The organism is Pedobacter terrae, assembly GCF_036946585.1.
In the GTDB taxonomy this organism is placed as follows: domain Bacteria; phylum Bacteroidota; class Bacteroidia; order Sphingobacteriales; family Sphingobacteriaceae; genus Pedobacter; species Pedobacter terrae_C.
Genome location: NZ_JAQIIV010000003.1, coordinates 57,672 through 115,342, shown reverse-complemented (window position 1 = coordinate 115,342; position 57,671 = coordinate 57,672). Strand labels below are relative to the sequence as shown.

Here is a 57,671-nt window from a genome sequence, read left to right as displayed (position 1 = left end):
ATTTCTCTAAACCATTTCGTACGTCTTCATTTCCCATAAATAACTGCCAGAGTAAGCCTGAGCGGTAATTTTCGATCATAACAACCATTGGCCCCTGGTCAATGCCCAGATACCTTTTAGGGTACCAGTTATCAGTTTCGGAAAAAGCGTCGTAAAAACCATACTTTCCCCAAACTTTGTCGCCCAGATCTTCATAAAGATGCCTGATTACTTTCATCGATTCTTTTGGCGTGTAAGGGATAGAGGATATGGCTGCGGTAGGGGAGATTACGCCAAAATCTTCCTGAAGACTATGGGCAGCATAACCTTTTACTGAATAACTGGCCGTTAAACCCCAGCTATTTTCTCCGTAACCTTTAAATTTTTTTGGATTGGCTACGCAATAATCGTGTATCGCCAAAGTTTGATTAACATTGTTTTGCCAATAATCGGCATACCGGTCCTTTAATCCTTTTGGATTTAAACCTAAATATGAGTAGTGTGCCCAGAATAAAGGACCAACAGAATTTTTTGCGCCTTGATAATCTAACGGGATATGATGCCCGTAAAGATCGAAATTAGCCTTGATTGCCCCATTTCTCGCCCAGCCTTCATGATAAACTTCGGCAGGCACACCATGGGTAGGAGATGAGGCTGCCATGATGTACATGATTAAACATTCGTTGTAACCTTTGACAGGAAAATTCATTTCCCACTCGTATTCCGGCGACCAATGCCAGTATAACACGTTCTGATCACCATTTCGGTACCAGTTAAAATCAATGCCTCTCCAAAGTTCATCGGCTTTTTTGGCTAAGGCCTTTTCGGCATCTGTACCATTTTTATAATATTCTTTAATGCAGATCAATGCCTGTGCAACAAATGATGTTTCTACCAGATCGCCGCCGTTATCTTTGCGCCCGAATGGACGTACTTTACCAGTTTCACCATAAATCCAGTGTGGCCATGCTCCATGAAAGCGATCGGCCCTGGATAGAAAATCCAATATTTTATTTAAACGTTCTAAACCTTCTTTTTTATTTACATAATTTCTGTCAATCCCGCTTAAAATAGCCATTAAGCCAAAACCCGTGGCACCGGTTGCAACGGTGCTTTTATCATTTTCCGGATACACATTATCTACGTGATAACGTTCGCGGCCGGCACCAGATGTAGGTTCTGCACCATCCCAAAAATACTGAAAAGTCTGTTTTTGAACGAGATCAAGCAATTGCTCATCGCTTAGGTTTTTTTTAATGCTGAGATCTGCATGGTAGGTCTGGGTTTTAGCTTTAGAACAAGCACCCAAAATCAACAACGAAACCAGGATTAGGGATAATGAAATTTTTGTAGTACGGGTTTTTAGCATCGCGTAAGTGTGAAAAAAGGGCTGCCAGTTTATCTGGCAACCCTTTGAATTATATTTTTAGTAACCAGGATTTTGCTTAAGCAAACCTCCACTCAAATCAATTTCAGTTTGTGGAATTGGCCAAACTTCATTTTTATTGGCTTTCCATCCTTTAGGACCAAATACAGTCAATCCTCTTCCTTGTCTAATCACATCAAAATAACGATCGTTTTCCATTGCAAGTTCAACCTGTCTTTCTTTCCAGATAGCTGTTCTTAATGCCGTCTGGTCTGTCGTAGTCACATCAGGTAAAATTGCCGGATTTGAGCCTCTGGCACGTCTACGTACTTTGTTTAATGAGGTAAGTGCTTGAGCTGGATTTCCTAATTCGTTCGCAGCTTCCGCATTCATGAGCAAAATATCTGCAAATCTTAGTACCCTGATGTTTTGCTGAGCACCTTCATTGAAACCTGATACTCTTGTGTTAAATGGAACATAAGATTTTTGATTATAACGGGGATTAGGTACAGAAGTAGGAACAAGGTCGCCCTGTGGGGTAGTTTCTCCTCTGAAAAGAATAGTAGCATCTTTTCTTGGGTCTCCTGTTTCATAAGCTGCCTCTAGTTCGGCTGATGGCGTATTAAAACCCCATCCCATAACGCCTGCTACTCCTTGAACCTGACTGTATTGAGAATTAGATGCGGCGGCGTTGCCTTGAATTAACGAAGCTTGTACCTCAAACAACGATTCAACGCTGTTTTCATTTGCTTCTCTAAATCCTTTTTCATAATCAGGAAACAGATCGTATCCCAACGTCATTACCTGATTAGTTAGCGAAAGTACATCCGCCCATTTTTTCTGATACATGGCAACTTTTGCTTTCATGCCTAAGGCAGCGCCTTTTGTTGCCCTACCTAAATCAGTTGCAGGATAAGATTGTGGTAATACAGCCGCAGCCTCTGTAAGGTCTTTCTCGATCTGTGAGTATACCGCAGTTTTATCAGATTGAGGAAGGTTATATTCTGAATTATCTTTAGGGACGTTCAATCTTAATGGAACATTTCCATAGGCCCTTACCAATCTGAAGTAAGAGTATGCGCGTACAAATTTTGCTTCAGCAAGATATCTGGCCTTTAGTGTCGCGTCCATATCAATGTTGGGTACATTATCCAACACCTGATTACAAAGATTTATATTTTGATATTGACCGGTCCAGAAGCCCAACAAAGAGCCCTGGGTAGAAGTTACCGTAAATTGATCAAAAAGGTTAAAGAATGTTGCATCGGTAGGCGTACTGCCTTTATCTGCTTCATCTGAACCAGTACTTTCAATGGCAATTGCATTAAATGCCACGTTATCCCAGCTGCGTAAATTGGCATAAATGGCATTTACACCCTTTGAAGCATCATCACCTGTTTTCCAAAAGGTAACTGATGGTTGCTGTCCTTGTGGCGGAACATTAAGGAAGTCTTTTTTACATGATGCGGTGAAAAGCATTGTACCTAAGGCTGTAGCCACAAGGCAAGACTGTAAATTTATATTTTTTTTCATTTTGATGTCGATTAGAAAGTTACGTTAACTCCGAAATTATAAGTTGCGAACAAAGGATAAACGTTTGTATCTATACCTGCATTGGTTGGCGTTCCACCCACCTCAGGACTGAAGCCTTTATAGCCAAAAATGTTAACAGCATTCTGAGCATTTAAGAATACCCTTAAGCGTTGCATTTTCCATTTATTAACAATTGCAGTTGGCAAGCTATAACCCAGTTGGATGTTTCTCAATCTGATATAATCGCCTTTTTCTACGTAAAAGGAGTTAGGCGCATTGTTAAGGCCACCTGCTAAATTTGCCGAAGCATAGGTATTAGATGTTCCAGGACCATTCCAACGGTTATTGAAGAAATCTTTCGTGTAGTTTTCATTACCAAAACGGTTGCTGAGATTGGCGTTAAATACATCTACATCTGCAACACCCTGGATATCTAAAGTTAAATCGAAATTTTTGTAGGCGAAATTTGTATTTAAACCATAAGTAAATTTAGGATTTGGATTTCCTAAAACAACTCTATCTTTTAAATCAATTACCCCATCGTTATTAACATCCGCATATTTAAAATCGCCTTTTTTAAAGCCCGGCCACGCTGCGGCCTCAGCATCTGTTTGGAAAACGCCTATAACCTGATAGCCGAAAAACTCTCCGATAGGGCGATTATTAACCGTTCTTGTAGATAAATATCCACTGGTTAACCCTGCACCACCTTTGTAAATTGGGTTGGCTCCAGATGTTACATTCATTACCTTATTATTGTTGATGCCAACATTTCCACTAATCGAGTAAGTAAAACCTCCAGCTGTTTTATCTGCCCATGTGGCCAAAAACTCAAAACCACGGTTACGGATATCTGCCTGGTTAGCAATTAATGAACTATTTACAGTACCTAAACTTCCTAATACAGGAATATCGAAAATAGCCTGTTCAGTTTTTCTGTTATAATAATCAGCTTCAATGGTTAACCTGTTATTTAAAAAGCCCATTTCCAAACCGATGTCGGTACCAGCACTTCTTTCCCATAATAGCGTAGGGGGTACCAGGGTTCTGATGCTTGCACCAGTATACGGTATACCACCAAAAATGGCAACCAAGCCTGCGCCTTGATCTACGGTTTGAGTAGAAGGGTTAAAAGGCACACCAGCATTACCAACTTTACCCCAGCTTCCTCTTAATTTTAAATTGCTGAAGATTTTTTGATCTTTCATAAAATCTTCATTGCTGATTACCCATCCTGCACCAACTGAAGGGAAGTTACCCCAAACATTATTAGAACCAAAAAACTGTGAAGCACCGTCTCTTCTAATAGATGCATTGATTAGATATCTGTTTTTGTAGCCATAATTTACCCTGGCGAAATAAGATGCAAAGGTTGATAATTCGCCCCTATCTACTATACTTCTGCTAGCTGCATTACCTAGTGCCAGATACAAGTCTCCTTCTGAAGTATAGGGTACGTTTAATGCGTCGGCATTAATGGCATAAAGCTTATTTCGCTGAGCAGTTTGTCCCAATAAAACCGTTAAGCTATGATCAGCCCATTTTTTGTCATACGTTAACGTATTTTCAATAATCCAGTTTCTGTTTTCAATGCGATCTATGTCCAGTTTACTGTTTGTATTTTGCTGGGTATTACTTGCTTTGTAAACCGGTACGTATCCCCGAACTTCTTCCTGGCCGAAATCACCACCAAAGCTTGTTTTGAAGGTAAAGTTCTTCAGAAATTTTAATTCAGCATAAATATTACCGGTAACTTTATACTTTGTTGTGTTTTGATTAAAGAAATCAAGCGTAGCCTGAGGGTTCATATTACTTCCATTACCCAGGTTAAATGCATTAGGATCACCGTAGCTCCCATCAGCGTTAAACACTGGTACAACTGGTGATGCTGCATATAATGCCCTAAAAATACCGGATGGGGCATCCTTAGATTTACTAGAAGAAGCGGTTACGTTATAACCTACTTTTAGGGGCTCAAAAATTTGAAAATCGTTTGATAACCTTGCTGTGTATCTTTTATAATTATTATTTTTTACGATACCATCCTGATCTAAATAGCCCAGGGATAGGTTATAAGTAGATTTTTCCGTTCCACCGCTTACTGAGAGCTGGTGGTTGGTTACTAAAGCATCCCTTAATATAACATCGTACCAGTTTGTGCCTTCGCCTAAATTGGTATTTGCAAATAACGGAGCTGCTGGTGGATTTAATAGGCTATACGCCTCATTTACGGCAGTTGCATATTCCGATGCATTTGCCATTTCAACCTGATTGGTTACTTTTTGAAACCCTACAGTTCCGTTGTAATTAATAACAGCATCACCTCTTTTTCCCTTATTGGTCGTAACCAAAACTACACCATTTGCAGCCCTGATCCCGTAAATAGATTGAGAAGATGCATCTTTTAAGATACTGATACTGGCGATATCTGCAGGGTTTAAGAAGTTAATATCATCATACCAAACACCATCGACAACATATAAAGGGCCAGTTTTACCGTAAATTGTTCCCGTTCCTCTAATGGTGATGGTAGGTGATGCACCTGGAGTTCCTACATTCGTGATAGAAACACCGGCAACTTTTCCTTGTAATGCACTCACCGGATTTACAGAAGGTTGTTTAGATATATCTTCACCTTTAACATTTGCTACCGATCCGGTTACATCAATTTTTCTTTGTGTACCATAACCCACCACTACAACCTGCTCTAATTGTTGTGTTGATGAAGCTAATGATACGTTAATAGTAGTTTGGTTGTTTACAGCTTGTTCAAATGCTGTGTAGCCTACAAAGTTGAATACTAATGTGGCATTCGCCGGAACACTTAAGGAGTAGTTGCCGTTTACATCTGTTTGGGTGCCACCTTGTGTGCCCTTAATTAAAATAGATACGCCGGGTAATGGGGTTTTATCACCACCATCAACTACCTTACCTTTTACAGTAATGTTTTGCGCTAATGCTACGTTAATTGTTAGCAAACAAATTGCAGCGAGAACAGAAATTCTTGTAAAGATTCTTTTCATGCTTTATTATAAATTTAGTTTAATTGTTAGGTTAAATGTGGGGTTGTTTTTGTAGATGTGCAAGTGTTTTTACCTCTACATTAATACATCATCAAAAAGGATAAAGTTCGGTGCATGAATAAACCGAATGGGATTTTAGGCTAAAAACACAGTTTTTTGAGATTTGAGCAGAATGTTAATACCTATCTAGGTGTAAAAAGTACACCAACTGTTTTGTAGGGTTTAAAAAAAGGTTATGAGAGGTAATGATGTAGTGCCTGTTGGGTACAAAAAATTCAAAAAGTAATAAAACTCTCTTTACATCAATGTTTCTATGATGACGATGTGTGTTATTTCTATGATAAAAAACCTGGCTAAAAATTAATCCAAAGACTATAGTTCCATTAAAAATTCGGTTAAATTTTTATCATGTGGCACTTCGAGTTTTTTGCGTAAACGGTATCTGCGGATTTCAACTCCCCTCAAACTGATATTTAATAGCGATGACATTTCCTTGCTGCTCATATTCATCCGCAGGTAAGCACAAAGTTTTAAATCATTCGGAACCAGATCGGGATGTTGCGCTTTTAACTTTTTGAAGAAACTTTCATGCGCTTCGTTAAAGCTGTTTTCAAACAGGTGCCAGTCACGTTCATCATTCATCCCGTCGTTTATTACTTTCTGTATTTTGCGGGTTTGCTCATCAGAAAGTTTCTTACCATTTTCATCCTTTAACTTGGTGATATCGTCAGCCAATTTTTGGAGTAATTCGTTTTTATAGACCAACGTCATTGCCGAATTGGCCAACTCCCTGTTTTTAGAAGCCAGTTCGGCCTGCAGTTTCTCTGTTTGTAATTTAATAATCTGCTTTTCGCTGATTTCAGCTTCCTGCCTTAATTTTTCCTGCTGCTCGGCTTTTAAGCGATCAGTAATTTTTTGACTGTCGAGTTGTAGTTTCCTTTCGTATATTTTTTTACCCAAGATTAAAACCACTACAAATAGTACAGTATATAATAAAATGGCCCAATTGTTCAGGTACCATGGGCGTAGGATGGTAAACTTATAAATCGTTTCTGCACTAACCGTATTGTCGTCAATTTTTGCCCTCACTTTAAACGTATAGGTACCTGCACTTAAATTGGTGAAATCTTTTTGAGTAGCTAAGGTCCAGTCAGACCAACCGTGGGAGTAACCTTCCAGGTAGAACTGATATTTCACTTTAGCTTGTCTGTAATAAGGTAGGGCATAAGAAATGCGGATATTATTTCTGCTATTCCGGATTTCTGTTTCTTCACCACTATTTCCGCCTTCACTAATTAGGGAGAATTTATCAGTAATATCTTCTACGCGTCTGATTAAAACGGAAGGTAATTTTTTCTTTTCCTGATTAAGCTGTTCGGTGGGATTATAGATTACAAAACCATCATCAACACTGATTAGATAAATCGACTTGCTAATGCGGCTGATATTTTCATAATATTGCACCATCCGGCCATCCAGGATGCTAAATTGATTCGAATCGATTTCTACCTTGCCTGGCTCGCTAAAGTTAACCAGTGCAGTTTTGCCATGATTAATAAACCAGTATTTTTGACTGCCTGCGGGAATGATTTTATTTGACGATTGAAATGAACCTAGCTCTTTATTCAGCGTCACATACTTAGTGAATTTATCACTTAACTCGTCATAAGTGTAAAAGCCCTCGTCAGAAGAAAAAACAATTTTATTTTCTAAGTTGAAAATATTGATGTTATAATTGCCAGGAAGACCATTCTTTTCGTCGAAATATTTAACACTAGTTGCATTGCGGTAATTTTCGCTTAAACTCAATTTGTATAAACCCTTATAGGCATGTGCTACCCATATATCACCTTTAATATCCTGCTCTACATATTTTGATGGCTCATTAAATCCTGCAATCTTTGTCAAAAATTTTAGTCCTGAACCAGAAGATTTCGCAAAAAGTGAAAGGCCGGTATAGGTGCCTTGAATTAGGTAATTTGGATTGGAGTTTAATTTTTTGATGGTCCAGCCGCCTGCCAACCTCGATATCCATTCTATTTTGTCGCCCAAAACTTTGAAGGTACCGCTGTTATGGCCGCAAATTAGTTCATTATCGATAATAGCCAACTCCCAAACCTGACCCTGTGAATTTGGAATTAAGCGGAAATTGAAAGGCAAAAGATTATCTGGCGACCACTCGCTGTAAAATAACCCCTGATTGGTACCGAGGTAAATTTTATTGTTGAAAATAATACTGGAATAAACCGTTCCAAACTGTCCTGTTTTATCAAAATAAAAGTACAAAGGCGAATTGAGTTCTATTCGGTCGATGCCATTATCCAGCCCGGTCCAAAGATTTTGCTCATCATCCGCATATAGGCTTAAAACCGTATTATTCTGTAAACCGCTTGACTTATTGATCCGCTGCACAATTTTTCCATTTTCATCTATAATGATCAAACCGTTAAGGATGGTACCATAAGCGAAATACCTGCCCAGCAAACTTACGCCGTTGTTGAGTTGGTAGGTTTTTAGGTAGTTATTAGCGGGCGTATTTAAAGGTGTAAAATCTTTACCGTCATAAGTAAATAATCCTTGTTTACTGGTTCCAATGATCAGGCCAGTTCCTTTATAAGGAAGAATAGATAATATACCTTCTTTGCCCAGTTTTTCGCTGTTTGGGATATAGACTAATTTGTTGCCCGCCAATTCAAATAAGCCCTTCTCTAATACTTCGACAAAATACCTGTTGTTTACCTTATGCAGAAACAGAAATGAAGCCGGTGATTTTATCACCTCCATTTTGTTGTTTTTATAGATGAAAATTTTGGAGAAGGACTGGAAGATCACCCTGTCCTGATCTACATAAATTTTCCATACCTCATCATCTATCTTTATCCCTTTCGGCAACAGATTGGTAAGTGAATGGTAGCTTAATTTATTGTTTTTAATTGTCCAATAGCCAAATTCACCAAAGCTACCAGTGTAAATTTTTCCATCTTTGTCGGTAGCTACGGCTCTAACAATCTGCCTGTTAGGCATTTGATATTTCTGCCAATAACGTCCATCGAAAGTTAGTAGTCCTTTCGCATTGCCAAAGTACATCACACCGTTTTTATCTTTGGCTATGCTCCAGTTCTGGTTCCCTGATGAATAAACCGCTTTTGGGTAGTTTTCGATATATGGAACGCCAATACTTTTTATTTCTGATGCAATGCTGGTTATGGCAAAGCAGGATAATAGTAGTAAAAGCCTCAAGTAGTTTAGCATAAAGTGTTATTGGGTAAACCCATTATGGCACAAAGTAATGAAAAATTGTTAGAACATGCGAGAGTGCGTAGGGTTGATGGTTTTTTAGTTGATGGTTAATGGACAAATTGCTTAGGCCAGGCTAAGTTAACTTGAAGTTTGATTAACCTCTGTGCTTGATAGTTTTTTCGTCGATGGTTGCAAATTGCCGAGGCAACCGCATCATGACTTTGAAGTATACTTTGATTAAGCTGCATTTATAGATGTGATTATCAGACTATCACCATGTACCATCAAATAATCTTATTAAATCGATGTCTTCAATTTTGATATCATTTTGCAGAGTTGTTCGTATTCCATGTATAGTCTTTTAAATTCCAGTTCAGTAATATAATTTCTTGATGAAGCCATAAAAAGACAGCTAACTACTTCTAATCCAGATCGGACAGAGTAGGTCAGAAATCTTTTAAACTCCGCTTTCGATTGACCCATACAGCCTTCGGCTATGTTGAGGTTTACTGAATCTGCTGCTTTTTTAATTTGGTTGGTGAGGCTGAACAGTTCTATCTTTGGAAAGTTTTTAGCAATAATACCTATTTCATTACTGAGGCTTAATAAAATCTGCCATACTTTTAATTATTAAAATTTGAAAGCAATACCATTGAATTTAGATTAAATATAATCATCTGCTTCAATATTATAAGTTATAATCATTTGATTTAGTTATGTTAATAGCCATAAGCTATCAACCATTAACGAACATACTATCAATTATGCCCCTAAGCTATCAACTATAAAACTATGGGCCGTTAACCAACCTTCACTGCCACCGGCTGCGGAACCTTTACATAATACCCTGTTCCATCATAAGGGCGTTTGCGTGGATTGGTTGTACACGCTACTAAGCAGCAGCCTTGAAGCTTTTCTCCACAAGCATCACATTGAGTAATATGCTCATTACACTCAGGATTGGCACAGTTGATCATTTTAGGCGTAGTAACTCCACAATTATAGCAAACTGAAACTACCGTTGGGTTAACCTGATTTACATCTACAGCTATCCGGTTGTCAAATACATAACACTTGCCTTCAAAATCTTTTCCTCCGGCTTCCTTACCGTATTTAATGATACCGCCATGCAATTGATAAACATCATTAAAACCATGGTGCAACAGTAGGGCAGATGCTTTTTCGCATTTAATCCCACCAGTGCAATAGGTTAGTATTTTTTTGTCTTTATATTGGGCAAGCTGGTTAATTTGCTCAGGGAAATCACGAAAATTCTCAATGTCGAGTGTTACCGCATTTTTAAATTTACCAAGATTATGTTCGTAATTAGAACGTACATCAAGAATGATTACATCATCATCATCCTTCATTTTCATGAAATCAACCGGTTCTAAATGTTTGCCTGTTTTTTTATTGGGATCAATAATTGTGGTATCCCTTAAACCAGAGTGAACAATTTCGGATTTGTAACGACAATGCATTTTCAGGAACGAAAGCTCTTCTACATCATCAACCTTAAATTCTGTTTTGGCAAACCTTTCATCAGCATGTATGGCTTTCATGTAAGCTTCGCAGGCTTCCGGAGTGCCCGACACAGTGCCGTTTAAACCTTCGTCGGCCACGATAATACGCCCAACGAGACCTAATGATTTACAAAATTTAAGATGATCGGCAGCAAATTGTTCTGCTTGTGCTATGTAACTATAGCAATAGTAAAGTAGTGTCTGATATTTTTTCATAACGCTGTTGATACCGTCGCAAACGGCGTTTAAAGCGGTGCAAAGATAGTAAAAAAAGGTTGAAGGCCGAAGGCTTAAGGTGAAAGGTTTTTAACTCCAGCGTTTAGAATCTGTTCTTTTAAGAATATCTGAAATAACTGAATATACCTTACGCCTTGTACCCTACACCTGAAACCTAATTAGAAGCCATAAGAAATCCTAAATCCTTGGTTCAGCTTACGTCCCCCGTCATAAGCAAAGCCGTAGCTCGCACGTAATACCAGGCGTTGTATGCCGAAGTAGAATTCTTTGTAATTTCTTTTTTCGGGAGAAGACAGATAACCACCTCCAATAAACTCTTCAAGTTTTGCTTTGCGCAACAATGGAATTTTATTCATAAAGAAGCCGGCAAAATTATGTTCTAAATGGGCTTCGAAATATTGTTGGTTTGTACTGAACTGATAAAAGTCCAGATATTGAAACTTTCTTAAATTAGGAGGAAAAATGGTTGAAATATTACCTGCGAAATGTTTAAAATCAGGATAATACATGTTTTTGTTGTTCAGGAACTTACCCACTCCGGCCAAAAAAGAGGTATAGCCCCATAATCCCATTCCAATCCTATCTTGTGACACTTCCAGTTTTACAAAATCGTAATCAATATCGCTGTTCAGTACACCATTAAACCCTTTCTTGTACAATAACGTAACTTTCGGAAACTTCGATTCGGTATAAAACTTGCCATCCGGACGGGTAATATACTGCTGTCCGAAAGTATAGGTTAAACTTGCCGTGGCACTAAAAGAATTATAGGTTGGGAAAAGCGGCGTGTCTTCTGTTGGATTAAACGGGTTATTTGAAGTGAATTCGCGGTCTTTCGCATCTATAAATTTAAATGTAGAATTATTGGTTAGGCTTTTATTCCTGCTGTAATCTACAGCCAGACTTCCTTGCAGACCTGATATCAGTTCGCGGGTGGTATTAACATTCATAAAACTCTTTTCGTAAAACTTAGCGAAGTTTTTCTCATAAAATAGTGAGTTGATGGTATTGCCCAGCTGTGTCATAGAGCCTAGATTATTCAAATCGAATATCCCGTTTCCGAATGAGGCACCTATACTGGCGCGTTTAAGTGGGTCGTAATAATAGCTTCCGCTTAAACTTCCTGTGAGCTTTTGGTTGGCAAAACCATACCTCAATTCAGGTCTGATGGAATAAGATCTTCTATTCTCAAAATCTTTTCGGTAGGTAACACCATATTTTATCGCAAAGCCTTCTACTGTATTATAAAATATAGCTTTTAATACGGGGTCGAAACTCCAATATTCTTTATCGTACCGATCATTGATACTTACCCCCCTAAGCAAAAGTTTGCCTATCCCGAATTTATTATTTTCCCTTTCAAGAGAATCGAGATATTTTTTCGATTCTTTGAGCTTCGCTACGCTGTCTTTTTTAACATAATTGATCTTTTCATCTTCCGTTAGTGGGATAGGCCTGTTGTTTTTCCAATAAATGGAATCTTTTTTATTTACCATTTCGGTAACTTTTAAGATTTCTCCATTGAAAAAGTTTTTCGGGAATTTAGGATCAAGGTTATAATTGCTATAAATCCCAACATAATAACCGGCTATTTTAAATCCCAGTACATTGCCCCCAAATTTAAAATTGATGGCTGTTGGCATATAAGCTTCGTTAACCTTGGTAAACTGCTGGCTAATATGCAATGTATCAATAAAGTTGATGCCTGCATTCTTGGTTAGGTATACATCAGTATTGTAAATCCTCCAACTATCATCAATAATATAGATAATCCCCCTAAAAACAGGATCATTTTCACGGCGGGGAATAACCTCTATTTTATGGATAGTTTCTCCATTTTCATTGCTTTCGCCCAGTAATTTATATTTGTAATAAAAAAGGGCATTATCTGCAATTGGTGAAATGTATCCCCTCGCACTTAATTTATTTTCAAGCAGGTAATTATCGTAAAAATTAATGATCAGATCCGATGCCTTATTAAAGCTAAATGTATTGTTCCTCCCGGCAACTTTTGATGAGATCATTTCTTCATGTACCTCATTGGGCCTTCTGAAATTAAACTTGCTTTGCGATTCTGAAAGGTAGATAATACCTCTCCGGTTGGTATCCAGTTCTAAAATTTTCTGTATATCCTGCCCGAAGAATTTTTTAGGTGCTCCCTTTAACCGTTGCACCCCTTTAATATATACATCACAGCTAAACGCTTTCACTTCGTTTAAATGTATTTTTCGTTCCCGGATAGCATTGCGGATAATGGCATAGGCCGGATCTTCGGCATTGGCCGTTATAGTCACATTTTCTAAAGTATAACTTTCTGATGTTAAGGTAACATTGAGCGATTGATCTGCCGATAAATTGATAATATGATCTTGCTGTTTATAACCAACAGCCCTAAAACTTAAAGTGTGTTGACCATTTTTTAACTTCAGGGCATATTTCCCGTCAATATTTGCCGATGTTCCTTTAGTGGTATTTTTTAAATAAATTGTCGCAAAAGGAATAGGTTGTCCGCTATTATCTTTAACAGTTCCGGTAAGGGTAGATTGCTGGGCTAAAATAATATTGGTAATGCTGCAAAAAAACAGGAGCGATAAAATTCTTATCATATGTTGGGTTAGTAAGCTATAAATATCGAATAAGTTTAACACTATACACATAGGTTAGTGTTAAAGTTTGTTAAGATGAGAAAAAAATAATCAGAATAAACGGTTTTTAAGACTTCATCACAGGAATGCTGATCTGACCAGTCAGACATTCGAGTACAAAATATAGGGATAAAATTGCCTTTTTAGGTCAGGAAAGACTTTTTTTTATAACTTTGACGTCAAATCAACCATATCAAAAAGGCCATGTATAAAACACTACAACCTGTTCTCCAAAAGGAACTTGAAGAAATCGAAAACGCAGGATTATTTAAACGTGAACGGATCATCGTTACCCCACAGGGTGCCGATATTAAAGTTAGCGGTGGTAATGAAGTGGTTAACTTTTGTGCTAATAATTATTTGGGGCTTTCATCCCATCCCAAAGTGATAGAAGCAGCTAAAAAAGCAATCGACGATCATGGCTATGGAATGTCTTCGGTACGTTTTATCTGTGGTACACAAGATGTGCACAAAGAACTTGAATCAAAGATCTCTAAATTTTTAGGTACCGAGGATACTATTTTGTATGCTGCTGCTTTTGATGCAAACGGTGGCGTTTTTGAACCATTATTTAATGCTGAAGACGCTATTATTTCAGATGAGTTAAATCATGCATCCATTATAGATGGGGTAAGGTTGTGTAAAGCACAACGTTTCCGTTATAAAAATGCCGATATGGAAGATTTGGAGAAACAGTTGATTGCAGCCAAAGATTGCCGACACAGGATTATTGTTACTGATGGTGCTTTCTCTATGGACGGATCTGTAGCCCCGCTTGATAAGATTGCAGATTTAGCCGATAAGTATGAAGCATTGATTATGATTGACGAATCGCACTGTACTGGTTTTATTGGTAAAAACGGTCGTGGAACACATGAGCATTTTAATGTCATGGACCGTATCGACATCATTACAGGTACTTTGGGTAAAGCTTTAGGCGGTGCGTCTGGTGGTTTTACTTCGGGTAAGAAAGAAATTATTGATATGTTACGCCAACGTTCGCGTCCTTATCTGTTCTCCAATACGTTGGCCCCGGCAATAGCAGGTGCATCTATTGCAGTATTGGATATGCTGATCGAAACCACGTCGTTAAGGGATAAATTAGAAAAGAATACAAAATATTTTCGTGAAAAAATGACAGAAGCTGGTTTTGATATTAAACCTGGTTTCCATCCAATCGTTCCGGTAATGTTGTATGATGCTAAAATTGCACAGCAGTTTGCGGCGAAAATGTTGGAAGAAGGAGTTTATGTAATCGGTTTCTTTTATCCGGTTGTACCTCAGGGCAAAGCCAGAATCCGTGTGCAATTATCTGCCGGACATGAGCAACACCATTTAGATAAGGCCATTACTGCATTTACTAAAGTGGGAAAAGAATTAGGTGTGATTTAAAATCCATAGATTGATATCAACAACAAAAGCCGCTTCAAGCGGCTTTTGTTGTTGATGAGTCCATTTTCTTTTATAATGGCATTGTAAACAGATTATTTGGACCCATCAACCCTAAAATTATTGGATAATTTGCCGTATATTTGAAGCTATGTTACAGGACAAAATAACACAGTATACCGAAAAAATTAATGCTTTCGTAACTGAAAAAGCAGATGAGTTAGAGCAATTTCGCATTAAATATCTAGGAAGCAAAGGTATCATAAAAGAGATTTTCGACGAATTCAAATCTGTTTCTGTTGAAGAAAAAAGATCATTAGGCAAGGTTTTAAACGAGTTTAAACAACTAGCTGAATCAAAATACATTACGCTAAAAGAGGCAACAGAAAATACGGATACTAAAAGTGAAAGTTTGCAATTGGATTTAACTTTGCCAGGCGAGGGTTTTGAGATTGGTTCACGCCATCCTTTAGCCCTGGTGCGTAGAGAAATTGTAGAGATTTTTGCCAAACTGGGCTTTACTGTAGCAGAAGGACCTGAAATTGAAGACGATTGGCATAATTTCTCGGCCTTAAACTTCCCTGAAGAGCATCCTGCTAGAGATATGCAAGATACTTTCTTTATTAAAAAAGGCGGTGAGAAAGGTGATATTGCTTTACGTACCCATACCTCTTCGGTGCAGGTACGCATGATGGAGCAAGGCCAGCCGCCATTCAGGGCAATTATGCCAGGTCGTGTTTACCGTAACGAAGCTATTTCTGCCCGTGCACACTGCTTTTTCCATCAGATAGAAGGTTTGTATGTAGATGAAAACGTTTCATTTGCAGATTTAAAGCAAACTCTATTTTATTTTGTGCAGGAATTATATGGAGAAGGTACCAAGGTGCGTTTCCGCCCGTCATATTTCCCATTTACCGAACCGTCTGCAGAGATGGATATATCTTGTACCATTTGTAAAGGTACGGGCTGCCAGCTTTGTAAATACAGTGGTTGGGTAGAGATTTTAGGCTGTGGTATGGTAGATCCAAATGTTTTGGAAAACTGTGGTATTGATTCAAAAAAATACAGTGGTTTTGCATTTGGAATGGGGATAGAACGTATAGCCAATCTGAAGTATGAAATTAAAGACCTGCGTTTATTTTCAGAAAATGATGCACGTTTCTTAAAGCAATTTAAATCTGCTTTAATTTAATGATGAAATATCTATATCGTATATTGTTGGTACTCCTGGTAGTTGCGGGTTGTGGTAAAGATCAGGGTTTTATTCCTGAAATACCGGTTAACTATAATGTAACGATAACGGAGTTCAGCTTAAAGGCAGTAAACAATGTATTAGTTGTTTCAAATAATGGGGTAGGTGGCTTACTGATTGTAAAAACACCGCTTGGTGGATACGTTGCTTTCGATCGATGCAGCACTGTCAATCCGGAAAAGATTTGCAAAGTAGCACCAGATGATAGCGGTGTAACAGCTACCGACCCTTGTTCGGGCGCTAAATTTTCACTGCTTGATGGGAGCCCGCAGAAAGCACCTGCCGAGAGGAGCCTAAAAGCCTATAATATTTCTTTGCAAGGCAATACACTATTACACGTAAGCAATTAAAATGGAAGCTGAAAAAATAAAAGAAACAGTAAAAAAGGCTGCCAAGGAATTATTTAGAAAATACGGTTATCATAAAACCAGTGTAAATGAAATTGCAAAAAAGGCCCGCATAGCCAAAGCAACCATTTACAAATATTTTGAGAGTAAAGAGCAGGTTCTGGATAGTATTCTGATGGATTACCTGGATCAAAACCTTTATGAGATATTAAATAATAAAGTTAGCTACGCTTCAGAAGAAGAACACTTGAAAGCACTGGTAATGAAAACAAGCCGCTTGTCATTTACGGCATGTAATGAGTTTATCGGCTGGGATTTTGTGCGTGAAAATGCAAACTCGCAAGAGTTTTTGAAACATTTATCAGATCAGTTAGAAGCTTTATTGTTAGCCGCTTACCTGCAGTTGGATAACTTTAAAAATAATCCGGCTAGGAGAGAAGGACTGGCATTTTTGCTGAAAGCCAGTAAAAGTATCGTGTTTTCATTCGCATTTACTTCAGTTAGCGATTCTGACGTTCGTAAAAACTTTGTGAGTTTTCAGAAAGAAATATTGCCATTTTTGGTAAAAGCAGCGCTTTAATAGCGAATTCGTCATCTCTTAAGAAGCATGGCGGAGTTCCCGCTTGTGCGGACACGCCTGGCCGTAAATGCGTGGAGAGATCTTTTTAACCTGAGTGCGATTAATATTTTTGAAATCATAATGAGTATTTAATGACGTTTTACCTTACGCGATCGTCATGCTGAATTTATTTCAGCATCTTTCCTGCAATAAACCCTGAAATTTCTTGTGCATCTATGATTGAAAATTTGGCTTACTGATTATAATAATCTTTAAGTTTAAATATCTGAACCGTTTTTTTTACTTTTCCATCAACGATCTTTTGCGTAATAACCGTAACTACATCGGCAATGCTGGAATCTTCAATGATCGATGAGTCTTCGTAAGGTAAGTTTTTAGCGTTGAATCTGTAGTTTACAGTCTTATCAAAGCAACAGCCATCTTTTTGATGCGTAGCAATTTGTTTTGTTTTTTTATCAATATCAAACATGCCAAGGTTTTCACTAGCCAGTTTGGTTAGCTCCTCGTTCTTTAAAAATTTATTTTCTTTAGATGATAAATAAATATCATATGACGGACTGGAATAGGTTCCCTTATTTCCGTTTCTAATGGCAATATCTTCTAGTCCGTCGAAATTAAAATCGCCGAAAATTAAAGGTGTTTGGTATTTACCAAGTTCCAGCCATCCAAGTTTGGCATTTTGAACCTCTTTTAAACCAAAATCCAGGTCTTCCGAGTGGAAAGTGTCTATTTCCCTGTTTGTTACTTTGTCGTAAACCATAATCGTGGCTTTCCCGCTACAAGCATTTCCTTCACATTTATCAACAAAAATTTTAGCCTTATATTGGTCAGAACTGTTATTTGCCAAAAATTTAAATTGGGCTCTGAAGTACAGGCAATAAGTAAAATACCACAAAAGATGAACAAACTTTTCATTAAATATTTTTGGGTAAAATTACGTCAATATCATCCACTAAAAAGTTAAAAAAGGTTAACGTTTCCTTTTTCGTGTTTTAATATAGCTCTGTACTGCAGCTTTGGTGGTAAGCCAATCTCTGCCTTCTTTATATGCATCAATTTTGCCTTGCCTGGCCAATAAGCTTATATACTCCTGGCCATACGGAACATCAGGTTCTGAAACGATAGTTGATATGGGTTCGTAATCTCCATAATGGTTTCCGGGCAATGCGTTGATGTAAATATTTAACGAGCGCTCTAAAGCCTGGAACATTAATAAACACAGTTTGTGGTAATTACCCTTGTTGGCTTGATTAAGAGCTTCGTAGTATTTCTTTCTGTCGGTTTTAAGGATGATAGCAGGAGGGAAGCCATTTCGCATGAGGAGTAGATTCATGGCAAGCCTCACCGTACGCCCGTTTCCATCAAAAAAAGGATGGATCCAAACGAGTTTATGATGAAAAATACTCGCTAATAAGATATCATTTAAGCCTAATGGGTTATCGTTTATAAACGTAATTAATTGATCTAATAAATCAGAAACCTTATTGGCATTGGGCGGTGTAAAGTTTGCACCAGCAATGCGTACACCTCCATTTCTTAAACGACCTGCGTAATCATCTTCAATACTTCTAAGTACCAAGCCATGAAGCGATAAAATGTCAATGCTCCTTAGGACATAATTTTTATTCACTAAGGTGTAGAGGTAATCAATTGCTTTTTCATGGTTATAGGCTTCAAAATGTTCTCTTAGCGATTTGCCTTTAACAGTCATACCCTCCTGTAAAACCATCTGAGTTTCTTTCAGGCTTAAGGTATTTCCTTCTATACTGTTTGAGTTATAGGTCCACTCGAGGGTAAGATCTTCTCTGATACGGTTTAGGGCGCTATTGGGCAATGGCCTTGAAGTTTCTAACCTGGCTTTTTTTTCATACAACCTTTCTATTTGAGGTAGTAACTCTTCTAAATCGCTTAAATCAAAATCCCACATACCCAAAGATATTAATTATCGGATAGTTTCAAAAATATATCAATCCGATATTAAAATTTTCCTCAAAAAAAATGATAACGTTTAGGTTATCATTTTAAAATGCTTTTAAGCTATCTTATTCCCACTTAAATACTTTTACAGCTACTGCATAAATGCCAACACCCCAGAGTAATAGAATCATGATCTGAAATTTAACATCCCATAGTCCTAAACCTTCAAAAGCTACTTTGCGCATAGCATCATTTAAATAGGTAAGTGGTAAGGCCCTGCTAATTGGCTGTAACCAACCTGGAAAAGCCTCGATAGAAAAGAATGTTCCCGATAATAAAAACTGTGGCAGGGTAATAATGTTTGATATTGGAGGTACCATACTTTCGCTTTTGGCAATGCCAGAAATAATAAAGCCAAATCCCATAAACACAATAACGCCAAGTGTGGCCAGTACAAGCATGTTGATAACCGTGAGTGCGCCATGTACAAGTGTGAATCCAAAAAAGAAATGACCAATTAAAATAATAAATAAAGCGCCAATTAGGGCAAAGCCTATACGGGCAATCCCTTCGCCTATTACAATGCTAGATCGTCTTACCGGGGTAGCAAAAAAGCGTTTGATGACCAAGGTTTGGCGCAGGCTTAAGAATACGAATGCTGTTCCGAAAACACCAGTGCTTAATAGCGAAAAACCCAATTGGCCGGGAAGGATAAAATCAATCGTTTTATACTCGCGGCCTGTAATGGTGCTTTCTTTTATTTCTGCTACTATAGGTTTTAAGGTTTTATCGTAAAAGATGTTGTTTAAAACAGATTTTAAAATTCCGCCCTTATCTCTCGATGCCGAAGTATATACCACATTAACCGAATAGGCAGTAGTATTTACTTTTCTGTGCACATCAATCATAGCATCAACATTGCCCTTCTCCAGTAATTTATCAAATTCAGCTTTTGATTTATCTTTCACCAAACGGATCATTCCTGTTTTTTCGAGCATGCCCATTACCGGATTATTTACATCCGAACCTGGTGTTACACCAACATCAATATGGGTTCCGCCGCCGCCGAGAAAGCCAAAAACGAGGATAAATATCAATGGGAAAGCAAGGGTGAAAACCACCGCCGAAGGACTCCGCATAATAGACCGGAAACTTGCTTTGGCAAGGGCTAGTGTTGCTGTAAGATTACTATAACCCCCGGCACCTGAAGGGGAGTCTGACTTTTTTTTATGTATATCTTTTTGCATATTGGTTCTGCTGAATTTTATTTTAAAAAATGTATGCACACTAGGTTCAAGTTTCCCCTTTTGGAGGCTAAGAGGCTATTCACGCCATTCTTGCCCTGTAAGATTAATGAAAACATCTTCCAGATTAGCCTTTTTAACTTCTTTCTTACGCTCAAAACCACTGTTTACCAATTTGTCTATTAAGTTGTCGGGCGTATCCAAAGCGATAATTTGTCCCCGTTCAACAAAAGCAACGCGGTCGCAAAGCTGTTCAGCCTCGTCCATGTAGTGTGTGGTAATTACAACCGTAGTGCCTGCGTCGCGGATTTCTGTAATCAGATCCCAAAGATTTCTGCGCGCCTGTGGATCTAAGCCAGTTGTAGGCTCATCTAAAAATATAATCTTCGGTTGATTGATGAGGGTTGTAGCGATAGAGAAGCGTTGTTTTTGTCCGCCTGAAAGTGCTTTGTACTTGGCTTTGGCCTTATCCTGAAGGTTTACTTTCTCCAGCATCTCCATTGGTTTGATATTGGCACCATATAAACCAGCGAAAAGTTCAATCAGTTCGATGAGGTTTAGATTGGGGTAATAACCAGCTGCCTGAAGCTGTACACCAATAATTTGTTTAATTTGCTGTGGATTTTGATCTACAGAAAAACCATCAACAATAATTTCGCCCGATGTTTTAGCTCTTAATGTTTCAATAATTTCGAGGGTAGTAGTTTTTCCCGCGCCATTAGGGCCGAGCAGGCCAAAAATTTCGTGCTCGTGAACCTCAAAACTAAGCCCGTGAACGGCCACGAAATCATCATAATTTTTTACCAGGTCTTTGACACTGATTATGGCTTTTTTTGTTTCCATGTTGCGAATGTAAGGAGCTTTAAATGAATAGGAGATGAATTTTGACAGGGATCAATAAAAATGTCGGTGAAATGGTGCTTTGAACAGGCGAAAATGGTTAAAAAAGAAATCTGCGGATCGTTGGCCAGTTTTGCCGCAATCCGCAGATCTATTTATATTGACTGATCATTAGGCATTGGTTTTTGAACTTTCGCCTTAAACCTTTTGCTTTACAGTCTTCTGCCTCAAACCTTCTGGTCTTTTACCTTACGGCTTACCAAACTAATTCACCTTTCATTACTTCAACAAAATCATCGAATAAATAACGCGAATCGTGTGGTCCCGGAGAAGATTCTGGGTGATATTGAACAGAGAATGCTTTTTTACCTTTAACACGGATTCCCTCAATTGATTTATCGTTTAAGTTAACGTGTGTAATTTCTACTTTATCGGAGTTTCTAACCTCATCAGGTATTACACCAAAACCATGGTTCTGTGAGGTAACCTCGCAATGGTCTTTGATAATATTTTTAACCGGGTGGTTTAATCCACGGTGACCGTTAAACATTTTCATGGTGCCGATACCGTTAGCTTCGGCCAATAATTGGTGACCTAGACAGATCCCAAATAATGGTTTATCAACTGCTAAAATTTCTTTGATCGTTTCTACAGCATAAGGCATAACAGATGGATCGCCGGGGCCATTTGAAATAAAGTAGCCATCAGGGCTAAATTTTTCCATTTCAGCAAAAGTGGTTTTTGCCGGGAAAACCTGAACGTAGATATCGCGGTTTTCAAAGCTGCGCAAAATGTTTTTCTTGATTCCCAAATCAAGGGCTGCTACTTTTAAACTTGCTTCAGGGTTTCCATGAAAATAGGGTTCGCTGGTGCTTACTTTAGATGAAAGCTCCAAACCTTCCATTGAGGGTACCTCTGCCAGTTTTTGTTTTAATTCATCAAGATCTGTGATTTCAGAAGAAATAATCGCATTCATGGCGCCTTTGTCTCTAATGTGACGTACCAATGCGCGCGTATCAATATCTGCAATAGCAACCAGGTTATCGTTCTGGAAATAATCCTGGATAGATTCTGTTGCTTCTTTACGGCTATAAACGATGTTGTAATTTTTGCATACTAAACCAGCAATCTTGATCGAACCCGATTCGATTTCATCTTTATGGATACCATAATTACCAATATGTGCATTCGTGGTAACCATTATCTGTCCAAAGTAACTTGGGTCTGTGAAAATTTCCTGGTAACCTGTCATCCCGGTATTAAAACAAATTTCGCCGGTAGTAGTGCCAATTTTTCCGGCCGCTTTGCCGTAAAAAACCGTGCCATCGGCCAGTAATAAAATCGCAGGTAACTTGGTGTAGTTAGTCATGGTAATTACAATATGGATTTTGATTTAAAAAAGAGTTGAAAAAAGAATGGCTTTCGGCATTATAACCGTATTTGTGGGGTACAAAAAAAGATGAAGATATCCCGTCCATTTCGGGGTACAAAGATAGTGGTTAAGATTTGTAATGTAAAGAGAAAAGTGAAATAAGGTAAAAGTTAAGCGCAGAAAGATTAGCGTGTTGAAGCCATGTTAGTATGAAAAATAATTTTAGTTTGACGTTGCCGTGGTCTTTTACCTTTGGTCTTTCAGCTTAATTAAAGAAAAAACAATACTTTTGGCAACACAAAACAAATCCCATGTCTGTACATAAAGAAATCAAACGCGTTACCACGCATATTTTACAGGAAATGAAAGAGCGTGGTGAAAAAATATCGATGCTAACGGCTTACGATTATTCGATGGCAACCATTTTGGATGACGCAGGATTAGATGTTTTATTGGTTGGCGATTCTGCATCGAATGTAATGGCTGGTCATGAAACAACTTTGCCCATCACATTAGATCAAATGATTTACCATGCTGCATCTGTAATCAGGGCGGTTAAACGCGCATTTGTTGTAGTTGATTTACCTTTTGGCTCCTATCAAGGAAATTCGAAGGAGGCTTTGAATTCGGCAATTAGGATTATGAAAGAGTCAGGTGCCCACGGCGTAAAGCTGGAAGGTGGAGAAGAAATTATAGAATCTGTTCAACGCATTATTACTGCAGGAATTCCTGTAATGGGACACCTGGGTTTAACCCCGCAGTCTATTTACAAATTTGGAACCTATACCGTTCGTGCAAAGGAAGAAGAGGAAGCAAATAAGTTAAAAACTGATGTTTTAGCTTTACAGGCCGCTGGTTGTTTTGGCATTGTATTAGAAAAAATACCTGCTGCATTAGGCAAAGAGGTTACAGAAAGTTTACACATCCCAACTATTGGCATTGGTGCCGGCCCACACTGTGATGGACAGGTTTTGGTAGTAAATGATATGATTGGTCTAACCAAAGGATTTAAACCGCGTTTCCTACGCCAGTACATTAACCTATACGACGAAATTTTAAGTGCGGCGCAATCTTACATCCGCGATGTAAAAGGAAGCGATTTTCCGAACGATAAAGAACAGTACTAAGTTTGGAGTTGGGTGTTTTGCGTTTGAATTTGGTTCAAGTCCAGATAAATCATCCAACTTTAAACCAGTAAATAGCTAACCGATTATCCAATCAACTTTCGCATTAGACGATTTGCTTTAACAAATGAACTAATGACGGACAAAGCAATGAACTAACCGATGCCAATTACCGATAACGACATCCTTTTTGAAGACAATCATTTAATTGCTATTAATAAAAGGGCAGGTGATATTGTACAGGTTGATGAAACTGGCGATGAGCCATTAGACGAGCAGGTAAAAAAGTATATCGCTAAAAAATACAACAAACCTAATGGTGCTTTTTTGGGAGTAGTACACCGTTTAGATCGTCCGGTAAGCGGTGTAATTTTATTTGCTAAAACCAGTAAGGCTTTAGAGCGTATGAACGCCGTATTTAAAAACAGGGAGGTAAAGAAAACTTATTGGGCCGTGGTAAAGAATAAACCAGAAAAAGAATCGGCCACATTGGTACATTGGCTGGTTAAAAATCCACAGAAAAATGTGGTCTCTTATTACAATACAGAAGTTACTGGCAGCCAGCGGGCCGAGCTTTCGTATAAAGTAAAGGCTAAGGTAGGAGATTATTACCTGTTGGAGGTAGATCCTTTAACAGGTCGCTCACACCAGATCAGGGTTCAGCTCTCTTCAATGGGCTGTCCGATTATGGGCGATAATAAATATGGTTATCCACGCGGAAGCAGAAAAGGAAGCATTTGCCTGCATGCCCGTAGGTTACAGTTTATACACCCTGTAAAAAAAGAACCTGTTAATATATTCGCCAAATTACCTGTTGATGGGTTCTGGGAAAGATTTGAGAATTTATAAATTAATGCTCAGGATAAGTAAAAAGTAACATGGCCATAGATATTTATTTAATAAATTTTTCTAGAGTTTCCGTCCATTTCGAGCGGAATGCAGCGAAGTCGAGAAATCTATATTAATAAACAATAGATTTCTCCCCCGCCTGTACGGGCAGGCCTGTCCGCACAGGCGGGCACTGCGGTCTAAATGACGAATCGTAGCTTGAGATGACGATGTACTATTTACAATCAATTTTTTCGAAAGTCATCGATCCATCAAACTTCAGTTTGCTCAGGTTTTTAAACTTGCTTTCTCCATTTACTTCCTGTACATCACCAAATCCTTCTGCGAGCTGATTACCCTTTTTCAAAAAGGCCACTTCTCGTACTGAGGTTTTGCCTTCAGATTGAAAGGTGTAATTCGCAATAATGGTATCGCCTTTAATAAGGCCGGCTATCGTACCTGCATTTTTATCTTTTTCGTATAAATTGTAGCCCAGTGTACCTGTTAATTTATTATCCGCTGTTTTTAATGATAGGGTAGCTGTATCGCGGTTTTTAATATATTGGTAACACTGAACCGAATCCGTTGTAACAGATGCATTAGCTACAATAGTGGAATCTATTTTGGCCTGCGTTTTCTTCGCGGTTCCGCCCTGGCAAGACGCCATGAATAAAGCGGTTGCTCCTAGTATGGGAATAATATTTTTCATCACAATATGTTTTTTACTTATCAGCTTGGTTGAATACTAAGCAAAGCCCCTGCCAAAATTATTACGCTGATTCTATCTTCAAATTAAAATTCAGACCATAATACCGCTGGTTATTATAAGCAAAATCTTATATGGAAAAAGTTAAGGAAATGTTAGTGCCTTTTTGTTCTTCAGATTTAATATCAACATCTATTTTATGGAATCGGGCGATACTTTGTACAATGGCCAAACCCAGGCCAAAACCATTCTCTTCTGAATTTCCCCTTTTAAAACGATCAAAAGCATTTTCTACCAGCTCTTTACTCATACCCGTTCCGGTATCGCTGATAGTAAGGATATATTTTTCGCTTTCTGTTTTATCCGTTATGGTAATCGTTCCGTGATCAACGTTGTATTTTATCGCATTGTTGATAATATTGATCAAAAGCGTATGTATAAGTGCTTTGTTTCCGGTAAACTGAAAGTCTTTAGAGAGGTTGGCGCTATAACTAATATTTTTATCGGCTATCCGATCTTCCAGATCATCGTATATATCATCAATTTCTTGTTTGAGGCTAATTTCTTCGGTTTTTAGGTACTGATTGTTTTCAACTTTAGAAATGAGTAACAAACTGTTGATAATAAGCTTTAAGCGGTTCAGTGTTTTTAAAGAGGCATATATTTTATTTTCATGCTCTTCAGGAATGTCTGGAGTGCTGAGCATGTTTTCAAACCGTGTACTCAAAATCGAAATTGGAGTGAGCAACTCATGTGAAACGTTAGCAATAAACTGCTTTTCTAAAGCGAAAAGTGTATTTATCTTACGCATCAAAGAGTTTATGCTATTATCAAGGATTTTAAAATCACTGGTGCTGGTGGGAATGTTTTGATAATTGTAATGAGTAGGATCATCAACAAGGTTGATCTTTTTATCGATAATGCGATAAAACGGTTTAAGTAAAAAGTTAGAAAAAGTGTAATCGGCAATTAGCGTAATCAACAATGCCGCAACGAGTACAATCAACATATAAAAACGGATTGAATTTTTAATTGACTGAAGCGCTGTCATGGTTTCTCCAATCTCCAGATTGTACCAGTTTTTATGATAAGAGAATTTATAGTTTAAAATGCGGTAAACTTCAATATCACCTTCGATTTCTCTTTTTTCGGTATATACCTTTGCAGTAGAATCCTTTTGATTGTCAGGAAGGACGGTTAACACAATAAATTCTTCCTTTAAAATATTATAATCGGTAAATGACTGCTCTTTATTTAAAAGGCTATCAATCTCATTATCATTCAAATGTTTGATGATTTTGTTTTTCTTTTTAATCAAACGGTTATCAAGCTGATTGTAAGCCAATCGATCTAATGAAAATAGAATGATAGCACCCAATAGTAGTATAATGGCAACTTTGGTTACTGCATTGTATAAAGAAAACTTAACCTGTAACTTCATTTAGATGGATGATGGTTTATGTAAGACGGATAAAGGGTTATCTATCTTTAGGTTATTGCGCCCAACGCTAACCGCCAAACGCTCAGCCTTAATTTACTTTAGGTTCATGGTTAAATAAACCTGTTATTTTCGGACCTCTGACTCCTAACTTCCCGATGCTCAACAATTAATTCTATAACCTATACTTCTCACCGTTTCAAACCAATCTATTGGCGTAACCCCAGCGAGTTTTTTTCGTAGGTTTTTAACATGTACATCTACGAAGTTTGAATCAGAATTAACTTCTAAAATATCACCCCAAACGTGTTCCGTTAAACTCATCCTTGAAACCACACGGTTTTTATTCAAAACCAAATAGTTAAATATTTCAAACTCTTTTTTGGTCAGATTTAATCTTTCATCGCCATAAGAAACCGTTCTATTCTGAATGTTAAGCAAAAAGTTATGAATGTTTACCTCGTTTTTCTCGAGTTTATGTTTTCTACGCGTAATGGCATGCATCCTCGCTAAAAGTTCATTCAGTGAAAACGGCTTTGGCAAATAATCATCTGCACCCTCATCAAGGCCCTTTATCCGGTCATCAACAGCACTGCGAGCAGTCAATATGATTACAGCATCATCGCGTTCTTTCATGGCTTTCAACTGTTTTAAAATATCAAAACCATCACCATCGGGCAAGCCCAGGTCTAATAAAATGAAATCGTAATTATTTACAAAAATCTTTTCTTCAGCAGAAGATTTTTTCCATGCATGTTCAACAATAAATCCCTCTTTACTTAAAAATTCATCCATTTCAAGCGCGAGGCTTTTTTCATCTTCAACGATTAATACATTCATTTGAGATAATTTTATTTTGATGTTTTACTGCCATGCGCTTTGCGCTCAGCGCTATGCGTTTACCCTGCAACTAAGTTAATATTTTTTAAGATGGTCTCGCAAGCTTCTTTAATTTCTTCTTTCGTAATAATTAGCGGAGGGGCTATCCGCATAGAATTGCTGCAATGTAAAAACCAGTCTGACAACACACCGTCTGAAATACAGGCATCAATAATTTTCTTATTAATCTCAAAATTATCAAATTCCACGGCAAGCATTAAACCTTTGCCCCTGATTTCTTTAATTGCCGGATGTTGTAAAAACTGTTTAAATAACTCACCTTTTTCTTCTACTTCTTCAACAATATGATCATCTACCAAGGTTCGTAAAGTAGCTAACCCAGCAGCGCAGCAAACCGGATGACCTCCAAAGGTGGTCATGTGGCCTAAGATTGGCGTATGAGATAAAACCGACATGATTTCCAACGAACTGATAAAAGCGCCAATTGGCATTCCGCCACCAATTCCTTTTGCCAATAACAGCACATCTGGTACAACCTCATAATGTTGAAAGGCAAACATTTTGCCACTGCGTCCAAAACCTGATTGTATCTCGTCGAAAATTAATAAGGAGCCGGTTTCAGTGCATTTATTCCTTAAGGCGTTCATGTAATTTAAATCGGCAACTCTTATCCCAGCCTCACCTTGTATAGGTTCAATAAAAACAGCAGCAATGTCTGAAGTGATTTTTTCCAAATCATCGATGTTGTTATGTTCAATGAAACTTACATGAGGTAGGAAAGGGCCATAACCGGCAGAATAAAAATCACTTTCCATTAAACTTTCTGCACCCTGTGTACTGCCATGATAAGCATTTTTACAAGCTATAAATCCTTTTCGGCCGGTATACCTTTTAGCCAGTTTCATTGCGCCTTCTACAGCCTCGGTTCCGGAGTTTAAAAAGTAGCTACAACTTAAACTTTCTGGTAAAATCTCGGCAAGAGCCTTTGCGAAATTGACCTGGGGTGTTTGAATATATTCTCCGTAAACCATCAGGTGCATATAGGTTTCTGCCTGATATTGAATGGCTTTCACTACTGCAGGATGGCAATGGCCAACATTGCTTACACCGATACCGGCAATAAGATCAATGTGTTTTTTATCATCTGCATCGTAAATGTAGATTCCTTTTGCCCTTACAAATTCGAGCATCAGCGGCTCAGGAGAGGTTTGTGCATTGTGTTGTAAAAACAACTGACGTTGGGTAAGCATAGCACAAAAGTACGGAAATGAAGGTTGCCTAGAAACAAAAAAGACCTACATTGCTGTAAGTCCTTTTTGTTATGGCTTTTGGCTACCCCTAAATCTATTGAGCAATTCGCGTTTAAAACCCTCTTGCGCCCGGTAGAATTTGCCTACCACCTTTATTGGCAAAGATGATTTGAGCTTGGTATAGTATTTTTTATTCAGATTAAGCTCTCTTTGTTTAAAGTCAAACTCACTGGTAATTAAGTTCTGTACCTGCGCATCTGTTAAGTTATCGATTTCATCCACTTTTCTGAAAGAGATCATTTTCTGCATACGTTCTTTATGCAAGCTATTTAGTTCCGCCTGCATATCATTATAAATCGGCCAAAAAATCTTAGCTTCCTCTGGTGATAAATCTAGTTTTTGAGTGAAAAAGGCTATTTTTAGCGATTCTATTTCTTCTCCTCTCGGTCTTTGTGCCAGCAGGGTTGTGGGCAACAAAAACATTAAAGTAACAAAAAGTAAATTCTTCATTTCTGTATTAATTGTTTAGTTCCTGAGCTAAATCTCCTGACGAGAAATTGCTCAAGATATAGTTTTCCATTTCTGTATCTGACGCAGAAGTTGTTTTTATATTCGATGAGGTTGCATTTTGCGTTTCTAAATGATCGATGATCGTACTTTCGTCAATATCATATAATAACTGCTCGTTTGCCATCGTTTCTGCGGTCGGCAATTGCTGACTGGCAGAAGTTGAGCCATTTTGGTAAAAGTAAATACTAAATGAAGCCATTAACAAGAAACATGCTGCACTTACATACTTAACCATATTTCGTTTCCATAAAGGAATAACTTTGGCTTCCTTTTTAGGTTGCGATGTAGCAATTCTATCGGCAATTCTATTTTGCAGTGTATCAAAATAATTATCTGGCACTGCAAAAGACTTTTCAGCTTTTGGAATTCCAGATAAGGTAATTTGGGTTTGTATACGTTCCGTTAAATCTTCAAAATAAAGCTGCGGAACTCCAAAATCATTGTTAATAGTTTGCTGCTTTAATCCATCTAAGAATATAGCAGAAAAAATGCCGTCTTCACCATTTTCGAAATATCCATCAGGAACGGAGAAAGGTTGATGTTTCTCCATAGCTGCAAGGGCAGGAGCTTCACTCATCCAATCGTTATTTTCTATGTTTTCGTTCATCACAGATATATGATACAATTAATGTGAAAAGGTTTAATAGTCTATTTCATCATTTGTGATAAAAGCTTCAACTTTTTTTGCAGCAATGTGAAAAGATGCTTTTAACGCACCTACAGAGGTTCCTAATACTTCAGAAATTTCTTCATACTTCATATCGTCAAAATATTTCATATTGAAGATTATCCGTTGTTTCTCGGGTAAGGTGAGGATTGCTTTTTGCAATTTGAGCTGGAGCTTATCACCGTTGAAATAAGATGATGCCACCAAATTATCGGCGAGTTCGGACGATACCTCATCCAAAGGGGTATTGTTACGCTGCTTTTGTTTATTTAAGAAAGTGATAGATTCGTTGGTGGCAATGCGGTAAATCCAGGTATAAAGTTGGGAATCGTTTCTGAATTTATCGAGATTTTTCCAGACTTTTACAAATACCTCCTGCAATAGATCATCGCAGTCATCATGGTTTAAAACCAGCCGGCGGATGTGCCAATATATTTTTTGCTGATATTTTTTTAGTAACAGGTTAAAAGCTTCATTACGCGTGTGCTCAACGGCAAACATGGCCAGAATTTCTGAATCTTCAACTTGTTTCATTGTATATAGATTTGAGATGTGAGAATGGAGATATGAGATTTGATTGATGTCTCAAACCTCATATCTAATATCTCAAATCTATTTTTTTCTGCCCATTACTTTTTGAGCCGCTTCAACAATATTTACGGCATCCAATCCATATTTAGACATTAATTGATCTGGTGTTCCGCTTTCGCCAAAAGTATCGTTAGTAGCCACAAACGCTTGTGGAGTAGGCAATTCAGTTGTTAATAAACGTGCTACGCTTTCGCCCAATCCGCCAAATTTATTATGCTCTTCACAAGTAACCACGCATCCTGTTTTCTTAACCGATTTTAAGATGGCTTCATCATCCAAAGGTTTGATGGTATGGATATTGATAATTTCGGCATCGATGCCCAATTCAGCTAATTTTTCACCAGCCTCAATTGCTTTCCAAACCATATGACCTGTAGCAATAATGGTTACATCTGTTCCTTCGTTAACCATCCAGGCTTTACCAATCTCAAATTTTTGATCAGGATCTGTAAATACAGGGATTACCGGACGACCAAAACGTAAATAAACCGGACCTTCGTACTCGGCGATGGCCATGGTAGCAGCTTTAGTCTGGTTATAATCGCAAGGATTGATTACAACCATACCCGGCAACATTTTCATTAAGCCGATATCTTCCAGGATCTGGTGAGTTGCACCATCTTCGCCTAAGGTTAACCCGGCGTGAGATGCACAGATTTTAACATTTTTGTTAGAATAAGCTACCGATTGACGGATCTGATCGTAAACGCGGCCGGTAGAGAAGTTGGCAAATGTACCTGTAAAAGGAATTTTACCGCCGATGGTCATACCTGCTGCAATACCGATCATATTTGCTTCTGCAATACCAACTTGCGTAAAACGCTCCGGAAAATCTTTAATAAAAGCATCCATTTTAAGCGATCCTACTAAATCGGCGCACAAGGCAACCACATTTTCGTTCTTCTTTCCAGCTTCATGTAAGCCAGCTCCAAAACCCGAACGTGTATCTTTTTTTTCTGTATATGTATATTTTTTCATTATTTCTTAGATATGAGATATGAGATTTTAGATGTGAGACCGATCAGCTATTTGTCTAAGGTTCTCTTATCTATTATTTCAAATCTAGTTTATGATCTGGGCGTTCATTATTTCTTAGATGTGAGAATTTAGATTTGACATTGGACCAAGGTTTGTCTCAAATCTCATATCCATTTTCTCAAAATCTAGTTTAATAGTCCCCTAAAGTTTCTGGTAATTGCGCTAATGCAGCGGCTAATTGCTCATCATTTGGCGCTGTACCATGCCATTTGTGGGTACCCATCATGTAATCTACGCCTGCACCCATTTGTGTGCTCATTAAATTTAAGATCGGTTTACCTTTCCCGGTTAAAGTTTTAGCATAATGTAAACCTTCAACTATGGCTTTCATATCATTTCCATCAGTATTGATCACATGCCATCCGAACGATTCGAATTTAGCTTGTAAATCATCTAAGGCAAGAACTTTACTTGTTGGACCATCAATCTGCTGCCCGTTATAATCAACTGATGCAATTAAATGGTCAACTTTATTAAAAGGGGCAAACATAGCTGCTTCCCAATTTTGTCCTTCCTGTAATTCTCCATCACCTAATAGCGCAAAAATGTAAGATTTATCACCATTTAACTTTTTAGCCAATGCAGCACCAATAGCTACTGATAAACCTTGACCTAATGAGCCTGAAGCAATACGGATCCCCGGTAAATGTTCGTGTGTGGTAGGGTGACCCTGTAATCTCGAATCCAGTTTACGGAAAGTTGCCAATTCGCTTTTATCGAAATAACCGGCATGAGCCAGTGTGCTATACCAAACCGGAGAAATATGGCCGTTCGAAAGGAAGAATAAATCTTCGCCTGCACCTTCCATCGTGAAGTCGGTTTTGTGATTCATCACTTCAAAGTACAAAGCAGTAAAAAAATCTGTGCATCCAAGCGAAGCGCCAGGGTGACCAGATTGACATCCGTGAACCATTCTTACGATATCTCTTCTGATTTGAGAGGCAATATCTTCTAGCTCTTTAATTGTATGTTTCATTAAAATAAGAGGTTGTTGTTATATAGCAAAGTTAATATTTTACCAGCTATATCATAATTAGTTATTGATTAAATTGAGTACTTGCTGGGTTGAGTTTTTGGTGTCAACTTTTTTAATGATGTGGCTAATTTTTCCATCGCCATCAATAATAAAAGTGGTGCGGACCGTGCCCATGTATTTTTTACCATACATATTTTTTTCTGCCCAAACGCCATAATCATTTACAATTTTCTGATCGGTATCGGCCAGTAGGGTAAATGGTAAATTATGTTTGGTTACAAACTTTTGATGCGATTTTTCATCGTCAACGCTCACACCTAAAACAATAATGCCTTTGGCCTGTAAACCTTGATAGTTATCTCTAAAATCGCAAGCCTCCGCGGTGCACCCCGGGGTATCATCTTTTGGATAAAAATAAAGTACCACCGTTTTGCCATTATAATCGCTTAACGAAACTTCGTTTCCACTTTGATCTTTTGATGTAATTGCAGGTGCCTGATCACCTTCTTTTAATTCTGCCATATATAAAATGATTAAATTTTTATGTTCATGGATCTATCAATTAATGCTGCAATGTAAACAGTTTAAGTTACTATCCTGTTCGCAAGAATTTAAAAGATGACATTTTAAAACATTTTTACTATTTATTTAGAAAAATGTATCGCATATCGTCTTGTATTTTCTTTCATATCGGTAACCACCAGTTCAAACGAATGTTTGCCCGATGGCGTTCGCTCATCAAAGCTGTGCCAAAGTGTAGCAGTTTTGGCATCAAATTCCATCAATACCCATTTTCCATCCATGTAGCCGTTAAAGCTTTTAATGCCCGACAAATTATCACTGATTTTAAAAGTCATTTTAGATAAACCTGCCATACTTTTTCCTTCCAATATATTTACAGGTGTTACCCTTGGCGCGATGGTATCAATGGCAATATAAAAGCTCCCAAAGTTTTTTGGTTTAGCCTTAATATAACCGTTCTCGAAAAAACCACCCTGTGATGAGCCGTTTGCATTTACAATCAATGCTTTATCTCTTAATTTTTCGGGAAGTTGATCAGCCTTAATGGAGATGTCGAATCCCGTATGCAATGGCGTATATCTGTTGTGAATCTGATGCACAGCCGACCAGGCATTTCCTGCTGGTTTGGGTAACTTTTTATAGGTGAGGTTTAAATCACTATACAACGTTCCGAGCGGGAAAACTATTTTAATATCGTCGGCAGTAAATTCGTTTACTTTATGGTATGGATAGATTATTCCGCTAGGAATAATAGGGGCTGTAACGGTTGCTACCCCTGCATTTACCGTAAAAGGCAGGACTGAAACGTTTCCTTTCGAGTCAGTAACAATGTAGCGAAGCTGATGTGAAGCACCATCGTTGAAATTGATCTTACCGTTATTTACCAAACCACTATAAATTTTTAAAGGGTTGCCAGGTTCAACAAAACTTTTCTGGATACTTCTTTTCGTATTTAGGTAGGTAGGATAGTCGATGTGTGAGTTGATGGCCTTGCTATTTTCAAAAGCAAAACGTTCCAAAGCTGATGTGTATACCTTTTTTCCATCAACTTCCAATTCAATGGAATAAACGCCATTAGTGCCTGACAACCCATTATGCCTGTCGGTGACCACGATACCAAAGCCAACCTCACCAGTTAAGCTAACTGGTGCAGCGGTTTTATAAATGCCGTTTGCACCGCTAATGCCGATGGCCTGTTTTGGTGTATTTTCATTAAAGCTTTTGCCGTTCAAACGATATACATACAATCCATGGATCACGGGTGGAATATTATCCGGAATGATGATCCCAAAAAACTGTGGATTAATGGTTTCTTCAGTTTTGGTATCTCTGATTTCAAAATGTAAATGTGGACCGCCAGAGCTGCCCCGGTTACCAGACCAGGCAATAATATCACCTTTATGTACAGGGATTAATGTGGCGTCAGGAAATTCATCAATCTCAAATGACTTCTTTTCATATTCAAGGTTTTTAACAATTGTGGCAATTTTTGGCGCGAAGCGCTGTAAGTGTCCGTAAACCGTAGTAAAACCATTCGGGTGATTAATGTACAGTGCCTGTCCAAAACCACTGTTCTGCACTCTTAATCTCGAAATATATCCATCTGCAACCGCATAAACAGGATAACCTTCGCGCTGATTGGTCCTGAAATCGACGCCTGAATGAAAGTGATTGGCCCGGATTTCGCCAAAAGACCCTGCCAGGGCAGGAGGGATAATATCCAGAGGCTGTCTGAAATCGGTAATCGGATATTTATTGTTGCTGAAAATCTGTTGTGCCTGGACAAGGGACGAAGCAATTAAAAGGCAGATAGTAACGGAGAATTTAAACTTGTATTGGATTGGGTTGTTGATCATTCGTTACTTAACATCAAAATTTAAAAGTTGTTTTCCTTCCAGCCAAGCTTCCAATTTATCGCCTTTATTTATTTTTCCAACACCCTGGGGCGTGCCGGTAAAAATTAAGTCGCCTTTTTTTAATGTAATATACTGAGAAACAAAGCTGATTATCTTTTCGAACGAGAATAACAAATCTTTAGTGTGGCCGATCTGACGGCGTTCGCCATTTATCTTTAACTCGAAATTTAAATTGTAGAGATCTTCGTAATCGCTTTTAGGCAAGAAAATACTGACTGGTGCTGAATTGTCAAAAGCCTTGGCAAGCTCCCATGGCAGTCCTTTTTCTTTGTGTTTTGCCTGGATATCACGTGCGGTAAAATCAATGCCCAAACCCACTTCATCATAATAATTAGACGCAAACTTTTCAGCGATGTGTTTACCCTCTTTGCAGATTTTTAATACCACCTCAAGTTCGTAATGCACATCATCAGAAAAATCGGGGAGGTAAAAAGGTTTATTGTCTTTTAATACGGCGGTATCTGGCTTCAGGAAAATGACCGGGCTAGTTGGAACTGGATTATTGAGTTCTTTTGCGTGCTCGGCATAATTTCTGCCAATGGCGATGATTTTCATTCTTAATTATAATATATGAGAAAATAAATGGGGATTAATCCCACATCAATCAAAAATAGAAAAGAAAATGGTGTTATAAAACTGAGATCCGTTTTACCTGGCTTTCTGAACCTGCAATAACACGTAAAAAGTAGATGCCCGGGTTGATCCTGTTGGGGATAACAAAATTTTTAGCATGCTCGCCGGCATTTAAACGTTCGGTCAACAGCGTTGCTACTTCATTTCCCAGTAAATCAATGATTTTAATGGTAGTCTGAGTGCCATCTTTTCCTATAGAGAGAATGATATTCAACTGATCTTCTACCGGATTAGGATATATTTTTAAAATACTTAACAGTTTATCCTTAGCTACAACTGTTGTGTTTTTAGTTACCGTAGAGTAAGTACTAAACATTCCTGAACCACCGGCAGTCATAAATAGTGGCTTGTAAGGTGTGATGTTCGCTTTAATTTCAGGAATCCGGCTGTTTTTTTTTGTCCTGCTTTTTAAACTGATGTGAATGCTATCCGTTTGTTGCGACCAAGAATTTAAGCTGCATAACAAAACAATGCACCATGTGCATGCAAGTTTTGTGAGCAACGTTATCTTAGTGTAGAGTTTCATCAAATTGGTATAGCAAATGTATTAATTTAAAACAAAGAAATTAAACATTTTGTTTAAAACCCATAATTTAACACAATTTAACAATAAAATTTAATTTTCATAGTGTTAAAAATACACAATAATTTGGTTGTTAAATTGTTAGAGTTAGTTTACTTTTGCCGCACTAAATAATCAACGAAGTGTCAAATCATAAAAATGTCAATGCGTTAACCGCCGGCGGTGTTCTAATTAGTTTAGGAATTGTATTTGGAGACATTGGAACATCACCCCTTTATACCTTAAATGCAATTTTTACCACAATTTTAGGCGGGAAGCAGGATATCAATCCATTAAATGTTTTGGGGGTTTTATCCTGTATCATTTGGACATTAACCTTACAAACCACTGTTAAGTATGTGATTATTACCCTTAGGGCCGATAATAAGGGTGAGGGTGGTATTTTTTCTTTATTCTCACTGGTGCGCAAAAAGGCTAAATGGCTGGTTGTTCCGGCTGTTGTAGGTGGCTGTGCATTGCTTGCAGATGGTATCATTACGCCAAGTATCACGGTTACATCAGCCATTGAGGGCCTTACCAACAAATTCGATGTACCGGTTATTCCGATTGTGCTCACCATCTTAACTATCCTGTTCGTTATCCAGCAGTTCGGTACCAATATGGTGGGTAAATTATTCGGCCCGGTAATGTTTGTTTGGTTTGCCGTGCTGGGTGTGTTAGGGGTATCTTATGTAATTAAGGATTTCAGCATTCTCAAGGCTTTTAATCCTTATTACGCCATTCATTTATTAGCTACCAATAAGCTGGCCTTTCTAATTCTGGGCGGGGTATTTTTATGTACAACAGGAGCTGAAGCTTTGTATTCGGATTTGGGCCACTGCGGAAGAAATAACATTCGGATTAGTTGGATTTTTGTGAAACTCACCCTTATTTTAAACTATTTAGGGCAGGGCGTTTGGATTTTACAGAACAGCGGCAGTTATGTTCCGGGGGCAAAAATGAATCCATTCTTCCAGATTGTTTCCAGTCAGTTTCAGATTCCAATGGTAATATTGGCTACAATGGCTGCGGTAATTGCCAGTCAGGCGTTAATTAGTGGTTCTTTTACCTTAATTGCAGAAGCGGTACGTTTAAACCTTTGGCCTAAAATTAAAATTATTTACCCATCGGTTTCTAAGGGCCAGTTATATGTGCCGTCCATCAACTGGATGTTATGGATTGGTTGCTGTGGTATTGTACTGTTGTTTCAAAAGGCCGAAAAAATGGATGCGGCCTATGGTTTATCGATCACCATAGCCATGTTGATGACCACCATCCTGGTGAGCTTTTATTTGAGAAGCAGGCGGTTTCCTAAATATTTAATAGCCTTATTCTTCTTTACCTACGTTATTATTGAGGGTACATTTTTGATTAGTAATTTAACTAAGTTCTTACATGGAGGTTGGGTAACGGTATTAATTGGTTCCTTATTGTTTACGGTGATGTGGAGTTGGTTTGTAGCCCGTAAGATTAAAAACCGTTTCGTTAAATATGTTGAAATTGAAGATTACTACCAGATTTTAACAGAATTGAGCAGTGACGAATCGGTTCCGAAATATTCCTCGCAGTTGGTTTATTTAACGAGTGCCAACTTCAAAACGGAAATCGAATCGAAAATTATTTATTCCATTATTCAAAAAGAACCAAAACGTGCTGATGTGTATTGGTTAGTGCATGTTGACGTAATGGATGAGCCATACACTTTAGATTATAAAGTTGAATTCCTGATTCCGGGCAAATTAATCAGGATCGATTTTAGATTAGGTTTCAGGATTGAACAACGCGTAAATTTATTGTACCGTAAAGTGGTTGAAGAATTGGTAAAAAATGGAGAAATTGATATTACCAGCCAATACACTTCTTTGAATAAACACAAAATTGCTGGCGATTTCAGGTTTGTGCTTTTGGAAAAACATTTATCGAAATTTACCAAATTGAGTTTCTACGAACGACAGATTATGGATTACTATTTTATCCTTAAGAAGTTAAGTTTATCTGAAGAGCGGAGTTTCGGCTTAGATAGCAGTTATGTTGATGTAGAGAAAGTTCCACTGATTTTCGTTACCCCAGATGATATCGAATTGAATAGGTTACCCGTATAATTAAATGAGGAAAGCGATCATGATATTGGGAATTGGCTTATTTTTAGCTGGACCCATAGCAAAAATATATCATCTCGATCATGCCAATAATTACATGATTGCATCTGGATTAGGGCTCGTGATGATTACTGCACTGGCCTTTGTTAAAAAGAAATAAAACATAATCCTCTTTCTGTTAAAGAAGGGGGAATTTTGTTTTCAACGAAACTTATCCTCATTTTTTTTATCGGTTGGTGTCCCACCGACCGAAATAATAACTAGTTTCTAAAATGTGTGAGGATCTTAAATTGATCAACCCCAGTTTCATAAAAGTTTGCACTACTTCACTTATAATCTTCAGGATATTTACATAGATTCCATTTTTTTTATCGGTTGGTGTCCCACCGACCGAAATAATAACTAGTCTCTAAAATGTGTGAGGATCTTAAATTGATCAATCCCAGTTTCATAAAAGTTTGCACTACTCCACTTATAATCTTCAGGATATTTACATAGATTCCATTTTTCTTTAATCGGATTATCATGTATATAATCTAATTTTTGCATCAAAATGCTTTCTTTACTTAATGGAATGGCTAGTGGATTTCTTTTCCAAAACTGAAAAATTCTATCATTCTTTTGAGATTGGTATTGCTTTATAAGCATAGGATTGTTAATCAAAAGATACTTTCTGAACTGATGCGCAGTGAACTTGGTGAAACTTGCTGCAGGAGACTCTTTCCCATTCAATTTGAGCATGATCCAAATTAAATGAATATGGTTAGGCATAATGACATAGCCGTAAACTTCTATGAGTTTTTGATCGACTAAAAATTTTAGTGAATTTATGATGATCATCTTCAAGTGATCATCACTTAATAAATAAACAAAATTACAGATGGTATCAGTATAAAAATATGGATAATGATAATCCATTTGTCCCTGTCTTTTATGAAAGATATGCATAATTTATTCGTATTAGAGTTGCAGGGAAAACTTTAATACAATATACAGATATAATAATTCTCATCAAATTTTTTTCGGTCGGTGAGACACCGACCGATAGAATGGAAGGGCTATATTTCATAACGCTTACAACTGTTCTTGTGCCAACTTACTATGCTTATAACCATAGGCAAAATAAACCACAAGTCCCACAACCAGCCAGATGCCGAAGCCGATCCAGTTTGAGATGCCAAGTTCGCACATCATATATAAACAGCTGATCAAGCCTAAAACCGGAATCAATGATAAGTTTTTAGTGATGCAATAGTAGGTGATAACCACACAGATGATCAGGAAAATCCACATTGGGATTTTGTGTTTAAATAAACCCCAGCCGCTTTCATATTTCTTTTCCATCGGAACCTTAGAGGCCGAAATAAATTGTTCATAACGATCAGCTGGTAAGGCACTAAGGTAAGATTCTGCATCTACCTTCTCTGCCAATACAATCTGTGGTGCAGCATTTTTAACTATCTCTTGTTTAACAATTTTCAGTTCATCGCTACTTAAAGAGGTTACGAAAGTTACAGTTTGAATGGTTTTAGGCGAATTAAAAAAGAATGCTTTGGTTTCTTTTCCATATGTGGTGAATGCAAAAACTAAGGCCCCAATTAAAATAACCGGAACAATAAATTTACTGTTTACATAAGGTATCTTGAATTTCCCACGTTGAACATCGGGTCTGTTCTGTAGTACCAAAACGCCTGCGCAAACCAAAACGAAAGCGAAAAGTGTTCCGATGGAACAAAGATCGGTAACAATGGTGAGGTTCATAAACAACGATGGTACAGCCACTACAAAACCTACTATGATTGTAGCAAATGAAGGTGTTTTGTATTTCGGGTGGATTTTAGAAAAGGATTTTGGTAGCAGTCCATCTCTACTCATGCTCATCCAAATCCGGGGTTGACCCATCTGAAAGACCAAGAGTACACTGGCCATTGCAAATACCGCACTTACGGCGATAATACCGCTCATTAATTTTAAATCAATCTGATCAAAAACAAATGCTAACGGATCGCCAACAGCTAAGGTGTCTGATTTAACAATACCGGTTAAAACCAATGCAATAGCTACATAAAGGATGGTACAGATAATAATCGCCCACATCATTCCCCGCGGTAAATCGCGTTGAGGATTTTTACATTCTTCAGCCGTTGTAGAAATGGCATCAAAACCAATATAGGCAAAAAATACAGCTGAAACACCTTTGAGAACACCTGAAATTCCGTTGGGAGCAAATGGATTCCAGTTTTTGGTATCTACATAAAATATACCTACGGCCAATACCAAAAGAATTACCGCAAGCTTAACCACCACCATGGCGTTACTGGCATTACGACTCTCTTTCATGCCGCGGTAAATTAACCAGGTAATTAAAATGATAATGCCCAGAGCAGGAATATCTGCAACAATATGGAAACTACCGATAGTTGGAGCCGTGAGCCATGCATTATTAGCCAAAGCTGTGGCAGAATCTAAATTTGCCAAGTTTTTGCCAGCGGCTAGAAGTGCTTCAGCATGTTTATGCCCGTTATAAGCGCTTAAATAGTCCATGGTCATCCAATCGGGTACATGGATGCCATCAATACCCAGCGGGGGGACTTTGATGGTGGAAAGTAATCCCGTAAAGTAATCTGACCAGGATATGGCTACCGTAATATTACCGATCGAATATTCCATAATCAGCGACCATCCTATAATCCAGGCCACTAATTCGCCAAAGGCTACATAAGAATAAGTATAAGCGCTGCCCGAAACCGGTACCATGGATGCAAACTCTGCGTAAGCAAAGGCTGCAAAACTACAAGCCACCGCTGTAAAAATAAATAAAAAGATTACCGCCGGACCGCCATCTGCACTTGCCTTGCCAATCGTACTAAAAATGCCCGCTCCAATAATCGCTGCAATTCCAAAAGCTGTTAAATCCCGTACACCTAGCGTTTTATGTAATGTATTTTCGTGGTCGCCATAGCCTTTTGCTGCATCTTGTAATATCTTGGAGATAGATTTCTTTCTGAATAGCTTTTCGAACATCTTTTGTTTGCTTGTTTGTTCAAACTTATAAAAAGTTTGGCTAAAAATGTTTAAAACAGGATATAATTTTCAATACACTCAGTCATGAGCATTTAATTGCAACCTGAAAAAGGCATGTTTATTAGATTAAAGTAAAAAATTTAAATTATATGCTTTGAATTAGCCTTTGTTTGATTGGCATGACCTTACGTGATGTAAAAGTTCTAATTTTGCCGCCAATAATCAATCAGATAAATAAGGTCCATTGATTAGATATTCGATTGGAATATTTTTCAAACGATAATAGTACCACAATGAATGCAGATACCACACAAATAAAACATATTAAAGAACGCCACCAGGGCTTGGCCACTATACTGGCCTTTGCCTTAATTCCATTATCAGGTTTTGCCACCGATATTTATATTCCTTCTTTACCAACGATGGCAGGCGAAATGCAGGTAAGCAGTGTACAGGTTCAGCTTACCTTAAGTATCTTTCTAATCAGTTATGGCATTGCGCAACTTTTTATCGGAAGCGTGCTTGATAGCTTTGGGAGGTATAGGATCTGCTTGTATTCGTTGTTGATTTTTGCAGCGGCAAGTATAGTTATTGCCACAACCCACAACATTTACCTTATTTATTTAATGCGCATTATCCACGGACTAACCGTAGGCGCAATTGTAGTAGCCAAAAGAGCATACTTTGTTGATCTCTTCGAGGGCAATCAGTTAAAACACTACCTCAGTTTGTTTTCTATCATTTGGTCTACAGGGCCAATAGTGGCGCCGTTTATTGGTGGTTATCTGCAAACAGTATTTGGTTGGGAATCTAATTTCTACTTTTTGGCCGGTTTTGCGCTTGTTTTTGCGGTGCTGGAGTTTTTATTCAGCGGTGAAACTTTAAAACATTTCACTGATTTTCAGCTGCAGAAAATAATTGGTATCTATATCGAAATGATTAAAACGGCAAGTTTTACCCTGGGTATTGTCATGTTAGGTTTGGCTTATTGTATGGTAATGGTTTACAATATGACCGGTCCGTTTATTATCGAACACCATTTTAATTTTTCACCAGTTATTGCGGGTTACAGCTCATTGTTTTTAGGTTTTGCCTGGATGGTTGGTGGCTTTATTGGCAAGGCTACTATAAACAAACCTTTTTTTAAAAGACTAATGATCAACTCCCTGTTTCAAGTTGCTTTTGTTGTCTTGATGATTGTGAGCTTAAATTTTATTTCCAACCTTTGGTCGTTAATTTTCTTCGCCTTTTTGATCCATGTGGGAGCCGGATTTACCTTTAATAATTACTTTACTTTCTGTTTGAGTAAATTTCCTAAAAATGCGGGAATTGCAGGTGGATTAACGGGAGGTATTACTTATGTAATTGTATCATTTTTAAGCTACGGATTGGTAAACCTGATTCCGGCTAAAGATGAGCGTAACCTGAGTTATAGTTATCTGATCATGATCTTATTGTCGGTTTTGGTAATGTTTGTAATTCTCAGGATCAGGAAGAAGGATGAGGCTTAATTTATTATTTGATCCGGCTTTGTTCATCAGTTACACTAGTTTTTCGTTCGCGGATACCCTTAACTCTGCTACTGCCGAAAATATAATTGAGGCTTAACCTGTAAACCCTGCTTTCTTGTTTTTGGGTGAGGTTATAATCTAAACCAGATAGTGCACTGCTGATTCTTGCTTTTCTGGTATCAAAAACATCGTTTGCTGCAAGTTTAACATTAAGTTTCTTTTCAAAGAACGACTTCTTGATTCCAAAATCTATTCCATAATAGGGTTTTATTGCGTAGGTGCCATAAATCTGCGAAGAAGCATATTCTCCTGAAAGCTCAGCTGATGTTGATGGACTGAGCGTAAAACTGTGGTTACTATTGATCATAAAATTCACTTTCTTTCTTTTGTATACACCTTCACCTAAGTTTCCGGTTTTGATCTGATTATAGGTGCTGGTAAGTGTATTATCCATGCTCCAGAATTTGGTAATTGTTGTAGGATAGCCGATCGTTAAGTCGTAAGCATATTGTTTATCGAGGTTTTGTACTGTTTGGTATAGTGTTTTCTTCTCATAATCTGGCAGCAAAACATCAATAATTAAGTAGTTGGTGATGCTGTATCCTAATGAGATGTTTAATGTTTTTTTATAATTGTATACCAGTTGAAAAGCATTGGTATACTGCGGGTCAAGAAATGGATTTCCCCGACTAAAAGTATATAGATCAACAAAGTAAACAAAGGGGTTGAGTGATTTGTAATCTGGCCGATCTATTCTTCTGTTATATGAAAAACCGATTTCATGATTAGGATTTAAGCTTTGGTTGATGTTAAAACTTGGGAAAAAATCAAAATAACTGCGTTTTACGATCTTATTGTCGTTTATCGAATTTCCTTTTGAGGTGGTTTGTTCCGTTCGTAAACCAATTTCAACACTAGTCGATTTAAATTCATGCTTTATAGTTGCATAAGCAGCATTAATGTTTTCGTCGTAAATAAAGCGGTTACTTCTGCCTGCATCATTTTTCCAATCAGTTTCAATTAGGTTTTCGAATTGAAAATCATTATCAGTACTAACCCAGCTACTTTTTAAGCCGGCATCTAATTTAGTTTTCGCGCTGATTGGAAGTACATAGTCAATTTTTGCAGCCTTAATTTTAATAAAAGATGGAGTAGCATTTCTAAAGATGGCGGGCGATTTATAGTTCAAGCCATTTTGATCGAAAAAGGAGTTTTGGTAAGTGGTATTTTCCTCACTGTGGTATTTGGCATAATCTAAATCGATAGAAAATTCCTGACCTGAGGTATCAATTACACTTTTGTAATTGAGGTTATAAGCCTGATTGCGGTATTTATTCTTTGCGGGATTATCGCTAAAAATTGATGAGTCGATCTGTGCAAAACTTCGGCCAATTGCAGTAAGACCATTAGATACATCATTACCATTGTTAAAATAACCTGTAGTAAGAAAACCTAAAGTGTTTTTATCGTTAATGAAATAATCAATCCCAGCTTTGTAATTGTTGTTGTGTGTAGATCTAGTCTGTGTATTAGATTGATGAAAATAAATATTTTGATCACTGCCTTTCACCATCCTCAAAATATCCAGGTTTTCGGTAGCTTTATTGTTGTTATTGGCGAAGCTGCCAAAAACATTAAAGTTTTTGTTTCGATGGTTAATGGATATCCCGGCATCGCTTTTCGGATTTTTGCCATATCCGAAACCTAAGTCAACATTTCCATTGGTACCGTAACTGGCGCTCTTTTTTAACCGAATATTGAGTTGCCCTGCATTTCCTGCAGCATCGTATTTAGCAGAAGGACTGGTAACCAGTTCGATCGTTTTTATTTCATTACTATTTAACGATCTTAATCTGGTAGCCAACTGTTCGGCAGATAAATAAGTAGATTTTCCATCAATAAGTACATTGGCACCAGATCTGCCCCTGATACTGATTAATCCATCCTGATTAACCGTTACACCAGGCATTTTAGCAAGCACTTCGAGGGCAGTATTTCCGGTCGAAACGATACTGTTCTCAACGTTCATTATTATTTTGTCGTTATGGCGCTCTATTAATAATTTCCGGCCAGCTATAACAACACTTTCAAGTTCTTTTATATCAGGCTCCAGGCTAAAGCTTAAATTGAGACTCGTTTTGCCCGCATTATTATCGTATATTTCTTTTATAGATTGATAACCTATAGCGTTTACCTCAACAGCAAATTTATCTGCTGGGAAGTTTACCAACACATATTTCCCTTCTTCATTGGTGGTGACTGTTTTAACAAAAGCTGTATCTGCCAAACTGGTAAATTTAAGGCTAGCAGAGACCTTAACACCGTTTCTCGTAATTACTGCACCGGTGATGTGGATTTTTGTTGTCTGCGCAGAAACTACATTTATAAATAACAGAGAAAGCATAAAATATGGAGCGAATATTTTCATTTTAATTAGGGAGCTGATGATTAGTTTTTCCTCTTATCTGATTAAGAATTAAACGAAACTAGATCATCATTTACATTAATGGATAGATTTTAACAATGTTTAACCTAATTAACATTTTTTTACATGCTATAGTCGATCAGTATTGGTACCTAACAGAAGTTCAGCATCCGTAGTAATGGTACTCTTTTTAAATAATCTTGGTTTCCGTGTCCTCCGTGTTTCCGTGGCAAAAAGTTATATGAGGCGCTCATGCTGCTCACAGCATTAAAGTCAAGTCTTCGAGAGACGCTAAGACCAGACAAGTAAGGAAGAAGCAATAGATTAACCGTTTTCAGTATCTATGTTAAGTTGATTTTTCTGGAGAGCAAAGCCTGAGATATAGATTTGGCCTGGTCCTGCTGTACATTACAATCCTTTTGGAAAGTTTTGGATAAAAATCAAATCTTTTCTTCCAAAAGGGATTCCCATTTCCATCAGGTCTATTCACCTGGTACACCGGGTGAAACATTGATTTAGATTGCAGAAGAATATTTTAGTATGTTGATGTTCCGCATTCTTACTTAATTCAGTGCCTTCTGTATTTCCGTGGCAAAAAGTTAAATGAGGTGCTTATGCTATTACAGCATTAAAGTCAAGTCTTCGCGAGACGCTAAGACCAGATCAGTGATACATTACCTGATCCAGGTTGCTATTTTATTTTCAGATAGGTACCTTCCAATGTCGCATTGAATCCGAATTCGCAATCATTTAACTCGTAGGAGCCTTCCTTTGAAATGACTAAAAAACCATTATAAAATTTAATTTTGAATTTACAGGATTTGTTCACCTGAATGATCAGCTGGTTATTTTTTAAAACAACCTTTCCAGATGCATCAGCAATGTTTCTTCCCGGATCATGCGTAACCGAACCAATATCATAACTATAGGTATTGCCGCTTACTTTTTTGATGGTGATATTTCCCTGGTAACCTTTTTCACCGTATTGGTAAGCATATTCTCCTGCCAGCTGATCTGGTTTAAGCGGTGAAAATATTTCCGGCTTGAGATTTTGATTGGTTTTAAAAGTTAATGTGATGGCATAGCTGGTATCGGATTTGGTAGCATACCATCTGCCTTCCAACTTATTTTTTTTAAGCGTAGCATCAATAATCCCGCTAATATTTCCATCTCTTTCAAATTCATGCAGCGAATACTGATTCTGATCTTTCATATGGCCAATAATTTTAATTGGCTGTTTAGATGTGGTATTTAAATATCTAATGTTCCCTAAAATGAGTTGATTATATGTAGAAATGTTTAATTCAACCGGAATTTTTTTATTTATGAAACCGCTTAAGGTATATTTCTGTATGGCATTATTTTGTTGTGCGTGGCTAATGCTTATGGAAAATATTAAAACGATCAATATTGTTTTAAGGAGGCGCATAAGTGTTTTAATTCTAAAAATAAAAAAGTCGCGGGGATTAACCGCGACTTAAATGAATATATTGATTATCCCAATTTCTCTAACTCATCTTTAACAAAACTTGCCAATTCTTGTACATATTCGGCACTGAAATCAAATTTAATGCCTGCGGTTTCATATATCTCATTTATTGGTTTGGTGTAACCCAGTGCAAGTGCATCTAAATATTGCGTTAATGCTTTTCCAGGATTTTCTTTATAATTTTTCCAAACCGCAATAGCGCCTAATTGTGCAATTGCATATTCGATATAATAGAATGGAACTTCGAATAAGTGAAGTTGTTTTTGCCAAACATTTCCAAATTGCTGTTCTAAATCTGTCCAATCGGCAAAACCCGCACCAAAACGGCTGTAAATCTGCTTGAATGTTTCTTCACGGTCAGCCGCAGTATGGTTAGGGTTGGTGTAAATCCAGTGTTGAAATTGATCAATGACAGCAACCCAAGGCAATGTTTTCAAAACGTCAGCCAACTGTTCTTTTTTAGCGCGGTTTAAATCTTCTTCATTATCGAAATAAACATCCCACTTATCCATGGAAATTAATTCCATACTCATTGATGCCAGTTCGGCTACTTCAGATGGACAATGTTTAAAATCGTTGAGCTCTAAATTAGCGGTTAAAAAGGTATGGATGGCATGGCCACCTTCGTGTACCATAGTGGTTAAATCGCGCAACGAATTGGCTGAATTCATAAATATGAATGGCGCTCCCGTTTCAGCCAGTGGGTAATTATACCCGCCAGGTGCTTTACCCTTTCTACTTTCCACATCAAAAAGATTATTGGCTTTCATGGTGGCCAATTTTGAACCCAATTTTTCATCAATGGCATTAAAGCACGCAATGCTTTTATCGATCAGCTCTTCGCCATTATTAAATGGTTTTAAGGCAGGTTTACCACTCACGCTTACTTCTAAATCCCAAGGCTTTAACACCTCTAACGCTAGCGCTTTGCGGCGTTTTTCAGCCTGTTCTTTTAAAATCGGAACAATTTCCTTTTCAATCGCATTAGCAAAGTCATAACAGTCTTGTGGGGTATAATCAAAACGTCCCAATGCCTGGAACATGTAATCGCGATAGTTTTCAAAGCCGGCGTTTAATGCAACCTGATTACGTAAGCCGATCAGCTCATCAAACAAAATGTTTAAATCATCCTTATCAACCAAGCGGCGTTGTTGGATCGTCTTCCATGCATTTTCGCGCACTTCGCGGTTTAAATCTTTAATAAAAATCGAAGCTTGCTCCAAAGTATATTCCTGGCCATTTAGCTCAACGCTCATGGCGCCCGTTATACCCTGATATTGCTGTTGCTTTACCTGAAGCTTAGTAAAAAGTTCAATATTTTCATCGCGGTAAAGTTCTAAGGCTTTTTTAATGGCGCGACTGTATACAAAGTATTTTTCTTTGTCTAAATCATCCATAAATGGGCTTTCAGCAAATTTTTTGTTCAATTCGTTGGCTAACGGCGAAATTTTTGGTTCAATTTCCGTTGCAAAATATTGGAAGTTTTTTACCAATTCCTCATTCGCCGTATCACAGCTCATTTTAATGTATCTCCAGGCAAAGTCTTCTTCCAGGGCAGCCTCTAACTCCGAGCGGTCTTTTAACCATTGCTCTAACTCAACCGTGCTGTTTATTTCGCGGTTTTGCAGTTCAGTGAAAAGTGGTTCTAAATTTTCCCAGGTAATGTTTAGCTCCTGTGGAATATATGTTCTGGGTTTCTTTATTATAGTCATGTTTATATAATTATTGACTGAGAAAAGGAATGAATTAAAGAATGGTTTTCATTCAGTCATTCAGTCATTCAAAATTCATTTATTCACTTATTTTTATTTATGTCTCAAATAGGCATCTATTAAAAAGCAAATTGCAAATACTACTGATGCATACCCATTTAAGGTTTGGAATGCCCTGTTTACTTTGCTAATGTCATTTGGTTTTACCAGCAAATGCTGATAGATCAACATCGAACAGAAAAACACAATACCCACGTAATAAACCCAGCTAAAGGAGGTAAAAAACACAGGCAAAATAACACAGGTAGCTGAAAGTATATGCAATAGAACTGAAACATTCAAAGCATTTTTAATGCCAAGTGCCGATGGAATGGAATACAATTTTTCTTCGCGATCAAATTCTTCATCCTGTAAGGCATATATGATATCAAATCCACTTACCCAGAATAATACGGTTAATGAATAAAGTATAGGCACCAGTGCAAAATGTCCGGTTACGGCAATATAGGCGCCAATAGGGGCAAGGGCCAGGCCCAGGCCTAATACCAGATGGCAAAGCGCGGTAAAACGTTTGGTGTAACTATAAAACAAAACTACAAATAAAGCTACTGGCGATAAATAGAAACAAAGTGGGTTAATAAAATAGGTGGTGATGGCAAATAGCAGGCAATTGATGATGACGAAAGTAAGTGCCTCATTTGCCGAGACTTTTCCTGCAGGGATATCACGCATTTTGGTTCTTGGGTTCTTTGCATCAATATTACGGTCGAGGTAACGGTTAAAAGCCATAGCCGAGTTTCTGGCAAAAACCATACATAGCAGCACTAAAATAAGTTTATACCAGGAAAATGGATTTTCTGTCGTCGTTACGCCTAAAAAGAAGCCAATCATGGCAAATGGCAGCGCAAAAACGGAGTGAGCGAATAATACGAGTGAAAAGTATTTTTTCATTTATTTTAAAAAATGATTATACAGATGATTTGATTACGCAGATTTTAAATGTTGAGATGAAAATTGTACACTGCAGACTGAAAACTGTTTAAAACCTTTTATAGTCTGCCGGAACGACAAAATCTTTATTTACCTCATAAATAAAATTTAGAACGTCATCCTTTCCGATCCCTTTTTCAGCAGAAGTGATAAAGGTGGCGGGAATCTCTTCAAAAAATTCGCCAAGCTTTTTCTTAAAGGCTGCAACATTTTTCTGGGTGGTGGTCATTCCCTGTTTATCTGCCTTGGTAAAAATTAGCGAAAACGGAATCTGTTTTTCACCTAACCAATAGCAGAATTCAATATCAATTCCCTGAGGTTCTAAACGGCTGTCTATTAAAACAAAAACACATTGTAAGCTTTCTCTTTTAGTAATATAAGCGCGGATAAATTTTTCCCACTTCTCTCTACTCGTTTTAGAAACCTTTGCATAACCATAACCCGGTAAATCTACAATATACCAGGCTTCGTTAATTAAAAAATGATTGATTAACTGTGTTTTTCCCGGGCGTTGAGAAGTTTTGGCCAATCCATGTTGATTAACCAGCATATTGATCAGTGAAGATTTACCCACATTAGAGCGGCCAATAAAAGCATACTCAGGCATAAGTGGTGCCGGCAATGCCGAAATCTGTGTATTGCTGCAAACAAATGTTGCCGTTTTGATAATCATAGGACAAAGGTAGGGTTTTGAGTCCGAAGTCCGAAGTCCGAAGTCGGAAGTACAAATTCATATTTCTTAAATCTGATTTTTGACACTATGGTGAACACTTTGCACCAAAGACTTCTGACTCCGGGCTAAAGACTCCCGACTTTTCTCTATCTTTGCTCCATATCATGAATCAGAATATTACCCCATACCAAGTAGAAGATGCAACTAAAAAAGAGCAGGTTGCAACCATGTTTAACAACATTTCTGGCACTTACGATTTTTTAAACCATTTTCTTTCTTTAGGGATTGATGTGTTATGGCGCAAAAAAGCCATTAGGGAACTGGTTTCTATTCATCCCAAAACTCTACTTGATGTAGCTACCGGAACTGGCGATTTTGCTTTTGAGGCCATTAGAAAGCTTCATCCGGAAAGGGTAATTGGGGTTGACATTTCTGAAGGCATGTTAGATGTGGCCAGGAAGAAAATTAACGAGCGTAATTTAAATGAAATTTTTGCCGTTCAAGTGGGCGATTCTGAGGGGTTGCATTTCGAAAATGATACGTTTGATGCCATAACCTGCGCTTACGGAGTGCGTAACTTCGAAAACCTTGAAAAAGGTTTAGCTGATATGTACAGGGTATTAAAACCCAACGGTAAAATGGTGATTCTGGAATTTTCAAAACCTAAGGTTTTCCCGGTAAAACAATTGTATAGTTTTTACTTTAAACAGGTAACACCGTTTTTTGGAAAGCTTTTTTCCAAAGATCATAGAGCCTATACCTATTTGCCAGAATCGGTAGCCGCTTTTCCAGATGGGGAAGATTTTACCAATCTGATGGAAAAAGTTGGGTTTAAAAGTACCAAACAGAGAATTTTAACGTTCGGAATAAGTTCGATATATGTAGGAACCAAATGATCAGAAAATTAAGTCTCTTTTTTTCATTTTTTATTATTGCTACAACCGCCTCCGCGCAAAACTGGGGTGGCGGAATAGATGATGAAGATTGGAGTTTTGGTTTTAATTTTCAGTATATCTCGGCCGAATACAAAATTCTTAAAAAGGCAAATTGGCGATCGCCTTTTTACGAAGTGCCAAATTCGCTTGAACCATCATATGATCCAAATTCAGGCATTCCAATTACTTCAAACTTAAATGCTATATCCAGCAGGCCATCGCAAGGTTTTGGATTAGGCTTTGTAATGAATAGGATGATCTCTGATAACTTTGACATCAGGGCAACACCTTCGCTTATTTTTAGCGATAGGGTAGTCACTTATGAGTACGAACCCATGGAACCGATAGATGTGGGTAACGGACAAACGAAAAATTTCCAGACAGTAGTTGATAAAAAAGTGCAGGCCACGATGTTCGAATTTCCATTAGGCATAAAGGTAAAATCGAACCGGCTGAATAATTTTAGGGTATATTGGTTAGGTGGTGCTAAATATTCGATAGACATCGCTTCTAAAAAGAAAACCTTTGATGAAGGAGAAACAGCCGTAAACAAGTTTTTAAAAAACAGAAGAAATTACCTGTCGTATGAAACAGGTATCGGATTTGATATCTATTTCGAGTATTTTAAAATGTCTCCTGAAATAAAACTGTCCTATTCGGCCAATGATTTGCTACAGCACGACAATACGATTTATGCCAACCCGATAGATAAGTTGAAATTACGTCAATTAACATTCAGTTTAATTTTTCAATAGCCCTGCAATTCAAAAAAACTTACCTTTGTGCGTGTAGGTAAATCAAAAAAGGTATTTTAAAAGTTTTACCGAGACTTAAAATTCATAAAAATGTCTAAAATCGCATTAATTACAGGTGCAACTTCAGGTATTGGTGAAGCTTGTGCCCATACATTTGCGCAACAAGGTTATAACCTGATATTATTGGCCCGGAGAGAAGATCGTCTGGCTAAAATTGCTCATCATTTAGCAGATAAATATGCCATTAATATTCAACAGGTTTTAGCCGATGTTCGGCATAACGAAAGTCTTACTGCTGCTTTAGAGGCCTTGCCGGAAACATGGAAAAAGGTTGACGTTTTGATAAATAACGCTGGTTTGAGTCAGGGTTTAGATCCCGTTGATAAAGGTGACACTGGCGATTGGGACACCATGATCGACACTAATGTGAAAGGTTTGCTTTATGTAACCAAAATTGTTTCCAACTGGATGGTTCCTAATCAATCTGGGCATATTATCAACATTGGTTCTATTGCCGGGAAAGAAGTTTATCCGAATGGAAACGTATATTGTGCCAGTAAACATGCGGTAGATGCTTTGAGCAAAGGTATGCGTATCGATCTACTGCCGCATGGGATAAAGGTTACCGAAATTAATCCGGGTATGGTAGAAACCGAATTTTCAGTGGTGCGCTTTAAAGGTGATGAAAACCGTGCAAAAAAGGTATATGAAAATCTGGAGCCACTTATAGCTGATGATATTGCCGATGCGATCTGGTATGTAGTAAGCAGACCAAAACATGTTAATATTAACGATATGCTAATTATGCCCACCGCACAGGCTACCGCAACGATAGTAAACAGAACTCCCTAGCCCCGTGAAAGGGGAATTAATACCAGGAGGAAATATTAATATTAATTTTTTTATTTTAAACTAATGAAAGGAAAGCCCCTTTAGGGGTTTGTGGTTAAAATGATATCAAACACAATAGATCAGGAAATTAAAAAAGCCATGTTGGCTAAAAATAATGCGCAGTTAAGAGGTTTAAGAGCAATAAAGGCAGCTTTACTTTTGGCAAAAACGGAAAAAGGATCTTCAGAAGGAATCACGGAAGAAGCCGAAATTAAAATTCTTCAGAAACTGATTAAGCAACGCCGCGAATCCGCTGATATTTACAAGCAACAAAACCGCGAAGATCTATACCAGGTAGAAAATGAAGAAATCGAAGTAATTAATCAATTTTTACCAAAACAGTTAGATCGGGAAGAAGTGGCCTCAATTATTGAGGGGGTAATCAAACAATCTGGCGCTACATCGGTTAAAGATATGGGTAAGGTAATGGGTATGGCAAATGCAGCACTGGCAGGTAAAGCTGATGGTAAATTGATTGCAGAAATAGTTAAAGAAAAACTGGCTAATTGAGGTAGAGGGCTTAAAGGCTAGGCTGAAGGTTAACAATCGCCGACCGCTTACCGCTTTACGCCTTGCAAAAGATGTTTTTGTACCGTTTGCGATTTTATTTCAGAAAAATGGTTTATAAATGCATAAATTTAATTTTACTCTACTAACTTAGTGTTACAATACCATCTATAATAGATATGACTTACCCGATAAAAGAAGAAGACGGATTTAAATACATTGAAGCTGGAACAGGCGAGACACTGGTATTGCTACACGGCCTAATGGGCGAACTAAGCAATTGGGAACAGGTTATTGAACAGTTTAAAGATCGTTATAGGGTAATTATCCCGATTTTACCAATTTACGAACTGCCTATTTTAACATTGGGTGTAAAAGCATTGTCGAGATATCTTCACCGCTTTTTAAAGTATAAAGGTTTAAACCAGGTCGTGCTTATCGGCAATTCGCTTGGTGGCCATGTGGGCTTGGTATTTACGGTGGCTCATCAGGAGTTTGTAAAGGCGCTGGTGCTTACCGGGAGCTCTGGCCTATATGAAAATGCTTTTGGAGGGTCTTTCCCTCGTAGAGAAAGTTACGATTATATTAAGGAAAAAGTAGAATTTACTTTTTACGATCCAGCAACGGCAACTAAACAACTCGTTGATGATGTTTTTAAAACAGTTAACGACAGATCACGGGTTATCCGTATTTTAACTATGGCAAAATCGGCAATACGCCACAATATGGCCAAAGACCTTTCAAAAATAACCATCCCGGTTTCATTAATCTGGGGTAAAAATGATAAGGTTACACCGCCTGAAGTGGCAGAAGAATTCCACCAGTTGTTGCCTAACTCCGAATTAAACTGGGTTGATAAATGTGGACATGCGCCTATGATGGAACATCCACAGATATTTAATGCATTTTTAGAAAAGTTTTTAGATAGAATATTGTTAAAGTAAATGTTTGCGGCCGAAATCATATCAGATGCAATTCCATCACTAAGAACCGATGATACGGTACAGAAAGCTTTAGATCGTATGAACGATTTTAAACTAAAGCACCTGCCGGTTGTTAACGAGGTAACCTTATTGGGTTTGGTATCTGAAGATGATTTGTTGAACATTGGTGATCACGATACCCTTCTAGGCAATAATGCCATAAATATACTTCACGTATTTGTGTTCAGTAATGCCCATGCCTACGATGTACTCAGGTTATTTAATCAGTTAAAGTTAACAGCTGTTCCGGTTTTAGATCAGCATAAAAATTATGCTGGCTTAATCCCAATAAACTGCATGGTGAATGCAATGGCCGAACAGTATGCGGTAAATGAACCAGGCGGAATCATCGTTTTGGAAATCAGTAACCGCGATAATTCTTTGGCACATATTGCCCAGATTGTGGAAGCTGATAATACGCAGGTACTCTCTTCTTATGTTAATTCTTTTGAAGATTCTACGCGTTTAGAGGTAACGCTCAAGGTAAATAAAACAGAAATTACTTCATTGGTAGCCGCTTTCGAAAGATACGATTACCTGGTTAAGGAGGTATACAATAACACCCAGATTGATGATGGATCGCAGGAGCGTTACGATTCTTTCATGAACTATTTAAATGTATAAACCTACTTTATGAGGATTGCAATTTACGGCAGAGATTTTAATGACACGGTTTTGCCCTACGTACAAGAGGTTTTTAATCATTTAGCCGAACATCGTATTCAACCTGTTTTATATGCTAAATTTAAAACATCCCTGCATGGCAAGATAAAACTGCCTGCAAATACCATTATTTTTCATAACCATACCGAACTAAAAGAGCGTGCCGATGTGTTGCTTAGCTTAGGCGGAGATGGCACTTTACTCGATACTTTGTCTTTGATCCGCAATTCAGGCATACCTGTAATCGGGATCAACTTTGGCCGCCTGGGCTTTCTGGCCAGTATCAATAAAAATGAAATCGGATCGGCGCTACATGCGTTGATTAATAAAGAATATACCTTAGATTCCAGATCGCTTCTAGCATTAGAATCAGATAATGGTTTATTTGGTGAAGAGAATTTTGCATTAAATGATATTACCATTCACCGCCGCGATAATTCGGCGATGATGATTATCCACGCCTCGATGAATAATGAGTTCATCAACTCTTACTGGGCCGATGGATTAATTATTGCTACCCCAACAGGTTCTACAGCTTACTCTTTAAGTTGCGGTGGACCAATTATTTACCCTGATTCGAAAAACTTTGTCATTACACCTATTGCACCGCATAATTTAAATGTACGGCCGGTAGTGGTACCGGATGGCAATACACTCTCTTTTGAGGTAGAAGCCAGAGAATCAAAGTTTTTGGTTTCGTGTGATAGCCGCACGGTTACCGTAGAACGTTCTGTAAAAATTAGTATAAAAAAGGCAGATTTTTGCTTAAATCTTATCCGCCTTAATAATGAAACTTACTTAAACACGTTAAGGAATAAATTATTGTGGGGTATAGATACCCGTAACTATTAAGTATGGCCGCAAGCAAACAGCTCTTTGTTATTCTCTTTCTCTTCGTGAATGCGCAGCTGGTTCATGCACAGCATACAGTGATAGGAGAGCCCTCCTGGGAAGTTGGGATGATGGCTGGAGGATCAGGTTACATGGGCGATCTAAATCAGAACAATCCGATGCAGATCAGTGGTTTTTCAGGTGGTGCGTATATAAAACGGAATTTTAACCAATATGTTGGTATCCGCCTAAATTATACCTACGGACAGATAAGGGCAGATGACGCCGATTCCGGTAATGAACAGTTCCGCCAAAGAAACCTGCGTTTTAAAACAACGTTAAGTGAGTTTAGCGGACTGGTGGATTTTAATTTCTTTAATTTCAATCTTGGCGGCGGCACCCGTCAATTTACGCCCTACCTTTTCACAGGGCTCGGGTTTCTTATTTTTAAACCGACTGTAAATGTTTATGGTGAAAAACATAGGCTAGACCTATTAGCCACCGAAGGTCAGGAAAATGGATATAATAATGCGGTGTTAACTATACCGTATGGCCTTGGGCTAAGGTATAATTATAAAGATACCTGGAGCGTTTTTACCGAATTGGGGTATAGAACACCTTTTACTGACTATATTGATGATGTAAGCGGCCGGTATCCAACTAATCCCGCTTTTGTTAGAAGTGGAGATAAATGGGTGAATTTATCCGATCCTTCAGCTAACCAGATTGGGGTGCCCGGTACCCAAAGAGGCGATTTTCGAAAAAGGGACACATATCTATTTGTTAGTATTGGCATATCTTTTACCTTTGTATCCTCAAAATGCTATTCCTTTTAAGCTGATTTTGACATAATTAATGGGATTTAAAGAACAAATAGACTATAGTCGCCTGCCAAAGCACATTGCCGTGATCATGGATGGTAATGGAAGATGGGCTAAAGGCCAGGGCAAAGTGCGGGTTTTCGGACATGAGCATGGTGTACTTTCTGTAAAAGATATTGTAGAAGGTTGTGTGGAAGTTGGTATCCAATACCTTACTTTATACGCTTTCTCTACCGAAAACTGGAACAGGCCCAAAGAGGAGGTAGATGCTTTGATGCAGATTCTGATTTCAACCATCAACCGAGAAACCGAAACACTTAATAAAAATAACGTTAAGCTGAATGCCATAGGCAACATTGCCTCTTTGCCCCAGGAGTGTATTGATGATTTAAAAGAAGCCATGGAGAAAACAGCCCATAACGAAAAGTGCACTTTAACACTGGCACTAAGTTATAGTGCAAAATGGGAAATTCTGGAAGCCGCAAAAAAAATTGCATCAGCTGTAAAGGATAATGAGATTTCTTTGGATGATATTGATGAAAACCTGTTTGCATCTAAACTTACAACCGTAAATATACCCGATCCTGAACTCATGATCAGGACCAGTGGTGAACACCGGATCAGCAATTATTTGCTTTGGCAAATGGCTTACACCGAGTTTTATTTTACTGATGTTTTATGGCCGGATTTCAGACGCGAAAATCTTTTCGAGGCTATTGTAGACTATCAAAAACGCGAACGCAGATTTGGAAAAATTAGTGAACAGTTGAACTAATTTTTCTTTTAACACTTTTTAACAAGCGTTTAAACTAACTTAGCACCACTTTTATACGATAAATGAAACCATAGTAAGGGAACAACATAAAGAAAATCTGCTTTATAAAACAACGTTTCCTTTTGGTCATTACTGAACAAATAATTTTAATGAAAAGAATATTTCAGGTTTTAATCCTACTCATTTTAGCCGTTCCGGCCTTCGCTCAAATACGTCCTCAAGGTCAGGCTCCGGTAACCCCTTCTTTAAAGGTTGGTGGCTTAGATCTCGATTATGTTAGTCCAAAAGAATATATTATTGGAGGTACAAAGGTAACAGGAACCCAGTATTTAGATAAAGAAGTATTAATCACCTTGTCTAAATTAAACAAAGGTGATAAAATTGTTCTTCCTGGTGAGGCCACTTCTGATGCGATTAAAACATTGTGGGCGCAGGGTTT

At 37.9% G+C, this 57,671-nt stretch carries 50 protein-coding genes and 1 pseudogene (2 of these 51 cut by a window edge); 19 read left to right on the top strand and 32 right to left on the bottom strand.

Translation table 11 applies throughout. The features are described 5' to 3' along the window. The 7 genes and pseudogenes from PGN18_RS05530 to PGN18_RS05500 form a co-directional block, all read right to left on the bottom strand. Positions 1-1,348 carry the 5' portion of a glucoamylase family protein gene (locus PGN18_RS05530; RefSeq protein ID WP_335318396.1) on the bottom strand. Its footprint begins 23 nt before the window's first position, so only the first 1,348 of its 1,371 coding nucleotides appear in the window; its start codon is at positions 1,346-1,348; its stop codon lies beyond the left edge, outside the window. A 57-nt stretch (positions 1,349-1,405) separates the two neighbouring features. Further along, entirely contained in the window at positions 1,406-2,878 is a 1,473-nt protein-coding gene (locus PGN18_RS05525) for a RagB/SusD family nutrient uptake outer membrane protein (protein WP_335318395.1), read from the bottom strand. An 11-nt stretch (positions 2,879-2,889) separates the two neighbouring features. Beyond that, entirely contained in the window at positions 2,890-5,901 is a 3,012-nt protein-coding gene (locus tag PGN18_RS05520) for a SusC/RagA family TonB-linked outer membrane protein (protein ID WP_335318393.1), read from the bottom strand. Between the two features lie 372 nt (positions 5,902-6,273). Next, positions 6,274-9,153, bottom strand: coding sequence for a triple tyrosine motif-containing protein (locus tag PGN18_RS05515; RefSeq protein ID WP_335318392.1), 2,880 nt, complete (start codon positions 9,151-9,153; stop codon positions 6,274-6,276). A 285-nt stretch (positions 9,154-9,438) separates the two neighbouring features. Then, positions 9,439-9,756 (bottom strand): annotated as a pseudogene (locus tag PGN18_RS05510) (four helix bundle protein); the annotation flags it as partial. Positions 9,757-9,941: 185 nt separating this feature from the next. Further along, positions 9,942-10,880: an oxygen-dependent tRNA uridine(34) hydroxylase TrhO gene (gene trhO / locus PGN18_RS05505; protein WP_335318391.1), complete on the bottom strand. Its 939-nt coding sequence runs from the start codon at positions 10,878-10,880 to the stop codon at positions 9,942-9,944. A gap of 179 nt (positions 10,881-11,059) precedes the next feature. Further along, positions 11,060-13,507 (bottom strand): DUF5686 and carboxypeptidase regulatory-like domain-containing protein, encoded by a 2,448-nt coding sequence (locus tag PGN18_RS05500; RefSeq protein WP_335318389.1) that lies wholly within the window; start codon positions 13,505-13,507, stop codon positions 11,060-11,062. 243 nt (positions 13,508-13,750) lie between these two features. Between PGN18_RS05500 and kbl the strand changes: the two genes are divergently transcribed. From kbl to PGN18_RS05480, 4 genes are all read left to right on the top strand, one after another. Next, a complete protein-coding gene (gene kbl / locus PGN18_RS05495; protein WP_335318388.1) occupies positions 13,751-14,938 on the top strand; it encodes a glycine C-acetyltransferase in 1,188 nt (395 codons plus the stop codon). Positions 14,939-15,086: 148 nt separating this feature from the next. Continuing rightward, on the top strand, positions 15,087-16,127 hold the full coding sequence (pheS, locus tag PGN18_RS05490; protein WP_335318387.1) for a phenylalanine--tRNA ligase subunit alpha: 1,041 nt from the start codon (positions 15,087-15,089) through the stop codon (positions 16,125-16,127). Then, positions 16,127-16,537, top strand: a complete 411-nt coding sequence (locus PGN18_RS05485; RefSeq protein WP_335318386.1) for a hypothetical protein — start codon at positions 16,127-16,129, stop codon at positions 16,535-16,537. The genes pheS and PGN18_RS05485 overlap by 1 nt, the downstream gene beginning before the upstream one ends. A gap of 1 nt (position 16,538) precedes the next feature. Continuing rightward, on the top strand, positions 16,539-17,114 hold the full coding sequence (locus PGN18_RS05480) for a TetR/AcrR family transcriptional regulator (RefSeq protein WP_090501759.1): 576 nt from the start codon (positions 16,539-16,541) through the stop codon (positions 17,112-17,114). Between the two features lie 232 nt (positions 17,115-17,346). Here the strand turns inward: PGN18_RS05480 and PGN18_RS05475 are convergent, their stop codons facing one another. From PGN18_RS05475 to carA, 5 genes are all read right to left on the bottom strand, one after another. Continuing rightward, entirely contained in the window at positions 17,347-17,961 is a 615-nt protein-coding gene (locus PGN18_RS05475; RefSeq protein WP_335318384.1) for an XAC2610-related protein, read from the bottom strand. Positions 17,962-18,084: 123 nt separating this feature from the next. Continuing rightward, complete coding sequence (locus PGN18_RS05470; protein ID WP_335318383.1) at positions 18,085-19,041, bottom strand: Fic family protein; 957 nt, start codon at positions 19,039-19,041, stop codon at positions 18,085-18,087. Positions 19,042-19,156: 115 nt separating this feature from the next. After that, positions 19,157-20,278 carry an ABC transporter permease gene (locus tag PGN18_RS05465; RefSeq protein ID WP_335318382.1) on the bottom strand — a complete coding sequence of 374 codons (1,122 nt, stop codon included), beginning with the start codon at positions 20,276-20,278 and terminating at the stop codon, positions 19,157-19,159. A gap of 75 nt (positions 20,279-20,353) precedes the next feature. Continuing rightward, a complete protein-coding gene (locus tag PGN18_RS05460) occupies positions 20,354-21,118 on the bottom strand; it encodes an ABC transporter ATP-binding protein (RefSeq protein WP_335318381.1) in 765 nt (254 codons plus the stop codon). Positions 21,119-21,371: 253 nt separating this feature from the next. Next, entirely contained in the window at positions 21,372-22,484 is a 1,113-nt protein-coding gene (carA, locus tag PGN18_RS05455) for a glutamine-hydrolyzing carbamoyl-phosphate synthase small subunit (protein ID WP_335318380.1), read from the bottom strand. 314 nt (positions 22,485-22,798) lie between these two features. Here carA and panB point away from each other — a divergent pair, with 314 nt between their 5' ends. Both panB and PGN18_RS05445 read left to right on the top strand, forming a co-directional pair. Continuing rightward, positions 22,799-23,614 (top strand): 3-methyl-2-oxobutanoate hydroxymethyltransferase, encoded by an 816-nt coding sequence (gene panB / locus PGN18_RS05450; RefSeq protein ID WP_335318379.1) that lies wholly within the window; start codon positions 22,799-22,801, stop codon positions 23,612-23,614. 159 nt (positions 23,615-23,773) lie between these two features. Then, entirely contained in the window at positions 23,774-24,460 is a 687-nt protein-coding gene (locus tag PGN18_RS05445) for an RluA family pseudouridine synthase (RefSeq protein WP_039477435.1), read from the top strand. A gap of 214 nt (positions 24,461-24,674) precedes the next feature. Here PGN18_RS05445 and PGN18_RS05440 read toward each other — a convergent pair whose 3' ends face one another. The 13 genes from PGN18_RS05440 to PGN18_RS05380 form a co-directional block, all read right to left on the bottom strand. Then, on the bottom strand, positions 24,675-25,148 hold the full coding sequence (locus tag PGN18_RS05440) for a hypothetical protein (RefSeq protein ID WP_335318377.1): 474 nt from the start codon (positions 25,146-25,148) through the stop codon (positions 24,675-24,677). A 127-nt stretch (positions 25,149-25,275) separates the two neighbouring features. Beyond that, positions 25,276-26,586: a sensor histidine kinase gene (locus tag PGN18_RS05435; RefSeq protein WP_335318375.1), complete on the bottom strand. Its 1,311-nt coding sequence runs from the start codon at positions 26,584-26,586 to the stop codon at positions 25,276-25,278. A gap of 159 nt (positions 26,587-26,745) precedes the next feature. After that, entirely contained in the window at positions 26,746-27,423 is a 678-nt protein-coding gene (locus tag PGN18_RS05430) for a response regulator transcription factor (RefSeq protein WP_335318374.1), read from the bottom strand. Between the two features lie 59 nt (positions 27,424-27,482). After that, positions 27,483-28,673, bottom strand: coding sequence for an aspartate aminotransferase family protein (locus tag PGN18_RS05425; RefSeq protein WP_335318373.1), 1,191 nt, complete (start codon positions 28,671-28,673; stop codon positions 27,483-27,485). A 69-nt stretch (positions 28,674-28,742) separates the two neighbouring features. Continuing rightward, positions 28,743-29,183 (bottom strand): hypothetical protein, encoded by a 441-nt coding sequence (locus tag PGN18_RS05420; protein ID WP_335318372.1) that lies wholly within the window; start codon positions 29,181-29,183, stop codon positions 28,743-28,745. 7 nt (positions 29,184-29,190) lie between these two features. Next, positions 29,191-29,850 (bottom strand): hypothetical protein, encoded by a 660-nt coding sequence (locus PGN18_RS05415; protein ID WP_335318371.1) that lies wholly within the window; start codon positions 29,848-29,850, stop codon positions 29,191-29,193. A 33-nt stretch (positions 29,851-29,883) separates the two neighbouring features. Then, complete coding sequence (locus tag PGN18_RS05410) at positions 29,884-30,444, bottom strand: RNA polymerase sigma factor (RefSeq protein ID WP_335318370.1); 561 nt, start codon at positions 30,442-30,444, stop codon at positions 29,884-29,886. 78 nt (positions 30,445-30,522) lie between these two features. Continuing rightward, positions 30,523-31,479, bottom strand: a complete 957-nt coding sequence (locus PGN18_RS05405) for a transketolase family protein (protein WP_335318369.1) — start codon at positions 31,477-31,479, stop codon at positions 30,523-30,525. 190 nt (positions 31,480-31,669) lie between these two features. Next, positions 31,670-32,515, bottom strand: a complete 846-nt coding sequence (locus PGN18_RS05400) for a transketolase (RefSeq protein WP_335318368.1) — start codon at positions 32,513-32,515, stop codon at positions 31,670-31,672. Positions 32,516-32,572: 57 nt separating this feature from the next. Continuing rightward, positions 32,573-33,037: a thioredoxin-dependent thiol peroxidase gene (bcp, locus tag PGN18_RS05395; protein WP_335318367.1), complete on the bottom strand. Its 465-nt coding sequence runs from the start codon at positions 33,035-33,037 to the stop codon at positions 32,573-32,575. 122 nt (positions 33,038-33,159) lie between these two features. Continuing rightward, entirely contained in the window at positions 33,160-34,893 is a 1,734-nt protein-coding gene (locus PGN18_RS05390; protein WP_335318365.1) for a M23 family metallopeptidase, read from the bottom strand. Positions 34,894-34,896: 3 nt separating this feature from the next. Then, positions 34,897-35,508: a fumarylacetoacetate hydrolase family protein gene (locus PGN18_RS05385; protein WP_335318364.1), complete on the bottom strand. Its 612-nt coding sequence runs from the start codon at positions 35,506-35,508 to the stop codon at positions 34,897-34,899. Positions 35,509-35,581: 73 nt separating this feature from the next. After that, positions 35,582-36,112: a T9SS type A sorting domain-containing protein gene (locus PGN18_RS05380; protein WP_335318362.1), complete on the bottom strand. Its 531-nt coding sequence runs from the start codon at positions 36,110-36,112 to the stop codon at positions 35,582-35,584. 179 nt (positions 36,113-36,291) lie between these two features. Between PGN18_RS05380 and PGN18_RS05375 the strand changes: the two genes are divergently transcribed. Together PGN18_RS05375 and PGN18_RS05370 are read left to right on the top strand one after the other, a co-directional pair. After that, complete coding sequence (locus PGN18_RS05375) at positions 36,292-38,250, top strand: KUP/HAK/KT family potassium transporter (RefSeq protein ID WP_335318360.1); 1,959 nt, start codon at positions 36,292-36,294, stop codon at positions 38,248-38,250. A gap of 4 nt (positions 38,251-38,254) precedes the next feature. Then, positions 38,255-38,407, top strand: a complete 153-nt coding sequence (locus PGN18_RS05370) for a hypothetical protein (protein WP_335318359.1) — start codon at positions 38,255-38,257, stop codon at positions 38,405-38,407. Positions 38,408-38,649: 242 nt separating this feature from the next. Here PGN18_RS05370 and PGN18_RS05365 read toward each other — a convergent pair whose 3' ends face one another. Together PGN18_RS05365 and PGN18_RS05360 are read right to left on the bottom strand one after the other, a co-directional pair. Then, positions 38,650-39,195 (bottom strand): transposase, encoded by a 546-nt coding sequence (locus PGN18_RS05365; RefSeq protein WP_335318358.1) that lies wholly within the window; start codon positions 39,193-39,195, stop codon positions 38,650-38,652. A gap of 126 nt (positions 39,196-39,321) precedes the next feature. Next, positions 39,322-41,271: an amino acid permease gene (locus PGN18_RS05360; RefSeq protein ID WP_335318357.1), complete on the bottom strand. Its 1,950-nt coding sequence runs from the start codon at positions 41,269-41,271 to the stop codon at positions 39,322-39,324. A 293-nt stretch (positions 41,272-41,564) separates the two neighbouring features. Here PGN18_RS05360 and PGN18_RS05355 point away from each other — a divergent pair, with 293 nt between their 5' ends. After that, the gene (locus PGN18_RS05355) at positions 41,565-42,782 is read left to right on the top strand and encodes an MFS transporter (protein WP_335318356.1); all 1,218 of its coding nucleotides are present in this window, start codon (positions 41,565-41,567) and stop codon (positions 42,780-42,782) included. A gap of 4 nt (positions 42,783-42,786) precedes the next feature. Here the strand turns inward: PGN18_RS05355 and PGN18_RS05350 are convergent, their stop codons facing one another. From PGN18_RS05350 to yihA, 5 genes are all read right to left on the bottom strand, one after another. Further along, positions 42,787-45,210 carry an outer membrane beta-barrel protein gene (locus PGN18_RS05350; protein WP_335318355.1) on the bottom strand — a complete coding sequence of 808 codons (2,424 nt, stop codon included), beginning with the start codon at positions 45,208-45,210 and terminating at the stop codon, positions 42,787-42,789. 688 nt (positions 45,211-45,898) lie between these two features. Next, positions 45,899-46,636, bottom strand: coding sequence for a hypothetical protein (locus PGN18_RS05345; protein WP_335318354.1), 738 nt, complete (start codon positions 46,634-46,636; stop codon positions 45,899-45,901). Positions 46,637-46,701: 65 nt separating this feature from the next. Next, positions 46,702-48,408: a M3 family oligoendopeptidase gene (locus tag PGN18_RS05340; protein ID WP_335318353.1), complete on the bottom strand. Its 1,707-nt coding sequence runs from the start codon at positions 48,406-48,408 to the stop codon at positions 46,702-46,704. A gap of 93 nt (positions 48,409-48,501) precedes the next feature. Beyond that, entirely contained in the window at positions 48,502-49,359 is an 858-nt protein-coding gene (locus tag PGN18_RS05335) for a UbiA-like polyprenyltransferase (protein WP_335318352.1), read from the bottom strand. Positions 49,360-49,447: 88 nt separating this feature from the next. Then, on the bottom strand, positions 49,448-50,071 hold the full coding sequence (gene yihA / locus PGN18_RS05330) for a ribosome biogenesis GTP-binding protein YihA/YsxC (RefSeq protein ID WP_335318351.1): 624 nt from the start codon (positions 50,069-50,071) through the stop codon (positions 49,448-49,450). A 164-nt stretch (positions 50,072-50,235) separates the two neighbouring features. Between yihA and ubiE the strand changes: the two genes are divergently transcribed. The 10 genes from ubiE to bamA all read left to right on the top strand — a co-directional run. Beyond that, a complete protein-coding gene (gene ubiE, locus PGN18_RS05325) occupies positions 50,236-50,967 on the top strand; it encodes a bifunctional demethylmenaquinone methyltransferase/2-methoxy-6-polyprenyl-1,4-benzoquinol methylase UbiE (protein ID WP_335318350.1) in 732 nt (243 codons plus the stop codon). Next, positions 50,964-51,761: a type IX secretion/gliding motility protein PorT/SprT gene (porT, locus tag PGN18_RS05320; RefSeq protein WP_335318349.1), complete on the top strand. Its 798-nt coding sequence runs from the start codon at positions 50,964-50,966 to the stop codon at positions 51,759-51,761. The genes ubiE and porT overlap by 4 nt, the downstream gene beginning before the upstream one ends. A 90-nt stretch (positions 51,762-51,851) precedes the next feature. Then, positions 51,852-52,613: an SDR family NAD(P)-dependent oxidoreductase gene (locus PGN18_RS05315; RefSeq protein WP_335318348.1), complete on the top strand. Its 762-nt coding sequence runs from the start codon at positions 51,852-51,854 to the stop codon at positions 52,611-52,613. Positions 52,614-52,712: 99 nt separating this feature from the next. After that, a complete protein-coding gene (locus PGN18_RS05310) occupies positions 52,713-53,162 on the top strand; it encodes a GatB/YqeY domain-containing protein (protein WP_335318347.1) in 450 nt (149 codons plus the stop codon). Between the two features lie 176 nt (positions 53,163-53,338). Beyond that, a complete protein-coding gene (locus PGN18_RS05305; RefSeq protein WP_335318346.1) occupies positions 53,339-54,103 on the top strand; it encodes an alpha/beta fold hydrolase in 765 nt (254 codons plus the stop codon). Next, positions 54,104-54,766 carry a CBS domain-containing protein gene (locus PGN18_RS05300; RefSeq protein ID WP_335318345.1) on the top strand — a complete coding sequence of 221 codons (663 nt, stop codon included), beginning with the start codon at positions 54,104-54,106 and terminating at the stop codon, positions 54,764-54,766. It begins immediately after the preceding gene. A 9-nt stretch (positions 54,767-54,775) separates the two neighbouring features. After that, the gene (locus tag PGN18_RS05295) at positions 54,776-55,657 is read left to right on the top strand and encodes an NAD kinase (RefSeq protein WP_335318344.1); all 882 of its coding nucleotides are present in this window, start codon (positions 54,776-54,778) and stop codon (positions 55,655-55,657) included. A 2-nt stretch (positions 55,658-55,659) separates the two neighbouring features. Continuing rightward, positions 55,660-56,472 carry a type IX secretion system protein PorG gene (gene porG, locus PGN18_RS05290; protein WP_335318343.1) on the top strand — a complete coding sequence of 271 codons (813 nt, stop codon included), beginning with the start codon at positions 55,660-55,662 and terminating at the stop codon, positions 56,470-56,472. A 19-nt stretch (positions 56,473-56,491) separates the two neighbouring features. Then, on the top strand, positions 56,492-57,232 hold the full coding sequence (locus PGN18_RS05285) for an isoprenyl transferase (RefSeq protein WP_335318342.1): 741 nt from the start codon (positions 56,492-56,494) through the stop codon (positions 57,230-57,232). A gap of 149 nt (positions 57,233-57,381) precedes the next feature. Beyond that, positions 57,382-57,671, top strand: the 5' portion of a protein-coding gene (gene bamA, locus PGN18_RS05280) for an outer membrane protein assembly factor BamA (RefSeq protein ID WP_335318341.1). Its footprint extends 2,254 nt past the window's final position; only the first 290 of its 2,544 coding nucleotides appear in the window; the start codon lies at positions 57,382-57,384; its stop codon lies beyond the right edge, outside the window.

Excerpts from the sequence above, each read along its gene's own strand:
- PGN18_RS05310 (WP_335318347.1), top strand. The coding sequence starts at position 52,713 with ATGATATCAAACACAATAGATCAGGAAATTAAAAAAGCCATGTTGGCT.
- porT (WP_335318349.1), top strand. The coding sequence starts at position 50,964 with ATGATCAGAAAATTAAGTCTCTTTTTTTCATTTTTTATTATTGCTACA.
- panB (WP_335318379.1), top strand. The coding sequence starts at position 22,799 with ATGTCTGTACATAAAGAAATCAAACGCGTTACCACGCATATTTTACAG.
- PGN18_RS05420 (WP_335318372.1), bottom strand. The coding sequence starts at position 29,183 with ATGAAGAATTTACTTTTTGTTACTTTAATGTTTTTGTTGCCCACAACC.
- PGN18_RS05295 (WP_335318344.1), top strand. The coding sequence starts at position 54,776 with ATGAGGATTGCAATTTACGGCAGAGATTTTAATGACACGGTTTTGCCC.
- PGN18_RS05480 (WP_090501759.1), top strand. The coding sequence starts at position 16,539 with ATGGAAGCTGAAAAAATAAAAGAAACAGTAAAAAAGGCTGCCAAGGAA.
- kbl (WP_335318388.1), top strand. The coding sequence starts at position 13,751 with ATGTATAAAACACTACAACCTGTTCTCCAAAAGGAACTTGAAGAAATC.
- PGN18_RS05470 (WP_335318383.1), bottom strand. The coding sequence starts at position 19,041 with ATGTGGGATTTTGATTTAAGCGATTTAGAAGAGTTACTACCTCAAATA.
- PGN18_RS05515 (WP_335318392.1), bottom strand. The coding sequence starts at position 9,153 with ATGCTAAACTACTTGAGGCTTTTACTACTATTATCCTGCTTTGCCATA.
- bcp (WP_335318367.1), bottom strand. The coding sequence starts at position 33,037 with ATGGCAGAATTAAAAGAAGGTGATCAGGCACCTGCAATTACATCAAAA.
- PGN18_RS05410 (WP_335318370.1), bottom strand. The coding sequence starts at position 30,444 with ATGAAACAAGTTGAAGATTCAGAAATTCTGGCCATGTTTGCCGTTGAG.
- PGN18_RS05390 (WP_335318365.1), bottom strand. The coding sequence starts at position 34,893 with ATGATCAACAACCCAATCCAATACAAGTTTAAATTCTCCGTTACTATC.
- yihA (WP_335318351.1), bottom strand. The coding sequence starts at position 50,071 with ATGATTATCAAAACGGCAACATTTGTTTGCAGCAATACACAGATTTCG.
- pheS (WP_335318387.1), top strand. The coding sequence starts at position 15,087 with ATGTTACAGGACAAAATAACACAGTATACCGAAAAAATTAATGCTTTC.
- PGN18_RS05425 (WP_335318373.1), bottom strand. The coding sequence starts at position 28,673 with ATGCTTACCCAACGTCAGTTGTTTTTACAACACAATGCACAAACCTCT.
- PGN18_RS05405 (WP_335318369.1), bottom strand. The coding sequence starts at position 31,479 with ATGAAAAAATATACATATACAGAAAAAAAAGATACACGTTCGGGTTTT.
- PGN18_RS05380 (WP_335318362.1), bottom strand. The coding sequence starts at position 36,112 with ATGAAACTCTACACTAAGATAACGTTGCTCACAAAACTTGCATGCACA.
- PGN18_RS05340 (WP_335318353.1), bottom strand. The coding sequence starts at position 48,408 with ATGACTATAATAAAGAAACCCAGAACATATATTCCACAGGAGCTAAAC.
- PGN18_RS05335 (WP_335318352.1), bottom strand. The coding sequence starts at position 49,359 with ATGAAAAAATACTTTTCACTCGTATTATTCGCTCACTCCGTTTTTGCG.
- PGN18_RS05415 (WP_335318371.1), bottom strand. The coding sequence starts at position 29,850 with ATGAACGAAAACATAGAAAATAACGATTGGATGAGTGAAGCTCCTGCC.
- PGN18_RS05285 (WP_335318342.1), top strand. The coding sequence starts at position 56,492 with ATGGGATTTAAAGAACAAATAGACTATAGTCGCCTGCCAAAGCACATT.
- PGN18_RS05435 (WP_335318375.1), bottom strand. The coding sequence starts at position 26,586 with ATGAAGTTACAGGTTAAGTTTTCTTTATACAATGCAGTAACCAAAGTT.
- PGN18_RS05430 (WP_335318374.1), bottom strand. The coding sequence starts at position 27,423 with ATGAATGTATTAATCGTTGAAGATGAAAAAAGCCTCGCGCTTGAAATG.
- PGN18_RS05445 (WP_039477435.1), top strand. The coding sequence starts at position 23,774 with ATGCCAATTACCGATAACGACATCCTTTTTGAAGACAATCATTTAATT.
- carA (WP_335318380.1), bottom strand. The coding sequence starts at position 22,484 with ATGACTAACTACACCAAGTTACCTGCGATTTTATTACTGGCCGATGGC.
- PGN18_RS05500 (WP_335318389.1), bottom strand. The coding sequence starts at position 13,507 with ATGATAAGAATTTTATCGCTCCTGTTTTTTTGCAGCATTACCAATATT.
- PGN18_RS05525 (WP_335318395.1), bottom strand. The coding sequence starts at position 2,878 with ATGAAAAAAAATATAAATTTACAGTCTTGCCTTGTGGCTACAGCCTTA.
- PGN18_RS05440 (WP_335318377.1), bottom strand. The coding sequence starts at position 25,148 with ATGAAAAATATTATTCCCATACTAGGAGCAACCGCTTTATTCATGGCG.
- PGN18_RS05345 (WP_335318354.1), bottom strand. The coding sequence starts at position 46,636 with ATGCGCCTCCTTAAAACAATATTGATCGTTTTAATATTTTCCATAAGC.
- PGN18_RS05300 (WP_335318345.1), top strand. The coding sequence starts at position 54,104 with ATGTTTGCGGCCGAAATCATATCAGATGCAATTCCATCACTAAGAACC.
- trhO (WP_335318391.1), bottom strand. The coding sequence starts at position 10,880 with ATGAAAAAATATCAGACACTACTTTACTATTGCTATAGTTACATAGCA.
- PGN18_RS05305 (WP_335318346.1), top strand. The coding sequence starts at position 53,339 with ATGACTTACCCGATAAAAGAAGAAGACGGATTTAAATACATTGAAGCT.
- ubiE (WP_335318350.1), top strand. The coding sequence starts at position 50,236 with ATGAATCAGAATATTACCCCATACCAAGTAGAAGATGCAACTAAAAAA.
- PGN18_RS05355 (WP_335318356.1), top strand. The coding sequence starts at position 41,565 with ATGAATGCAGATACCACACAAATAAAACATATTAAAGAACGCCACCAG.
- PGN18_RS05370 (WP_335318359.1), top strand. The coding sequence starts at position 38,255 with ATGAGGAAAGCGATCATGATATTGGGAATTGGCTTATTTTTAGCTGGA.
- PGN18_RS05315 (WP_335318348.1), top strand. The coding sequence starts at position 51,852 with ATGTCTAAAATCGCATTAATTACAGGTGCAACTTCAGGTATTGGTGAA.
- porG (WP_335318343.1), top strand. The coding sequence starts at position 55,660 with ATGGCCGCAAGCAAACAGCTCTTTGTTATTCTCTTTCTCTTCGTGAAT.
- PGN18_RS05385 (WP_335318364.1), bottom strand. The coding sequence starts at position 35,508 with ATGAAAATCATCGCCATTGGCAGAAATTATGCCGAGCACGCAAAAGAA.
- PGN18_RS05360 (WP_335318357.1), bottom strand. The coding sequence starts at position 41,271 with ATGTTCGAAAAGCTATTCAGAAAGAAATCTATCTCCAAGATATTACAA.
- PGN18_RS05350 (WP_335318355.1), bottom strand. The coding sequence starts at position 45,210 with ATGAAAATATTCGCTCCATATTTTATGCTTTCTCTGTTATTTATAAAT.
- PGN18_RS05400 (WP_335318368.1), bottom strand. The coding sequence starts at position 32,515 with ATGAAACATACAATTAAAGAGCTAGAAGATATTGCCTCTCAAATCAGA.
- PGN18_RS05460 (WP_335318381.1), bottom strand. The coding sequence starts at position 21,118 with ATGGAAACAAAAAAAGCCATAATCAGTGTCAAAGACCTGGTAAAAAAT.
- PGN18_RS05465 (WP_335318382.1), bottom strand. The coding sequence starts at position 20,278 with ATGCAAAAAGATATACATAAAAAAAAGTCAGACTCCCCTTCAGGTGCC.
- PGN18_RS05520 (WP_335318393.1), bottom strand. The coding sequence starts at position 5,901 with ATGAAAAGAATCTTTACAAGAATTTCTGTTCTCGCTGCAATTTGTTTG.
- PGN18_RS05485 (WP_335318386.1), top strand. The coding sequence starts at position 16,127 with ATGATGAAATATCTATATCGTATATTGTTGGTACTCCTGGTAGTTGCG.
- PGN18_RS05365 (WP_335318358.1), bottom strand. The coding sequence starts at position 39,195 with ATGCATATCTTTCATAAAAGACAGGGACAAATGGATTATCATTATCCA.